Here is a 56379-nt window from a genome sequence, read left to right as displayed (position 1 = left end):
CGCCCAAGTCGCTCCCCATGCGGGAGCGTGTGTTGAAACATGAGATACGCTGTTGATGAATTGCGTTATCAAGCGTCGCTCCCCATGCGGGAGCGTGTGTTGAAACATCGAATTTATTGCCGTGCTCGTCGGTGTAATCATGTCGCTCCCCATGCGGGAGCGTGTGTTGAAACTTGCTTGCGTCGATAAAGTCTTTTTATCAAAAGTCGTCGCTCCCCATGCGGGAGCGTGTGTTGAAACTCGCAAAAGCCAGACTACCATCTCAATACTGGACGTCGCTCCCCATGCGGGAGCGTGTGTTGAAACATTGCTTATTGTGCTTGTTTGGCGATTGCCACAGAGTCGCTCCCCATGCGGGAGCGTGTGTTGAAACATGATTATGTATTTTTGGGGTGGTTTGCTCATGCTGTCGCTCCCCATGCGGGAGCGTGTGTTGAAACTTTGTAATTGGTGAGTATTGCGTCAAATCGTGGAAGTCGCTCCCCATGCGGGAGCGTGTGTTGAAACTAGCGATAGACTATTGACCACGCAACCTTTAAAGGTCGCTCCCCATGCGGGAGCGTGTGTTGAAACGCCGTTGGTGTCTCGGTCAACAAACCCTTGATTTGTCGCTCCCCATGCGGGAGCGTGTGTTGAAACTCGCCCATTCATCGCTTGCACAAATACCACCCCAGTCGCTCCCCATGCGGGAGCGTGTGTTGAAACATCATAGTGAGCTGGTTGACTATGATGATGGGCGGTCGCTCCCCATGCGGGAGCGTGTGTTGAAACAAAATTATGCCACCTTGCTTGTATCAATTTTTTAGTCGCTCCCCATGCGGGAGCGTGTGTTGAAACGCTACAATTATCAATTAAATAAGTAGTCAAAAAAAATCAGCCTATCAAGGCTGATTTTCTAAATTTTATTGACATTTAAACTTAATATTATATTCATAATCATCATCACGGCTCAAATCAGGCGTTGCCTTGCCGAGTACCGAGCCAATGATGCCGACACCTTGTTCAAGGATGCGACCAGTTTTCTCATCGAGTACGCCATTATAGGTAGTCTTATCTTCGATGATGACAGGCGTTTTGAGTCCGCATTGTTTTTTGGCGGTGGCGAGTGCTGACTCTTGGGCTTTAAGCTTGGTTGCGCCAAGTCCTGTGGTCTCGTGAGTTGCATCAGCACGAGTGATGACAGGGGCGGTCGCGCCACTCGTTGCGCAGGCGCTCAATAGCAGAGCTGTACTAATCGTACCAATTAGGGCAAATCGTTTCATGATAACTCCTTTTTTGGGTGTCAAAATTGACCAATATGCCTATGTTAGCATACGAGATGGTGTGCTAAAAGGCCTTTGTGGGCGTATGTTGTGTGGGTTTTGTGAACAATTGCGCCGAATTTTTCTGCTGTGTTGCTCGCATGATGGTCTGTCATGCACAGATGTTGAATGTGCAAAAATTGTGCTATAATGGCTTGAATTTTTATCCAGTTTTTGTATGAATCAAGAAATTTTGCTCATCGATGCACCAAACGGCAAGCTTGAGATTGATGTGATTTGGCAAGCAGGCGAGCGTAGCGCAAGCGACGGCTTGGCAATCATCTGCCACCCCAATCCGATGGCAGGCGGCACGATGAATAATAAAGTCGTCAGTACCATGTATCGCTTTTGTCGTGATAGTGGTATGGATGTGCTGCGGTTTAATTTTCGTGGCGTGGGGCAATCGACAGGCACGACAGGCAATGGCATTGGCGAGCTGACTGATGCGCTGACGGTGCTTCGGTTTGCATTGGCCAAAACCAAGGCTCGTAAGCTGTGGCTTGGCGGGTTTTCATTCGGTGGTTTTGTGGCGTGTCAAGTGGCTGATATGATTGCTAAGCAAGATGAATTTAGTGAAATTAATCTACACAATCTTGCTTTGATTGCACCATCTGTAGTTCGGAACGACGCAAGTGTGTTGACCTTGCCGATTGAGCGGACATTTTTGGTCTATGGCGCTCATGATGAATTGGTGTCACCATCAGCATTGGCAGAGTTTGCACGGGTGCATCAATTGCCAAATCAAGTGATTGATACAGGGCATTTTTTCCATGCCAAGCTGGTAGAACTGCGACAAGCATTAGAACAATTGACCATTAAATAACGACGGATTAATTAAGGAAAATTTATGAGTGTACAGACGCCACTTGAGCGTTATAAGGCGGCACTGGCAACGGGCGAATTTAGCGAAGATGCCATCCAATTGGCTGCCGTGACTTATATGGATAAGCTACACCATGAGATTTTGGCAGCAAATGGTGAGCAAAAATCAGGCTGGTTTGCAAGCTTATTTAAAGCCAAACCACAGACGCCAAAGGGTCTGTATATGTGGGGTGGTGTCGGTCGTGGCAAGACTTGGATGATGGATATGTTCTACGACAGCTTGCCGATTGAGCGCAAGATGCGGATGCACTTTCATCATTTTATGCAGCGAGTTCAGCGTGAATTGGTGGCTCTACAAGGACAATCCGACCCACTGCAAAAGGTCGCTGACATCATTCATCGTGAAGCAGTGGTTATTTGTTTTGATGAATTTTTTGTGTCCAATGTCTCGGATGCGATGATTTTGGGTGATTTGTTCACCATGCTATTTGACCGTGGGATTACGCTTGTTGCCACATCAAACATTGAGCCATCGGGCTTGTACAAAAACGGCATTCATCGTGATAGATTCTTGCCCGCCATCGCCCAAGTCGAAAAAAATACCACCGTGATGAACATCGATGCCGGTATCGATTATCGCCTAAGATTATTAAAACAAGCTAAACTGTACTCATACCCATTGACTAGTGAAACCGATGGCTGGCTATCTGAGCGATTTGATACATTGGCAGGTGGGCAATGCGTTATCACCGAGCCGATTGTCGTGGCAAACCGTGAAATTGAGATTATCAAGCGTACAGAGACGATGTTACTGGTTGATTTTCGTGCGCTGTGTATGCAGCCAAGATCGGCATCGGATTTTATCGAGATTGCCAATGACTTTAGCACGGTGATGGTGGATAATGTACCATTTCTAAATGATACGCTGATGGATCCAACTCGCCGATTCATCTATTTGGTGGATGAATTTTATGATCGTCGTGTCAAGTTGCTTGTGCGTGCAGAGCAGTCAATTCTTGAGCTGTATCAAGGCGAAAAGCTGGCATTTGAGATTGAGCGTACTCGTTCACGACTGCTTGAGATGCAGTCAGAAGATTATCTAGCGGCAGAACACCGTTTGGATTAATAGATCAGATTATTTAGGATAATTACAATGAAAAACCCTGTATTGGACATCATACATCAGCGCCGTAGCATCGGCAATCTTGTGCTACCAATGCCAAACCAAGACGAGCTTGATGCAGTACTACACGCAGCGATGGTCGCCCCTGACCATAAACAGCTTAAGCCGTGGAAATTTTGGGTATTGACCGGTGATGCCTTGGTGGAATTTGGCAAGGTGTTATTACAAGCTGCCGAAGCGGATGCTGTAGCTCAAGGCGTAACGCTAGATGATGCTACGATTAAGAAAACCTTAAATATGCCACTGCGTGCGCCGATGATTATCGTGATTGCCACCGATATGAAATCGCACGAAAAAGTACCGCCATTTGAACAGCTACTGAGCGCTGGTGCTGCCGCACAAAATATCTTGCTTGCGCTTGAGTCGCTAGGCTATAAGAGCGTGTGGCGTACAGGACTTTTGTGTAATACTGATGCGGTCAAGGCGTATTTTGGCGTGGGCGCAGATGACACCATTTGCGGGCTGATTTATACAGGTAGCAGCAGCGTGCAGATGCCGGCACGAGATGCGCACGATTTGTCGCAGTTTGTTCAGTATCGTGATAGCAATCACTATGATGCTTAACATTATGATGCTAAATAAACTTTGATGCTTGATAAGCGGGTAATTGATATGAAACTAAAAAAACCCAGTGTGAAAAACTCTAAGGTAAAAAAAATCGTCGATGCAGCAAGCACAGGTCTGGATGATGCGGTGAGTGCGATTAAAGAATCGGGGCTACCAAATGCGCCAATCATCGCAAGCATCGCCGAATTGACTGGATTTAAAAAGAAAAAATCCGCTGAGCTTGAAGCGACGATGCAAGCAAAAGCCAAGCCTGCCACTGGGTCAAAAACACTCAAATTTGCTTTTTTGGGTGGGGGTAGCTTTGGCACGGCGATGGCGAATTTGGCTGCCAAAAATGGCTGTGATGCCACACTGTGGGTACGTGATAAGCGTACGGTCAAAGCACTACAAAAAACTTATGTAAACAAAAAATACCTGCCAAATCATAAGCTTGACGACCGTCTCAAGTTCAGCCACGAGCTTGAAGATGCGGTGCGTGGCGTGGATGTGATTTTTGTGGCAGTGCCAAGCTCGGCGTTTCGTGAGATTTTGACGCAGATTCGCCCATTCATCACGCATCAAGCGGTGGTCTCTTTGACCAAAGGTATGGAAAAAGACACTTATGCCTTAATGAGCGATATTATCACCGATGTACTGCCCGAAGTGAATTTTGGGGTGATGAGCGGCCCAAATCTAGCGGTCGAAATCATGGATAATATGCCATCGGCAACGGTGATTGCTTCTGAGTCTGAGCCACTTCGTAAGGCGGTGCAGACGGCATTGCACAGTGCATTTTTCCGTGTATTTGCCAGTGGTGATGTCAAGGGTGTGGAGCTGGGCGGTGCGCTCAAAAATATCTATGCCATTGCGATGGGTATGGCGGCTGCTTATGAAGTGGGTGAGAATACCAAAGCCATGCTACTGACTCGTGCGCTCGCTGAGATGAGCCGTTTTGGGGTGGCGGTGGGCGCTGACCCATTGACATTCTTGGGACTATCAGGCGTGGGGGATTTGTACGCCACTTGTAGTTCGACCTTGAGCCGAAATTATCGAGTGGGCTATATGCTGGGTCAAGGCATTAGCCTTGAGCAAGCGGTCAAAAAACTTGGGCAAACCGCCGAAGGGGTCAATACCATCGCACAAGTGCATACCCGTTCAAAAGAGCTTGGTGTCTATATGCCAATCACGCACGCACTGCACGCTGTACTGTACGAAGATAAATCGGCACTTGGTGTAGCGCTCAATCTGATGGAAACAGGCTTTAGAAGTGATGTTGAATTTGTGTTGCCGCATGACGAGAGCAATGTACGACTTAGCCAAGAATTTAGCGAAGTGCTTAAAAGTAGTGCCGATGCCAAGCCAAAAACGACGGATACTAATTAACCACTATTAATACATCATAAAGGATAATTTATGAAATTAATCTTTGTGCGACATGGGCAAGCTGCACCATATTGTGACGATGATGCAGGGCGAGATTTGACGGATTTTGGGCGGATGCAAGCAGGGCAGTCTGCGGATGCAATGGTTGCAGAGCATCAGCTTGATTTGATTATCGCAAGTCCGTACAACCGTGCCGACCAAACCGCCAAGATACTTGCAAAGACAGTCGCCGATGCTGGTCAATCGCCTGCTTTTGTGACACTTAGCAGTATCACGCCTGATGATGACCCTGCCATCGGACTCAATGACATTGACCGCATTATCCAAGATAAATTTGGCGAGCAGACTGATGATAAATGCATCGCCATCGTCTGCCATATGCCAATCGTGGCGTATTTGGTGGCAAAGCTTGATGGCTTATCGCCTGCGTCATTTGAATTGGCTGAATATCGAGTGCTGAGCACGCCTGTCATCGCTGATGGCTTGGCGCACTGCGTGGCAAGTTTTGTCCCTGACCAACCATAAAATCAGCCAAAAGCACCACAAAAAACTTGCAAATCGGTGATTTTCTAGTATAATACTGACTTGGCTTCATCGGTAGCTTCGCAACTGTGTACTATGAACCCCGCCAGGACCGGAAGGTAGCAACGGTAGTAGATACAAAGTGTGCCGGAGATGTGCTGATGAAGTCATTTTTTTGTCCAAAATTCGTCTGTGAATTTTTGTAACTATACTTTAAAAGATTGTAACTTTAGCGTACAATAGTGGCGTTTATCTTGATAAGGTATCTTTGTAATGACAACCATTGACCCAAAACTTGCTCAAAAACAAGCCGCTGCCAAAGCAGCATTGGCATATATCGAAGATGGCATGGTGCTTGGCGTGGGCACAGGCAGTACGGTGAATTGCTTGATTGAGCTACTACCGCAAGTACAGCTCAAAGGCGCTGTCGCAAGCTCGCAAGTGACTGAAGATAAGCTTAAGGCGCTGGGTATTGAGATTTATGATCTGAATAGCGTGGGTCAGCTTGATTTGTACATTGATGGTGCAGATGAGATTGATGGCGCAGGCAATATGATCAAAGGTGGCGGTGGTGCGCTGACTCGCGAAAAAATCGTCGCAGCCGCATCGAGTCAGTTCGTCTGTATGGTCGATGACTCAAAAATCGTCTCACAATTGGGCAAATTCCCCGTTGCTATCGAAGTGCTACCACAAGCTCGCTCGTATGTGGCTCGTGAGCTGGTCAAGATGGGCGGTGAGCCTGTGTATCGTGAAGGCTTTGTGACTGATTATGGCAATCTGATTTTGGATACTTATGAGCTTGATGTATCCAATCCTGCCAAGCTTGAGCAAGAGATTAACAACATTGTCGGTGTGGTGTGTAATGGTATTTTTGCTGCACAATCGGCAAGCGTGATGCTAAAAGCCAGCGACGCAGGTGTCGAGACTGTGAAGTTTTAAAAATATGAATGATAAGACAAATCCCCAAAAGTGTGTGCTTTTGGGGATTTTTTTTGGATTTTGTGGTGATAACCATGCTAAATTTATCTGCGAACATCATGTTCGGTGCGGGGAATGTAATAAATATAAAAGCTCATAAAGATAGCCACAAGCCCCATGAGTAGCACAAAAATCACAGGCGTAATCGCCATCTGACCGTCGCTCATGCCAAGCAATACGTACGAACTGCCACCAAGAGCAGTATATGCCAGATTATAGGTCACCGCCGTGCCTGTTAAGCGAATTTTGGTGGGGAATAATCGCACGATGATTGATGGCAAAGCGCCAATCAAGCCCAATGAAAATCCAAGCATGGCAAACAATGCCAATAGATATTCGCCACCTGATGTCAGATGAAAATAAAACATCATGGTTTGCAAAATCAAAAACAGCCCTGCAAAAATCAGCACCCGACCGGGATTAAAAATATCCGCCATCAAGCCATAAAACACACTGCCAAGCATCATAAAAAACATCGCAAGCAGACAGCCGACTCGTATCATCGCAGCTGTCAAAGATGTATCGAGCTCTGCCAATGATATCAGCGATGATGAAATAAAAGCAATCAAAGTGACAGCGATGCTAGCTAGCAAGGTCGCGGGCAAAAAACTCGACAAAAAGCCTTTTTTGAGTACCGCCCACCAAGAGACGATATCGTGCTTGAGATTGGCAAATAGTGCATTGAGATTTTGGTATCGCCCCCGTGTGAGCGTTTGGCGTAGTTCGGACGTCGGGTCATTGAGACTGATGGCATTGAGCGTCTTTGGGTCAGTGATGGTGCTGTTTTGGTCGCTCAAAAATACAGGCGTTTCTTTGAGCAGATACACAAGTAGCATAGCAAGCAAATCAAGCCCGCCACCGATGACAAAGATAATCCGCCAGCCATAGGACATCATTTCGCCAAAGGTCAGATGATTATCAAGCAGGCTGATGATGACATTGAGTAGCATGACGTTGAGCACACAGCTTGCCATGATGACGCCGCAGCCGATACCAAGTCGCTTGGTGGGTAGATGTTCTGTGGCGAACACCCAAATACTTGGCAAAACCCCACCAGATGCCATCCCTTGCACCAAGCGAATGATAATAAGCAAAATCGGTGCTAATATGCCTATCTGCTGATGTGTAGGCAATAGGGCAATGGCAAGTGTGGATAACGCCACGCCCAATAAGCTCAAGGACAGGGCAGGTTTACGCCCGTATTTATCACCATAATGACCAATCAAAATACCGCCAAGTGGTGTAATCAGATAGCTTAAGCTAAAGATTGCCAATAGGTATAAGTGGTCAATCCACAACAATCGCTCATGTTGCTCATTAAAAAACACATAAGCAAGCTCATCGGTGAGATACCAAAATATCGCAAAATCAAAAAATGTCACCCCGGCGATGATGCTCGAGATAAGCACGGTTTGATAGTGCTGTCGGGTCAGTACGGGCTGAAATGGCATAAAAAACTCAATTCACTTTTCATTCATAACCAAATGATTGGTTATCAGTTGATGGATAAAGTAAACTGATAGTTTACACTAAAAACCGCAAAACTCGAACACTTTGTTACACAAAGTTTGCAAAAAAATTACAATGTTAAAAAAATGTAATTGGTATAAGTTATAACAACCAATCAATTGGCAATAGCCCAAGCAGGACAATGCCGGCGCGATCCTTAAGATTGGTATTGGGTTCGCTGTGATAAATGGCGGGCGTGCCGTCATTGATGGTGTGCCAGTCGATTTGCCCTGTGTCATTGAGCTTGAGCTCGTAGGCTTGCTTGAGTAGGGCAGGATTGCTTTGGAGTGCTTGATGTAGCTGTGTGGCAAGCGACTGATCATGAATGAGTACGCCAAGCTCGGTATTGATATTGGCAGATCTAGGATCGATGTTGTATGAGCCGATAAATACCAGCTGCTTATCCACAGCAAAGGCTTTGGCGTGTAGGCTTGTGGTGGTCAGCTGTTTGGTACGCCAAAATTTATTGTCGTTGTCTTTTTCGTTGGTGGCGCTGGATTTGACTTCGTAGAGTTTCACGCCTGCTTGTAGTAGCTGTTTACGCCAATGGGCATAGCCTGAATGCACGACGCCGACATCGGTTGCATCAAATGAATTGGTCAGGATACTGATTTTGACACCACGATTCGCCAGTGCAACTAGGGTATTGACACCGTCTTTGGTGGGGACAAAGTAGGATGAAATGATACTAAAATCACTGGTCGGTCGCCCAAGTCTGCGTTGCAATTTGGCGACTAGGTGCTGATTTTCGCTGGCTTTGGCATTGCTAAGCTTGGTGGCAGGGTCAACAAACAGCTCAATGGTCGTCCAGCGAAACGGGATACGTCGCTGGATCAAATCTTCGCCGATGGTGGAGTTTTGGACGGCTTGGCGATAACTGCGTAATGCTCGCTCATTTTTGCTGGCGGTTTTGCTGTGGTCTAGATCATCAAAAATGATGGGATTGAGTAGCTCGCTTGGGCTTAGGGTATTTTTGGCGACTAAGGTCTCAATATCATAGGCAAGCGGTGATGACCAATACTCTTCAAAGCTATTTGTGACATCTTTGACCACTGAGCCGACCAGTAATACGTCCAAATCGGCAAAGTTATTCACCGTATTATTATTCAGATATTCATTGCCGATATTACGCCCGCCGATGATACTGATGCGATTATCAAAGGTCATGCTTTTGTTGTGCATACGAGCATTGATCCGCACAGGCTCGGACAGATAATTGACGGTGCGGATTTTGCGATTTGCCATTGGGTTCATGAGGCGTACTGCGACATTGGGATGTTCGGCAAAGCGTACCAGTACTTTATCAAGTGCAGGCGAGCTATTCATATCATCAAGCAGTAGGCGTACCATCACACCACGCTCAGCAGCTTCCCATAGGTCTTTGAGCATCAGCTGACCTGCTTCGTCATTGTGCCAAATATAGTACTGAATATCGATGGTCTGTGTGGCAAGATCAGACAGAATACTGCGAGAGGCAAAGGCGTTCGAGCCTTTACTGATGGGATAATAGCCTGATAAATTGGGGTGAGATTGGGCTTGTGCGTCCAGACTTTGGCTGAGTGCTGTGTGCATCGGCTCGTCAGCTTGGGTTTGGTGCAGTAGCTGTGATTTGATGGTCAGTGCTTGGCTTTTTGGCAGATGTGGCGTATTTGGCAGACTTTGGCAAGCTGACAACAATAGAGCAAATAGCCCTGAGCCAATCAAGGTAATGATGTGTGGTTTTGAATGCACTGATAAGACCCATTGAAATGAAAATTGGCTTATCATAACAAGCTTTTTGGGTTTTGGCATTAGCATTTTTTGCTAAATTTTGTGAATGGTTTGATTGTGCCAACTATCAGAGCATTGGCAAATTAAGTCAGCTAAAAATCAAGCAAACTAAAAACCCAAGCCAAACACACCGATAGGGTCTTTGACTTGGGCTTTGGATTGATTTTAAGCCATCAGTGATGGATTATAACTTATAGCTCTTTCCAGCGTTTTTGGCTCTCCTTGATGACTTCTTTTGCGACATCCACACCAAAGAAACCTTCAACTTTGGTAGTGCCTGCTTTTTTTAGATCTTTATAGTGATTAAAATGGAACTCAAGCTGTTTGATCAGCTGTGCAGGTAGATCTTCTAGGCTGTTATAAGCGTTGCCATTGTTGCGGTCGTCAGCTGGTACGACGATAATTTTGTCATCAACTTCGCCATCATCAACAAACTTCATCACGCCGATAACTTTGGCTTGCAAAAAGATACCAGTGGTCAATGGCTGCTCGGTGATGATCAGTGCATCTAGCTCATCGCCATCTTCATCTAGTGTCTGTGGGATAAAGCCATAGTTGCAAGGCTTGGCAAATGCAACTGGCTCAACGCGGTCAAGCTCAAAGCAAGCCAATTTGCGGTTCCATTCGATTTTGTGGTTTGAACCGGTTGGAATTTCAACGACCACATTGATGATACCGCCATCGACATCGCCTGCGTCCAAGATTTGGTTAAAATCTGCCATACTATACTCCAAATAAAAAAGAAATTTTGGCTATTTTACTCGTCTATCGCCCGAAGTGCAACCAATCCTTGATGGCGAGCACGAATATTTTTGATAAATTTTGCGATAAATTCGCTGATTTTGCTGTCGTCAAACAGTCCATAGCTTGCCAATTTTGCCATCGGCATACCTGCATAGCCACACGGATTGATGGCATTAAAAGCGGACAAATCATTCACTAGATTAATCGCCACGCCATGATAGCTAAAACCCTGCTTAATCTTAAAGCCAAGACTGGCAATTTTGCCAAGCATATCGCCATCATGATTGTAGATATATACGCCCGGCGCATCACGGCGAGCTTTGGCGATGAGCGAGTCAGGTAGATAGTCGCTTACCACATCTTCGATGGCTTGCTCGGCATGACTGACCAAATCACGCACGCCCATATCAAGTGCTCGTAAATCAAATAGCCAATACGCCACCAACTGCCCACGCCCATGCCAAGTCACCTGACCGCCACGGTCGGTCTTGATAATCGGGGTATCTGTGTGATACAAAATGTGTTCAGGCTTGCCCGCTTGACCCAGCGTATAGACATCTTGATGCTCGACAATCCACAGCTCATCAGGGTGGGTGATGTCGGCTTTTTTGTCTTCGATACGCTCTAGGGTGCGTGTCAGCATGGCATCATGGGTGGCGTTGTATTCGGCATCATCAAGCAGGCGAATGACAAATGTATCATCGCCAAGTGCGCTTAATGCTTGATATTGAGAAGGGGTGATGGTACTCATGGTGTACTTATATGGTTGGCGGATTTCAAATTGCCATCATAATAAGGGCAATGGCTTAAATATGCAATATGCTTCGCCAAATACTGCACAAATACTTTGCTAAATAATACGCTAAATGCTATGCCAAATATTGTCCAAAATTGCCCGCAAACACGGTCAGATGGCACTATTTTTCAAACAAATGTGCAAGATTTATTTATAAAACCCTGCAAAATTGGCAAAATTATAGTATCATGATACTTTTATTCTTATCATAAAAAGGGATGGCTTAGGGTTATGACCACAGCAACTGCCCCGATTATCACATCGCTACTGGATAATGATTTATATAAATTCACCATGCTACAAGCGATGCTACATCAATTCCCCCAGACGCACGGCGTGTATCGCTTTCGCTGTCGCAACAATGACGAAACTGTCTATCCGCTGAGCGAAATCAAACAAGACCTTGAGACGCAGCTCGATTATCTGTGTCAGCTACGCTTTAGCCAAGATGAGCTTGATTATCTGCGTAGCCTGAGATTTATCAAGTCTGATTTTGTCGATTATTTAGAATTATTTGCGCTTAAGCGTCGCTTTATTACTGTCTGGGTCGATGATGATAATCATCTGAACATCGACATCGAAGGCCCGATGATTCAGGCGATGTTCTTTGAAATCTTTGTGCTGTGTATCGTCAGTGAGCTGTATTATTCACGCCTGCCGACAGATGCGCTGCTTGCCGAAGGTCAGCGCCGCTTAGATGATAAGGTAAAAGCCCTGCATGAGTGCCAAGCCAAGCAATTGGCGGACGGCTCTTATGACGAGACGCCGTTTATTGTGGCGGATTTTGGCACACGCCGCCGATTTAGCAAGGCTTGGCAGTACCATGTGGTTGAGGCATTATCTAAAGCGTGCCCTGAGATTGTGCGTGGTACTTCTAATGTCTATCTTGCCAAAAAACTTGGTATCACGCCGATTGGCACGATGGCGCATGAGTTTATGCAGGCGTTTCAGGCGCTTGATGTACGCCTAAGAGACAGCCAAAAGGCGGCGCTTGAGTGCTGGGTGCGTGAGTATCGTGGCGATTTGGGTATTGCCTTGACCGATGTGGTGGGGATGGATGCATTTTTGCGTGATTTTGATTTGTATTTTGCCAAGCTATTTGACGGACTGCGTCATGACAGTGGCGACCCGTATGAATGGGGTGATAAGGCAATCAATCATTATCACAAGCTAAAAATCGACCCAAAAACCAAGAGTCTGACATTCAGCGATGGCTTGACGCTACAAAAGGCGTGGGATTTGCATCAATATTTTAAAGGACGAATTAAGACAGGCTTTGGTATCGGTACGAATCTCACCAATGATATGGGGGCAACACAGCTCAATATCGTGCTAAAACTGGTGGCGTGCAATGGTCAGCCAGTCGCCAAGCTCTCTGACAGCCCGGGCAAGACGATGATTGAAGATGACACCTATTTGGCGTATCTTAAGCAAGTGTTTGAAATCAAAGAATAAATTCAAAACAATCTTCGCTGACACACCAGCTAATAAAAAAATCGGGATTGGGCAGATGCCTTGTCCCGATTTTTTTTGAACATAGAGCTTGGGCGATGCTGACGGTTGTTTTGTGTGTTTAATAAGCTTGGTTTATAAGCTTAAGCATCTTGTGTTGGCGTGGTTTTGTCCGCTTCGGCTTTGGCAAAGGCAGACTGCAATGCCTGCTCAACCGCATCAATGCGAGATTGGCAAATACGATAAGCACTCAGCGACTCTTCGACAATGGTAACCAAATTATCAATATCAAGCTGTTCGGATTGCTCAAGATAATCAGCGTTTTTTTTGAGTACTTGATAAGCATCTTGGAAATTGTTTGGGATTTGGGTGGTTTGGCTCATGTGGATTTTCCTAATTTGATTGAGCTTATTGTAACAAATCTTGATGACTTTGCTAAGTATTTTTGGGCATGGCGCATGATTTATTGGTGATTTTGCCAAATCCATAATAATTACAGGGGGTTTTGTCATAAACATATTGCAAATTTATTTCATTTTGTTATTATAGGTTAACGGCAATGATATTGATGTGACATTGCATTGACTTGTGGGCAAGCTGGCTCACAAGTTTTTGGTGTCTGTGGCATATCGGTATTATTTGCTAATTATCAAACGCTTATGAAAGATTAAGCAATTAATAAGGGTGGGTTATGACAAATACAAATCAAAATCCAGAATCGGACTTCACACTCAGAACCGATTTTCAGCATGACGACAACAGCACGCCACAATCAGGCTCGGTGCGTCGTGATGCGATTAAGGGTATTATTATTACAATTGTTGCGGCGATTTTTGCTTATTTTTTATCGACGATTTTACCGTTTGAGCCACTTGCCAACAAAGGCTTGGCGTTGGCAAGCTTTATCGGTATCCTATGGCTAACCGAAGCGATTCACGTGACGGCAACGGCGTTACTTGTGCCGATGCTTGCCATTTTTATCGGTATTCCTGAATTTGACACCAAAAAAGCACTGACCAGCTTTGCTGACCCGATTATCTTTGTTTTCTTTGGTGGCTTTGCACTGGCGGCGACTTTACACGTCCAAAAGCTTGACCGTAAAATCGCCTTTGGCTTGATTAGCCTTGCTGGTGGTCATCTGGGTGGTGCGGTATTGATGATGTTTGCGGTGACCGCAGGCTTATCGATGTGGATTAGTAACACGGCAACCGCTGCGATGATGCTACCGCTTGCCATTGGTATCCTATCTTCGGTGGATGAGACCAAAGACCGCAATACCTTTGTATTCGTGCTATTGGGTATTGCTTATTCGGCATCCATTGGTGGCTTGGGTACGCTAGTGGGTTCACCGCCGAATGCGATTGCCGCCAAAGAGCTGGGCATTGGCTTTAGTGAGTGGATGGGCTTTGGTCTGCCAATGATGCTGGTGCTGATGCCATTTTTGCTAGGCACGATGTATTTGGTATTGCGTCCAAAGCTAAACCAAAAAATCCAAATGCAAAGCCAAGAAAAAATCGAATGGACACTGCCACGTGTGCTGACTTTGGTGATTTTTGCCATTACCGCATTGAGCTGGATTTTTGGCAAGCAATTGGGTGAAGCGTTCGGCTTTAAACAGCCTGATACGGTCATTGCGCTATTTGCGGCGATTGCTGTGCTGCTGTGCGGTCTGGTGAGCTGGAAACAAGTCTCTGACAACACCGACTGGGGTGTGTTGATGTTATTTGGTGGTGGTATCGCCTTGTCTGATATCATGAAAAATACAGGCGCATCAGCGGTGCTTGGCGAGAGTATCTCAGCGGCACTGGCAGGCGCATCGCCGCTCTTGGTGATTTTTGTGATTGCGGCGTTTATCATCTTCTTGACCGAGTTCACCAGTAACACAGCATCGGCTGCGCTACTTGTGCCACTGTTTGCGCCGATTGGCGTACAGCTTGGCTTGCCACCTGAAGTGCTGATTATGGTTATCGGTATCGGTGCATCGTGTGCCTTTATGATGCCTGTGGCAACACCGCCAAACGCCATCGTCATGGGTACAGGTCATGTCAAACAGCGTGATATGATGAAGGTTGGTTGGTGGCTGAATCTCGTTGCCATTGCCATCGTCACCATCTGGGCGTATGTGTTCTTGGCATAAGCCATAAGCCTTGCAATAAAAATTCCCTTGAGTAGCATCAAGGGAATTTTTTATAAAATAATTGATTAAATTAACGAAACTTATCAATTTATATCAATGCCATTTCATATTAATACTATGAAAGTGTATCAATAATTCTTAAATTCCAATTATCAAGTTTCAATTATCAGGCATCAAATTTCAAACTGCGCTTGGCATAGCTTGATAAATTCATGACCAAATTTGCGAATCTCGCTGTCATCACGCACGGCAATCCAGCTGGTAAAGCGTCCAAAATAAGTCACCGGAATGGCAACCAAATCCGGATAATGCTTGGGCTGATATGCCATCTCAGCGATGATACCGATGCCTAAGCCTGCTGATACATAGGTGCTAATCACATCCGAGTCAAGGGCGGCAAGCACAATATCAGGTGCAAAACCTGCACTCTCAAAGCTCTTATCAATCGCACCACGACCGGTAAAGCCCCCATGATAAGTCACAATCGGATAGCTTGCCAATGTCGGCAAATCAATGCCATCGACTTGACCTGCAAAAACTGCCAATTCATGGTCTTTTGGGACGATGACCACGTGCGACCAGTCATAATAGCGATGGCAACGCAGCACATCATTATTGAGCAAGGATTCGGTGGCAATACCAATATCGGCTTGTCCACGAATCACCATCTGCGCGATGGTCTCAGGGTCGGCTTGTTGTAGTACAAGATTGACTTTATCAAATTTTTCACGAAATTCTTTGACAATCTGCGGTAGTACATAGCGTGCTTGGGTGTGTGTGGTGGCGACGGTCAATGTACCTGCTTGGGCATTATTAAAATCAAGGCTAAGATTCTCAATAGTGCGAATCTCAGCAAAAATTGCTTCGATGTGTGGTAGCAGTGCCTTGCCAATCGGTGTCAGACCAGTCAGTCGCTTGCCTTGACGGGTAAAGACATCGGCTTTGAGCTGATTTTCTAGGGCGGCGATTTGCTTAGATAGGCTTGATTGGCTTGTATGTAGCAGTTCGGCGGCTTGGCTTAGGTTGTAGCCATTGACCACCGTGTGCCATACGGTCTCAAGTTGCTTGAGCTGAATTTGTAAATGTCGCTGATTGATGACGATATCAATTGCCATAACTGCCCTTGTCAATAAATGAATCAAAAATAGTTAATCATACCGAATTTTTGGGCAAAAAGGTAGGATAAATTGCGAAATTTATGACAAATCCATCAGAAATACGGTAAAATGTAAAATTTGAATTACTAACCAGACCAAACAAAAGCGCAAGATGCAGCTTGATCTTGGTCACGATAATGAGTTGGCACGATATGAGCGGTACAAACATTGACCAATCGACACAGCTGAGCGCATGGCAAGCGTTTACGAAAGCGTATTTTAATCCGCAGGCGCTTGCTTTGGCGTTTTTGGGATTTGCAGCAGGGATACCGATTTTGCTTGTGTTTTCAAGCTTGGGGCTTTGGCTGCGTGAAGCGGGGATTGACCGTGCGACGGTGACGATGTTTAGCTGGGCGGCGCTTGGTTATTCGTTTAAGTTCATTTGGGCGCCGCTGGTCGATGCGTTGCCATTGCCAATTTTGACTCGCCTGCTGGGTCGTCGTCGTGGCTGGCTACTACTTACCCAAGTGATGATTATCACGGCATTGGTACTAATGGCGATGACCAATCCGCAGAGCAGTGAGCAGATGCTCAGTGTGATGGCGGCAGGGGCGGTGTTGCTTGGCTTTTCGTCAGCATCGCAGGACATCGTGATTGATGCTTATCGTATTGAGTCAGCACCTGCCGATATGCAGCCTGCGCTGTCAGCGACCTATGTGGCAGGCTATCGTGTGGGGATGATTGTCTCGGGTGCTGGTGCGTTGTATTTGGCGGACTTTTTTGGCTCGACGATGGAGGCTTATAATTATCTGGCTTGGCAAAAAACTTATCTTGTCATGGCAGCAGTGATGCTCATCGGTGTGGCAACGACACTGATTATCCGTGAGCCAAAAGTCGCCATCAAGCCAATCACCAACGAGACCCGTGATTATCTGCGATTGGTACTGGTGTTTGTGCTGTCGGTGCTGGGGTTTATTGCGACTTATCGTGTTATCGGTAGTGCATTGCCTGAGACCGAAAGTGTGCTGGCGGGCTTTTTGTACGGCTGTGTGCAGTTTATCTCAAGCTTGGTAGCGTTTGCGCTGATTGGTTATGCTTTGGTCAAAGCAGGTGCGGTTGCACAAGCGGTGGCGATGAAAACTTGGGTTGAGCCTGTGGCGGATTTTTTTGCTCGTTATGGCAAAAAAGCACTGCTACTGCTTGCGCTGATTGGTCTATATCGTATCAGCGATGTGATTGCCGGCAATATTTCAAATATCTTTTATCAAGATTTGGGCTTTAGTAAGACCCAAATTGCCAATGCGGTCAAGCTGGTGGGCGTGGTCGCAAGTATCGGCGGTGGCTTTATTGGTGGTTGGCTTGCCCAAAAGATGAACATCATGAAGGCGATGAGTGTCGGGGCGATTTTGGCGTGTGTGACCAACTTGCTATTTATCCTGCTATTTATGACGCCGACCGTGCCGATGATGTACTTTGCGGTGATTACTGATAACTTGGCGGCAGGCCTTGCCAGTGCGGTATTCATTGCCTTTTTGTCAGCCTTGACATCGATTCGCTTTACAGCGGTGCAATATGCGCTGTTCTCATCGCTGATGACCCTTGCACCGAAGCTGATTGGCGGCTATTCGGGGGCGATTGTCGATGCGACGAGCTATGCGTTTTTCTTTGGCTTTACTTTCTTGGTTGGTGTGCCTGTGCTATTATTGATTTATTTGGTCAATAAACACATCGATATCAATGAGCCACAGATTGGTGATTAATCCGATATTATAATGAATCAATTAACTATTTATAATCAGTTACAACACCTGTCGATTGCACGCATTCGGCAGGTGTTTGCTACTTGGCAGTCGCAGAACTTGCCCCGTCATTGGCTTGATGGTTGGCTGCTCACTGTGATTAATCAGCCATCGGTGTTTTTGATTACTGATGGTGATTATGTACCCACTGATGATGAAGTGGACAGGCTAAGCATTGGTATCGCTCGGATGATAGATGGTGAGCCGTTGGCGTATCTGACAGGGATGCAGGGATTTTGGGGGCGTGAGTTTGTGGTCAATGCTCATACGCTGATACCCAGAGCGGATACGGAGATTTTGATTGAGACGGTGCTTGGGATGGTCAAGCAGGGCGATGACAGTGCATCGCCTGCCATTTTGGATCTAGGCACAGGCAGTGGCTGTATTGGCATTACTTTGGCACTAGAATTACCGTCATCATCGGTGGTGGCGGTGGATTATTCGGATGAGGCTTTGGCAGTGGCGAGCCAAAACGCAGACAGGCTTGGTGCGGATAACTGCACGCTGATACGCTCGGATTGGTACAGTGCGATCGATGGCGTATTTGACATCATCGTCAGCAATCCGCCTTATATCGCCAAAGACGACATCCATATGGCATCGCTGACCCATGAGCCTGTGAGTGCTTTGGTCGCTGATCAAGATGGACTGGCGGATATCATCACCATCGCCGATGGTGCACATCGGCATCTGCGGGCAGGCGGGCTACTGGTCATCGAGCATGGCTATGATCAAGGGGTGGCAGTGCGTGAGATTCTGACCAAAGCAGGCTTTGTGGGCGTACGCACGGTCAAGGATTATGGAGATAATGACCGCATCACGCTTGGTTTTGGTCGGTCATTCGATGATAAATCGTTTGGTAGTACAACATGACACAGTACGCAGTGGATAATCAAGCAAACAGTTTGAGCGACAGCCTAAGCGATACAGAAATGATGCGCTATGCTCGCCAAATCCTGCTTGATGACTGGGATATTGATGCACAGCTACGGTTCAAGCATAGCCATGCCATCATCGTCGGCATGGGTGGGCTTGGCTGTCCTGTGGCGCAGGTGCTCGTGCGTGCAGGGATTGGGCGATTGACCATCATTGATGACGATGTCATTGATGAGAGCAATTTACAAAGACAATCGCTATATTTTGATACCGACATCGGTAAGTCCAAAGCCATCATTGCCAAATCATCACTACATCAGCACAATGCACTGACACACATCACAGCGATGACCGATAGAGTGACACGGGAGAATGTGGATCAGCTGATTGGTGGTGCGGATTTGGTGATTGATTGTACGGATAATTTTGCGGTGCGTGATTTATTAAATCAATCCTGCCGTCATCAGCAGCTGCCCCTATTATCGACATCGGCGATTGGCGAAGTGGGGCAATTGGCGCTATATACGCCTGATACAGGGTGCTATCACTGTGTGTTCGGCGATGATGTGGGTGATGAGATGACCTGTGCGACATCAGGTGTGCTCGCTAGCACGGTGGCAGTCATCGGGGCAATGGCATCGCAGGTGGCTTTGACATATTTGGGTAAGGCTGATAATCCCATTGCAAATATGCTTGTGACTTGGCAGGGGCAGAGCATGACGCTCAAGCATCGACTATTTGAGCGTGATAAGTCCTGCCCTGTGTGTGCTACGCCTTGAATTTTGGCGGATTTGCCATCACATCAATGATTAGCCAAGCTAATTTTATATTATTAATTAAATATTAAGTGAAAATAATGCCAAAAAATCCATTTTCCCTAGCCAAAAAAGGTCTGCATCAAGGCGTGCAGGTGCTTAGCCGTATCCAAAAAACCGCCAGTGTCGCGGGCCTATCTGCGCTCAGAGTCGCAAAAGGCGATAAGATGGATGCGCAGCTACTGCGCGAAGCCTTTGAGCAGATGGGCGTGACCTATATCAAGCTTGGGCAATTTATCGCAAGCACGCCATCGATTTTCCCCCGTGAGTATGTGCTAGCTTTTCAGGGCTGTCTGGATCAGACGACGCCTGTGCCATTTGCCAAGATACGCTCGGTGCTGATCGAAGAGCTTGAGACTGATGGTCGTGGCTTGGGCGATATTTTTTCGTATATTGATCCTGTGCCATTGGCATCGGCGAGTATCGCGCAGGTGCACAAGGCGGTGCTGACCGATGGACGACAAGTGGCGCTCAAGGTGCAAAAACCTGATGTCGGCACGGTGATGCATACGGATCTGAGCGTACTGCACAGCGTGTTTTGGGCGCTTGAAAAAGTTGTGCCAAACCTAAAAGCCGCCAATCTTGCCCCCATTGTCGATGAGATTCGCACTCGGATGCTGGCAGAGACGGATTTTATCGCCGAAAGTCGCCATATTGAGCAGTTTTTGGCACATCTAAAACAAGTCGGTAATACCAAAGTCACCGCACCTACCGTACATCACGAACTTAGCACCAAGCGAGTGCTGGTCATGGATCTGTTGATGGGCAAATCACTCATTGATGAGAGTCTAATTTGGGACGGCACAGTAGGGCGAGACAGTAAGCAAATCATGAGCGATGTGCTTGATACTTGGTTCTTATCCTTGATGATGACGGGTGAATTTCATGCTGATTTGCACGCAGGCAACTTGATGCTGCTCGATGATGGGCGTATTGCATTTTTGGATTTTGGCTTGATGGGGCGGATACAGCCAAGCAGTTTGCAGGCGTGTTTTAGTTTGGTGCAGAGCCTACAAATCAGTGATTATCGGGGGATGGCACAAGCGATGGTGAATATCGGCATGACACACAGCAGTGACAAGATGGATATTGACCGCCTAGCAGAAGATTTGCGTAAGATGCTTGGTAAGGTCGTCCCAAACCAAGCCCAAAACCCACAAGCAAATGCCAACAACGACAGTCTAAACGCCATGATGCTTGAGATGGTGGAGATTGGCAAAAGACACGGCATCCATTTTCCGAGAGATTTTGCGCTACTGGTTAAGCAGCTGTTGTACTTTGATCGCTTTATGGTGACGCTTGCCCCTGATATGGAGCTGTTTGAAGGTGAGCGCTTGGATTTGGTGAAGTTGAATTAATCAATCCTTATGGGAATTTTAAATTCATCCAATGGTTGTATTAAATTTTGCCAACAAAGGCTTGATTGAATGAATGTAATTTTTCACAAAATAGACACTTTGGATAACCTAAATTCAACCTCGAACTGCAACATTTCAGTAAATAGAAAAAAGAAGTAAGATATGCACTGTTGCACTTACTTCTTCAACTCTCACCTATCGGAAACGTCATGCAAACATATACACATCTTACTCTTGAACAAAGATACCAAATTTCAGCAGATTTGAAAAGCAATATTTCAATCAGTGAAATCACCAGACGACTAGGCTATCATAAATCCACCATTAGCCGTGAAATAAAACGCAACACAGGCTTACGTGGTTATCGACCCAAACAAGCTCATGCCAAAGCCAAAGAACGTAAGGCAAACAACACCTATCATCTATCTGACTTTGCATGGTCTTATATCAAGCACTTGTTAAGTAAGTACTACTCCCCTGAACAAATCACAGGTAGGCTTAAAGTATTAGGTTGGACAGATGTTCCTTGTCATGAAACCATTTATCAATACATCTATGCTGATAAAGCCAAAGGTGGCAGAGTACACACTTATCTGCGTTGTCAAAAAACCTATCGTAAACGTGGCTACAAAGCCCATGATAGGCGTGGACAGATTGCCAATCGTAAAGACATTGCTGATAGACCAAACATCATCGAACAACGACAACGATTGGGTGATTATGAAGGGGATACCGTGGTTGGCAAAAGACATCAAGGGGTATTAGTGACTTTGGTGGATAGAGCCACACGAGAAGTCAAAATAAAAGCACTGCCAAACCGCAAAGCAATATTGGTGGCACACACTTGTATTGATTTACTCAAAGATGAACAAGTGCAAAGCATTACCTTTGATAATGGCAAAGAGTTTGCATTGCATGAACGCATAGAGCAAGCACTAAACACTCAAGTTTACTTTGCCAGACCGTACCACTCATGGGAGAGAGGAACCAATGAAAATACCAATAGACTAATTCGTCAGTTTCTACCCAAGTCTGTTAGATTGGATAATCTTGATGAGGAGCAAATTAAGCAAATTGAGTCCAATTTAAACAACAGACCAAGAAAAGTGCTAGGATTTAAAACACCACTTGAGGTAAAATGTAACTTTGGGTGTGTTGCACTTCAAGATTGAATTTGCCTAAATTTTCAACCGCTAAGTTGTTTTTTAATTTGGTGTATCAGGATAACTATTTTTTGGAAGTTGTGGATTGCCTTATGAATAGGCATGGTTTTGTGTTTAATGATATTGGATGTATATTTCCAGATACTGAAAGCCATTATGAAGAAGATCATTTTAGCGGGGTGTGCTTTTTTATTGGAAAGGAAAAATTGATTGTATCTGATGATGAATTTAAAAATTTATTATATGATGCTTGTGAAAAATATAAAGAAATTTATCCAGAGTATAAGCTTTGCAGCAGTGTATTGTAGCTCTACAATACACTACACCCACATCAACCACCCATCAAATTCACACCAATACTTCCAAATGCCCAATCAGTACATCCGCCACTTGATCGGCAAGCTCGGCTCGAAGCATCGCCTTATCATGATAAGCTTCAGTCAGACTACAATAATGCGGATGCGTGCGTGCTTTTTTGATGGCGGATGGCACTTTGTCCGTCTGCCACGGTAGCTGATTGCCATCGGTGTGTATCGCATCTAGGCTTGCGTGCCCACGATGGCGTAGATGGTGATGTAGGGTCTGGGCACGAGCGGCAAGCAGGGTGATGGTCGCATAATCAATGGTCAAGGTCTGTACGCCCATCGCCTTATCCTTGATTGCGCCACTATTTGGCAAAATGCCACCGAGCACGCCACCAATCGCCGTACCCAGCCCAAGACTTGCCCCAAGCGTCGCCACATCAATCCCTGCACCAATCAGCATACCTGCCATGCCACCGCCTGCGGTGCGGATACCATAATGGCTAAGTAGCTCGCTATCAAAGATGTCTTGGGTCGCCCCTGTGATGGCAAGCGTATCACTTGAGACATCCGCATGATAAAAGCGATATAGCGCAAGTAGCTGTCCATGTAGGATGCTCTCGCCTTGTCGCACGGCATTTTGCATCCGAGACAGTGTCGGTGCAGGGTCGTCGTCTTGGTCGATTTTTTGGCTAAAGGCAGCAACATTGATGAGAAAATCACCAATCATCTGACTGCCAGTTTCCATCATCTCATGCCATGCGTCTTGGCGTTCGTTTTTGAGCGTTTGGATATTGGTGTCGTGATTGGATAGGGTTTCAAGGTTATCCCACAGCTGCATTTCATTCTCAAAATCAAACGCCACCGTATCAAAGCTACAAGTGATATGTAGTGCACGGCGAGACAGCATCTCACGCCACATCGGCATATTGTCCTGTCCTTGATGAATGAAATTAAACACTGGTAAAATCGGCGTGCCCGAACTTACCAAAATCGCCAGCTCATCTTTGTATTTGGATAGTACAGGCTCACGCGCATCGATGACATAGATGGCGATGTCGGCATCCAGTAGGCTTTTGATGACTTTAGCTTCTTGGCTAAAATCATCCGTCAGCCGAGCATCTCCATCATCCACCGCCTGCAAAAATCCTGCCAACCGCTCCACACCATCGGCACGCCCATCGGTGTGATCTTGGATAAAGTCCATCACGCCTGTGGCATCTTCAAGCCCTGGGGTGTCATGCAAGGTAACCAGTGGCGAGCCATTTTGTGCCAAAATCTGCACAGCGGCGACATGGCGTGTGGTCGCTGATGCGTTTTTGACTTCACCAAATTGGCTATCTCTAAGCAGTGTACGCAGTAGCGATGTCTTGCCGACATTGGTATGCCCAATCACTGAAATGGTGGTTAGGTGGTTGATTTTGTTAGGGTTGTTCATTGATATTTTTCTTTATTTTAAAATTATGTACACAATTATGTACACAGAATGATGAGATGATATGTTTTTGAATGATGTGATTTGTTGCATTATAGTCTTTTGTTGGACGAAAAAAAAGCCCATTGCTGGGCTTTTATTTGGCGGTGTGTTTCAATTCCCATTCATGAACTTCTTGGCTTAAATAGCGTTTGACACCACCGCCCAATCCGCCACCCATGACGGGCTTTGGAAATGGTTCACCATTTGGGTGTCGTTTTTCCCAACGGCTTAGGGTCATTTTGCAAATGCCAAAGATTTCACAAATTTCGTTAGATGTTAAATACTTTTTCACAATCTAGCTCCTTTAAGTTCTAATTCTCGCAAAACTCTGATAGCTATTTGGGCTTAGCTGTGGGTTTTGCTCGTACAATTCATCCAAATGATTGACCACCACGCCGTAAATATCCCCAAAATGGCAGGGTTCGGTGCGATAGCCATCGACAAAAGTGCGATTGACTACCTTTTCTTTGATCACAATCTCAATGTGATACACACGCTTGCCCTGTGGTGGCTTGTCTTGTTGCCAATCGCCAAACCAAGTGCTGCGGGCGTATATCTCACGAGCACTGACACCGTACAGCGGAAATTGCCAATAGCCAAAGCGTTCTGTGCCAAGTTCTGCCTGTAGCCTGTATTCATGGTCAAGCTTACGCTGATAATTACGCAATCCTTGTTTGGCTTTTTTGGCGATTTTTTGTTTGCGGGATTTCATGACAGCTCCTTAAAACGGTATATCATCCCCACCTGTAGGCTGTGCTGGTTGGGTCACATAGCCTTGTGGTGGGGTGGTGCGGTTGTAGCTTGTGGGCTGTGGGTTATCGTCACGAGTGCCTAGCATCTGCATATGATCGCCACGAATCTCAGTGCTGTAACGCTCTTGTCCTGTGTTCTTGTCCGTCCATTTGCGGGTGCGAAGACCGCCTTCGATATAGACTTTGGCACCTTTTTTCAGGTATTGCTCGGCAATCTCAGCGGTGCGGTTATTAAGCACCACACGATGCCACTCGGTCTGCTCACGACGCTCGCCTGTGGTTTTGTCCGTCCAGCGCTCGCTTGTGGCAACCGATAAGGTGGCAATCATGCCGTTATCAAATTGCTTAATTTCTGGGTCATTGCCCAAATTTCCTATTAAAATGACTTTATTGACGCTCATTGTGTTTCCTTGGGTGGTTGTGGTAGTGGCATCCAGTGGGTGACATCACCGCTATCAATGTAATAACAAAATTCGCCATCTTCATCATTCCACCAGTGGCTATAATCGTCATCGTGTCGGACAACCTCATAAGTCAAAACTCTAATTCTACCGTTTGCAAGTGCTAGTACAGTACTATCGGCTTCTGGCAAACTATCTTCGCAATCAACAATTTTTTCCCAATCGTCAAAATCGTTAACCATGTCAATTGCATGATTCACACCATCTGCAATTTGCGTATGCCCGAGTGCTTTTAAGACAAACTCTTGAGTTTTTAATAAGTCAATTAATTTTTCTTTGTTAGTCATTCTCAACCCCTAATACTTGCCATAATCTCTAATACTATTGATAGTTACTTTTAATTCATTAAAAGGATTCATACCGCTTGCTCCTTTTGGTTGTGGATATAGTCAGACTCCAGCCAGTAGATGGCGTGGCGTTTGCCACTGTTGGCGGTGACCATCCGTCTTTTGACTGGGATGCCTTCTTTTTTGAGATCGGTGATGCGCTGAGATAGGGCAAAGCACCCAAAAAGGTTGAGTGCTTTGATTGGATCTAGCGTATCGCCTGACATCAGATGATCTAAAATCTGTGTGCGATAGCTCATTAATCTTCTCCCAAAATCAGCTTGTCAAAATGATATAAGAAGACGTAGAGTTCATTTACCTCTGGTGCTGTAAGGTAAAACTTGTCACCAGTAGGTTTATGAATAAACAAACAAACATCTTCTTTGTGATCTAGGTATCTGTACACATCAAATCCAACTATGGTATCGTCGCTTAATAGAATGGCGGTTTTGCCATCCATCAATAGATGCTCTTTGAGATATTGACTGTATTTTTCTGCAATACTTTCAATCATTCATCACCCCCTTGCTCATCAATCCATGCCAAAATATCGGCATTTTTCCATACCACCATATTACTAGATAGTCGGATTGGCTTTGGAAAACGCCCTTTATTCACCATCCGCCAAAGCGTTGTTCGATTGATGGGAATTAATGCCAAAATGTCTTTGGTTCTGCTCATTCCTTGGGGGTGCAGTAAGGTGTGGGATTGTTGGGATTTGGTTGTCATTACTGTTGCTCCATCAATTGATTTAAATGGTAATCTAACTGATTATCCAAGCTCTCAAAGTCATCAGGCGATAGCTTGGCTTGGTTGTCATACAGCACACGGCGTGCATTCTCGGCTTCATCGAGCGTCACCTGTGTGATGTCATCACGCATGGTCAGATATAGCTTGCGTGCCTTGAATGCATTGCCTAGGATGGTGCGCTCATCGTCATTGATTGCCCCAGTTTGGCGGTGCTGACCGATGGTCTGTGCCAAAGCATCTAGGCTGTCAATGTCATCAGCACGGACAATCTGCTCGGCAAGCTTGGCAGTATCCACCTGCTCAATCTGCGCAACCGGTGCGGCAGGTGCGCTCACCTGTGCCACTGCTTGATTTACCATAGCATTGATGTCGGTGACGGTGGCAGTGATGGGCTTGGGCTCTCGTGCGGTATCTGCCAATTCATCAGGGGTATAAACGCCCAAAATGACATCAGGGCAGTGCAGGCGTGCCCAACGCTTGGCACCTAGATAAGCAAGCTGTTGGCGTGGGTCGGCAGTCCAAAGTGGTGAATTTCGCACTGTGCCTACCTGCGCCATGCTGATAGATAGCGTGGTCGGCTCGCTCTCGCCTTGCATGATGGCTGAGACCACCACGCCGACATCATCGGACTTATCATCTTTGGATTTGACCTTTGACCAATCGCCAAAATAATCAAACTTCAATCGCCCAACAATCGGTGCTTTGGCATTAATCACGGCAATGACCAGCTGTGCTTCATAGCCTAGTGTGCCATTGACCAGATGGGTCTTTTGGGCAACGGCATAAGGATCCATGCCCCAACGGATTGACTGACCGATGATGGCAAAGCAATCGCCCACCTTGCCCTGTAGGTGCTTTGGGATGGTGCATGAGCCTGATGCCATAATCTCGGCTAGGCGGTGGCATTTGTCAAACAGTCCATCATCTAGGACGATTTGGTTTTGGGTGGTGGTGGCAAGTTCGTTCATTGTGCGACTCCTAATTTGTGTTCACGGTAGGTTTGGATAAAGTGGCTGATGACAGCACCATCTGGGTGCATAATCATATAGTCCATCTCACGGATGATGCCAGCGAGCTCATTGATGGCTTGGTTGCCGGTGCTGATTTCGCCTTGCAGGTCTTGGATATGCAGGCTCATGGCGTGATTGGCGTTTTTGAGCTCGTCAATCATGCGATGGGCTAGGGTAAGCTGTTTTTTGAGCCCGGTGATAAACTGCTGTTGGGCGTGTTTTTTATTCATGGGGTTCTCCTTGAATAGTCTGGAAATCATGCCAGCGGTGCATCTCGATGGGGTCATCAGGTAGCACGGGCTGACTGCCATAGGGGATGACGGTGTCATCTGGCACTTCGTAAATCTCGACGATGGTAGTGATTTTCTTGATTTTCATGGGTCTATCCTAAAATTTGGGCGTACAAAGCCCCTACCTGCCAACGGTGGCAAGTGACAGATAGGGGGGTGGATTATTGGCGGTTCAGCAGTCGGCGGACTGGCTCGGCAATGAGCTTATCCACCGTCGGAAAAAAACTGTCTGCTCTGAGCTCGGCAAGCTTGTCCATCTCATCAAGCAGTGCAGGGAGCATTTCATCACGACCATCACGGATGACATGGCGGATGATGTCGGCTTCGATGGCACGGCGTTTGGTGCCGTATTGGTTCAGCACATGATAGATGCGTACCAACTCATCAGCAATCAGTGGTAGATGCTCGGTGGTGTAGGCTCGTCCACCTGTAGTACCAGTCAGCTCACGCAGGCGAGCATGAATGGCGAATCTGGCACTGCCAGAGGCGTGTAGGGGTGTGCCACACAGATGCACCAAGTGCTTGATGTTTGCCGCATCTTGGCTAGTGATGGTGTTGGTTGGCTTGGCTAAGCAAGGGATGGTTTCGCCTTTGGTCATACGGTCAAACGCACGGATGACCATCAAAGAGAACTGGGCACTTATCCACATAGCATAGCGATAAACAAGTTCACGGCAGACATAAGTGCCTTGGGCTTTGCCTTTGCCGATGATGGTGTTGTAAGCGACTGTGCCGTCTTGTTCAATGGCAGTGATGAGCACTTGGGTTTCTTGATTGCGTAGAAAGCCATAAGGCTCGTGGCGTTTTTCATTGCCACTGGCTTTATGCAAATCATTTAGGGAATATAAGCCGCCAATCTCACGGACGATAAAGTCGGCTTGGGTTGGGATAGAGATGATTAAGTTCATGATGAACTCCTATGTAAATTTTCTGAAATTTACCCAAAATAGGGTGCTAGGGGGTTCAGAAGCCGTACATAGTCGGCTGGGATTATTCGTGTAGCAAGCTACCTTATTTCTCCGCCCCCCTAACATAATTTGGCACTTCTCAAATTTGAGAACTGGAAATTTGAAAGGGCTTTGCTTTGATATTTATGTTCCGCAAATTTGCGGAGCTTAAATTTTGGCAATAAAAAAATCGCAGTCTTTCGGGGCGATATTTACCGCTATGTACTTAGGTTCTGACACCTTGTGAGATATCATAGCCCAAGTTTTAGCGAATTGCAAGGGGTTGGGGTGTAAAAAATCCACCGCCTAAAGTGGGGGTGGACTATTTAGAAACTATGTCTCGTTATTTGGTGGGTTTGGTTCTTTATGTTGTTTTTGCAAAAATAACACAGTAATTACACCAATAATCAAAGTTAATGCTGTACCAGCAAGAAAGGTGTGTCCAAGATAAGCAAACCATCCTGCCAAACCAATTAAACACAAAGATAATATAAAAGAGAAAACCTGTCCACGAGACTTGATTTGGCTCGCCCTTTTTTGTTCAGCTAAATTGGCATGATCTACATCAATCACACGCTGCAAATTTTTTTGATTAAAATCAATTTCATGGCGTTTTAATTCCATGTTAAATTCTTGTTGAGTTACAATCATGTCAAACATTTGCTTGGCAGAACCTGGAACGGTTTTTTCATACTCTTCTAGGTATTGTGGCGGTAAGAATGGTGTTTGCACCTCCATGTGTGACATGGTGAGAGTTGTTTCTACAACTTCAGTTTCTGCATCCGCTTGTGTTAAGCTGTCATTATTTGCCATGATCTAATGCTCTTTGCTTTTGTGCAGTGTGTTGCATTAGCAGACCTACTTCTACAAAAGGCTGGTGAGCAGTCAGCTGCTCAATTGGTTCTTTTGTGATTTCAGCTGGAGTGACATAGTTGGGCTTGGCGGTACTCACGCCAGGCACCAGTAGGAACACTGATAACATGCCTTCTAAAAATGGGGAGAGTTTACTCATGATGCACCTTGCTTAATTATGTGGAAAACAAATAGGGGTATCATAACGCACTCGGAATGAGCCAAGACCTGCTTCTCCCAGCTTTGGCGGTACAAATTCCACTTCCTTGATAATATCCTGACGCTGCTCAATGTCCAACAAGTACGCTTGAGCAGTCAAAAGACGCTCTTTTTTTGGTAGCAATACCTTGGTTTTTGATTTTTTAAGCATAACGGTCGTCCAAAATAATTAATTAACCGCATACAGCGGTCAATTAATTATAACCCAAATTATAAAATTGTCAATCAAGCCCACTTTGGCAAATCAATCGCCATAATCTCACCGCTATACGCAGGATAATGGTCGCTGTCCATACAGGTGCGTAAGGTGGCAAGCGCACGGTCTAGGTCGGCTTTGCCACGCTCTAGTATTCATCGGTCGGTGTGTAGCTTGCCACGGCATAGGGTACATCTCGTTCAACCACCAGCCAAATATAGGCAGGGCGTACACCAAACTCGGCTTCATAGCCATCTAGATACATCGCCGCTGACAGATGATAGCCAAAATTGGTAATCGTACGCATAAACGCTGTCGGACTGGCGTTGTCCGTGGTCTTTAGGTCCACAATCAAGCCATTTGGGAAAGCATCACACGGCTTAATCATAAAGTCAGGACGCACACGGCAATCAATGCCTGTGGCAGGGTCGGTATAGAAAATCGACGCTTCGCAGGCTGTCTCATTGACCTTGAGTAGCTGTGCCACTCGGCTAGTGACTAGGCTGTCTGTCATGGCAATGGCGGTGTCCATCTGCTCGGCGGTGATGGCTGTCTTGTGGCTGTTGTGCTCAAGCCATGCTTCATAGTCTGCCTTGCCTTGCTTGGTACGACGGTCAAACTTGGGCATGACGGTGTACTCATCATCGACCAGATGCGGCTCAAGCAGTAGCGTATGCACCAGCGAGCCCAATTTCATTGCTTCGGTCGGCTCTTTGGATGTCTCTAGGCTTGCCTTAAAGTGGGCAGGCGTGCGCAGAATGTGCTTAATCTGACTCGATGAGACGGCAGGGTGGGCGTGGTATTCGGCATTGGATAGGTGGTAGTTAATCATGCGACTGCTCCTTGTGTGTCGATTTGGTCAATCTTGATGGCACTATCATCAGCCATGACCGCAGTAGTGGTGCGGTGGCGGTGCAGACAAGCGGTGCTGTGACTGTCAGCGCAAGCAGTGTCACTATCAATGCCCTATCCATCACGCTCAATGGTGATGTGACCATCACAGGGGCGGTCAGCGTCGCACAGACTGTCAATGCAGCAGGGGGTGTGACTGGTGCAGGCGTGAGCCTATCGACGCATACGCATGGTGGTGTGCAGACAGGTGGCGGACGGACGAGCGGGCCTGCTTAAGGGGTGAGTGTCTTGGCGTACTCAACCAATGCTGTCTTAATCGCTCCTGCCTTGGATGTGTCATGATGTGCCATGATGGTCTCAAGTGCCACCAAGACATCAGGCTCGGTGTGGCTGATGACCAAGGCGATATTGGCTAGTGCTTTGGTGCGGTAGGTATTGGTGGCTTTTTGGCGTGCATTTGACATAAAAAAGTCCTTGATTTTTAAATTATCGGTGCTAAGATAATAGGTAAGGAGTGGCTAGGCGTTTCCACCTAACCTGCCTTGGGTGTCGTTACCACCTTTAGGCGTTTACTGTTAGTAAGCTGGGTAGCTTAGCAACAGCAGAGCGATGATTGCAAGCACTTTGAGAATGGCTTTCATCGTTTTACTCCTTGTTTGCGGTAAGGTTGAAGCCTTACTGCTCATCAGATAGCAGGCTTGCTATTTGATGGTTTATATTATATACTAGAATACATAATAAGCCAAGTATTTTATGCGTTTTCGTGTAAATTATTTGGCTTTTTGTTTTGGTGAATGATTTGATTGCTTGATGAGTCTATGTACGATATCTTGTTCATCATGTATAATAAAATACATATTTGCCGTGATGGGGTAAATATCAAAAATTAACAAAAAACCATTGGCTAAACCATAAGGATTTGCAATGCAGCACAGCACAGCGCAGCACAGTAATGTAACTATCTCTTCATCAACCTTGCAAGTAGCTGGGGGTTGATGTATGCCAAAAGCCAAAAACTCCAATCTCTCCAACGCCAAAAAAGCCAAAAACGATGAGTTTTACACGCAGTACCACGACATCGAAAAAGAGATGAACGCCTATCTTGATTTTGATGCCGATGTCTTTCGTGGCAAAACCATTTTTCTGCCTTGCGATGACCCTGAATGGTCTAATTTCACTCGCTATTTTGCCCAAAATTTTGCTCGTTTGGGCTTAAAAAAGCTCATCAGTACAAGTTTCGCTCACCAAAGCAAAAATTTAAATAATAGCTATCAACCTAGTTTATTTGAAAGTGAAAATCCGCTTTATGATACAGAAAAATCTATTCAACAAGGTAAGATTTTTACTCTCACTCAAGATAATAATGCTGATGGTGTGATTGATTTACAAGATTTACAGTGGCAGTATTTACAAGGCGATGGCGATTTTCGCAGTGATGAAATCAAAGCCTTGCGTGATGAAGCGGACATGATTATTACCAATCCACCTTTTTCCCTATTTCGTGAGTTTGTGGCGTGGATTATGGAAGCGGATAAACAATTTGTCATTATTGGCAATATGAATGCCATTACTTATAAAGAGATTTTTCCTTTAATTAGTGGTAATACACTTTGGCTTGGAGCAACAGGCAATGGCAATGATATGGTTTTTGCAGTCCCAAAAGGTACGGAAGTTACTGAAAGTGACCGTAAAAAAGCAGAACGCTTAGGTTATATTGGTGATTATACCCGTTTAGGTAATTCTTGTTGGTTTACCAGTCTAGAACACGGTCGTCGTCATCAACCATTACAGTTAATGACGATGGATGATAATTTAAAATTCAATAAAAAATTAGACGGCAAAAATGCTTATCAACAATATGATAATTACAATGCCATAGAAGTGCCATTTACCAATGCCATTCCTGCTGATTTTGATGGCGTAATGGGCGTGCCGATTTCATTTTTGGATAAATATTGCCCTGAACAATTTGAGATTTTGGGAATGTGTGAAAATGAAGATTTGTACAATCTGAAAACAAAAGTTTATACAAGCCAAGAAAAATCAAATGCTTATTTTGCAAAGTTTGGTAAAAAAGGAAATTACGATTTGAATGCAAGTGCCGTATTAGAAATTGATAATAGGTTAGAAAAAGTTTATCAAAGAATTTTAATCCGCCATAAAAAAGGAATAAACTAATGCAAACCAAACTAAACACTCAAATTACTATTGCCCAGTTGTGCGAAGGGTTTGTTTATAATGAATTAGAAGGCAAAGGCTTATTTGGCTTAAATGGTAAACTCACTATTCAACCTGAATATCAACGCAATTATATTTATGCAGACGGCAAAAAAGATGTGGCAGTCATTCACTCCATTTTAAAAGGTTATCCGCTTGGGCTTATTTATTTTAATCAAACAGACGAAGATACTTTTGAAGTGCTGGACGGACAACAACGGATTACCAGTATTGGGCGTTTTGTCAAAGATAAATTTGCCATTATCAATGAACAAAATATTCCGCAATATTTTAGTAGTTTGCCACAAGATAAACAGAATTTGATTTTAAATACCACACTTTTGGTGTATGAATGCAATGGCGCAGAAAGCGAAATTAAAGAATGGTTTAAAACCATCAATATCGCTGGTGTGCCATTAAATGAACAAGAATTATTGAATGCGGTGTATTCAGGTAGCTTTATAACCCTTGCCAAAGCAGAATTTAGCAATTCACAAAATGCCAATATTCAAAAATGGTCGGCTTTTGTCAAAGGCACGCCACTTCGTCAAGATTTTTTGGCGTGTGCCTTAGATTGGGTAAGTCGTGGCAATATCAGCGATTATATGAGCCGTCATCGCTATGATGATAACATCAATGAATTAAAAACCTATTTTAATACCGTGATGGATTGGATAACGACCACATTTGTTGATATCAAAAAAGAAATGTGCGGTTTGGAATGGGGAAAGTTATATGAAACTTATGGCAAAAATCCCTATAATCCCAGTGAATTATCCAAAAAAGTGAATGAGTTATACGATGACCCAAGTGTGAAAAACAAAAAAGGCATTTGGGAATATCTATTGGGTGGCGAAAGTGATAAACGCTTGCTGGATATTCGTATGTTTGATGACAAAACCAAACAACTTGCCTATAATGCACAAACTAAAAAAGCGAAAGACAATAATCATTCCAATTGCCCATTATGCGCTGTTGGTGATAATGCCAATAAAAATAAAATTTGGGCATTAAAAGAAATGGAAGCCGACCACGTTACCGCTTGGAGTAAAGGCGGATTAACGGGCATTGAAAATTGTGAAATGTTATGTGTGAGTCATAATCGGGCAAAGGGGAATAAGTAATTGAGCTTGACGCATTTTTTTGGCAAGTCAGAATTTACAAAGGTTGTCATTTGTCATCACTGGGGTTATAATGAAGTACCTAACTAAACAAGGTGTTGATATGAGTAAACTATCGCCATTTTTGGAAGGTGTATTATCAGCGATGGTGTTGTTGCCAAGTACATCAGCAGCTGAACCGCGCTACATTCGACCTACCAAGATGGAATTACAGCCAAACGATATCGCCCAAGATTGGCAAGCGGTTGGTGTGGATATTTCTAACGCCAGTAAAAAAGTAGGTAAATCTTTGGGTATGGTATGCTATGAGCCAAAAACAGCGTAAAGGTACACGAGTGCAAGCCACTCAAGATGAACGGGGCTTGCAAGCCCAGTTTGAGCAAGTGGAGGAATACTCGCCCTATCCACCTGCCGAGTTTTTGCATGAGCTGAATAAAATTGACCCAAAATATGTTGAACAAGTCATGCAGATGGCAAAGTCTGAGCAAGAGCAACGCCATAAACTACAAGACAGTCAATTGTCTGAAGCAATTCGTGTCAATACTGCCCTGATGGATTTTGATAAACAAAATATTGTCTTAATGCAGCGCGGGCAATGGTTTGGCTTAGTGCTTGGTGTCGGTCTGCTGGTGATTGCAGGCGTGGCACTATATTATGCACAAGCGGTTGTGGCTGGCATTGCAATCACCGCCATCATTGGAATCTTGATTGTCTATGTGCTAAGACAGCAGCCCAAAAACTCACCATCTAATCAATAAACCCACATTTACCGAGCTACCCCCAAAGGTTGTTTAACTTTTGGGGGTTGTTTTATTGTCGTACATGGTGCAGTACAAGATTTTTATCTTATTTTGTCAATAATACCCTGCTCATCGGATTATGGGCGGGGTGTTGGTGCTTGTCCAAAATCCTAAAACCATCCTAAAAGCCAATCTATCCCATCTTTGATAGCCTAGCCATAAATCTATGGAGTAGGCTATGCCCATCAATCTGACCCATGCACATTGGCAAATCGCTCCGACCGGTGTCAGTGCCATACAAGGCGAAGATGATTTGCACCAATGTGTACACAATATCTTATCCACTCGCAAAGGTTCGGATGTCCTGCGTCCTAACTTTGGCTCTGATCATTTCGACTATATCGACTATCCGCATGATGTCGCTATCCCAAATATCGTGCGTGAAATCCATGTCGCACTTACCACATGGGAGAAGCGTATCATCGTGCAAAGAGTGAGCGTGACAGGGCTTGCGCCTGAATTTCATTGCCTGATTGAGTGGGCGGTGGCGGATGATGTCGCACGCCAAATCTATAAAACGGAGCTATAAATGGTCGATATTAGCCACAGAAATGATGTCAAAGCCATCGATGATGATGTCAAAGTCATCCTAAACCAAGCTATTGAGCAGTATGAAAAAGACACTGGCAAAACGCTACAGCCTGCACATATCGAACGCTTGCTGATCAATGTCTATGCCTATCGTGAGATGCTGACTCGTCAAGGGATTAATGAGGCATTTCGCCAAACCTTTCCACAGACGGCAACAGGGATTGCACTGGATTTGTGCGGTGAGCCGATGGGGTGCTATCGCCTACAAAATACACCAGCGCGCTGTGTGCTACGCTTTAGCGTACAAGGGGTGCACCCGTCTATCCTAATCCCCAAAGGTACGGTGGTGGGCGTGACTGATGAGCTAAGCTTTATCACCATCAATGATGATGTCATCACGCCACTGATTAACTATGTCGAAGTCGAAGCCCAGTGTAATCAAGTGGGTACGGTGGGCAATGGCTGGCAAGTAGGGCTATCAAACAGCTCAAAAGCACGCTCAATACGGATATGACGGTGGGAGTGAGCAATATTGATGTCTCAAGCGGTGGTCTAATCCAAGAAAGCGATGATGGCTATCGACGGCGTATCTTGGCTGCGCCTGAAGCCTTTTCAAGCTGTGGCTCTATCGCAGCTTATGACTATCATGTGCGTGCGGTGAGTCAAGCGGTGGCTGATGTCAATGTGGCAACGCCAAAGGGTGGCTTGGTGCGTATCACTGTGCTTGCCAAAGATGGCGTGCCTGATAGCCGATTGCTCGCTGATATCAAGGCTCATGTCAGCGCCGAAAAGCTACGCCCATTGTGCGATACCGTCGAAGTGGTGGGTGCAATCAAGCGAGATTATCAAATCAATGCACGACTCACCCTGCTAGATGGCCATCGTGAAGACATCGTACTCACAAAAGCAGTGGATGCCCTGCAAAACTATCTGTCAGATAAGACCAAAAAACTGGGCATGGATATCGTACCGTCTGCCATCATCAGCGCACTGCGGGTCGAAGGTGTCTATGATGTCACGCTGACCAGTCCTGCCAAGACCATCATCAATAACGGCGAATGGGCAAATTGCACCGCCATCACTATCACTATCGATGAGGTACGAAGCAATGGCTAAGCTCATCTATGCTGACATCATCATGACCGACCCAAAGTATCGGGCATTGGCGGATCTAAGCCATAGACTGCCAAACCTGCCGATACACCAAGTGATGACCACGCTCATTGACCTGCTTGGCGATGAATACACGCCACTACTTGCCGAGAAATGGAGTGTCACAGGTGATGACGGCATCATGCTGGCTGACAGTGTGGATTCTAAGCGCCGACTGATTGCCCGTGCTATCGAACTGCACCGCCAAAAAGGTACGCCGTGGGCAGTGCGTGAAGTGCTAAGACAGCTTGGCTTTGGCGAAATTGAAATCGATGAAGGGCTAAAAGCACGCACTTATGAGCATACAGTGGTGCAATCTATCCCAACCAATGAACGCTGGGCATGGTATTCGGTCAGGCTGACCAAGCCCATCACCAACGACCAAGCGGAGCAAATCAGGCGGACACTGCGGTCATTTACACCGGCAAGGTGTCTATTGGCAGTACTCGACTACAAAGCAGCACCGATTCGATATAACAATAGGGCGAAGTATGACGGCTCATATAATCATGGCTCAGCGTAGGTCAGCGTGATTGAACGCATTGCGTCGTTAATTACAATCAAGGAAAAATTATGGCAAATTTAGCAGAATCAAGCATCTGGGAAACAGGTGTCTATCAAATCGAAGAAAACGACCCTGTACATGGTGGGGCGAATGGCATCACCAACCGACCGACTAAGCAACTGGCGAACCGCACGGTATGGCTAAAAAATGAATTGGCATCATCGGTGCAAGCCATCAATGCCAATCTGACCAGTCTATCCACCAACAAGGCGGATAAAACGCTTAATTTGGTGGCAGGCAATGGCTTAACTGGTGGCGGTACGCTACAAGCAAACCGCACTATCACACTTGGCACGCCGTCACAGATTACAGCAAGCACGACAAACAGCGTCACAGCGACAAGCCACACCCATGCGATTGATAAAGCAAGCACGACAACACAAGGCATTGTACAACTCAATGATACGCTTGTAAGCACCGCCACAGATCAGGCATTGACGGCTAACCAGGGAAAGGTGCTGAATGACAAAATCACTGCGACAGATGCCAAGGCGGACACCAAGGCCAACCAAGCCACCGCCATCACCGCAGGCAATGGCTTAACTGGTGGCGGTACGCTACAAGCAAACCGCACGCTGACACTTGGTACGCCAAGCCAAATCACCGCATCAAGCACTAATGCAGTGACTGCAACAAGCCATACGCACGCCATCGATAAAGCAAGCACGACGGTGGCGGGTGTGGTGCAGCTTGTCGATAATCTCACCACTGATGATGCTGCCAAGGCACTGACGGCTAAGCAGGGCAAAGTACTGAATGATAAGATTGACAACAAAGACAGTCTTAAGACGATCGATTGGGTTGCTGATAAATCATCCAATTATCAGCTGACTGGCTTCTATCGTGCTAATGCCATAATGATGGGCTCAGACGCCTTACCTGCGATGGAGATGCACATCACCCATCCGACATCGCCGGGTAATGGCAATGCGCGCGGTATTGGTTTTGCCTATGGACCAAGATTTGACCTATCCACAACAGCATGGGATGCTCAAGGTGTTTATCTAGGCCAAAAAACCATCTTAACCGAGCTTAACGGCGTGATGCTATCAGATAAATCAAACAGCATTGAGCTTGATGACGCGGGCAAAGTTGCCACATCCAAGGCGGTCTATACGCTCAATCAAGCCAAACTGGATAAAGCAGCTAACGCCGTCAGTGCATCACGTCTAGCGACAGCCCGCACGATCAATGGCGTGGCTTTTGACGGTACGGCAAATATTACAATTGCGGACAACACCAAAGCCCCTGCGGTGCATCGGCACAACTGGAACGAGATTAATGGCAAGCCAAGCACTTTTACGCCATCGTCTCATACGCACAGCATTAGCAATATTACGGATTTTGATGTTCGAGAGATTACCAGTGAAAGCCTTGACGACATTACAAAATGGGGCATATATGCACAAATGGCTAATTCCAATGCCACCGCTGAACGAAAATACCCAGTACCAGCCGAGGCAGGTACTCTAGAAGTAATAATTAGCACCTACGGCCTGCGACAACGATTCACTACATTTAACACTCATCGCCATTTTGAGCGCAGAAGAAACAATCCGATGACAGGCTGGGAAAACTGGGTTGAAGTGTCAAACACTTGGGATGCAATCCGTGGCAAACCATCCAATCTAGCCTACACATCAAGCAATGTCGCATCAGCCACTCGACTACAAACCGCCCGCACCATTAGCCTAACTGGCGCGGTGACAGGCTCGGTGTCGTTTGATGGGTCGGGTAATGTAAGTATTGGTACGACATTGCCATCAATTGCAAGCAATGTTGTTGTGATGACTGGCACCATTGACCATGGCGGTACCATCCCTTTGCCCAACGGATTTACTGAGTCTCAGTGCAAGTGGATGGTATCTATGCACGAAGATAACACTGGTAATGCCACGTGGGACCTGTGGGAATCAGCTCGCTTGCGACATTATGGATTTCGTTGCTTCTGTGATGGCAGAATTGTGACAGCACAAGCATATTTGACAGGGCATAATTCACCGCCTGGATGGGTGAATGGTCGTGCAAACTACATCATCATTGGAGTGAAATAATGTACTACATTTTTAATGAAAGCGGTAAAAACATTGGCAAATGCGATCATGAGCCAAATCATAAAGACTTGGCAAGTCGTGATGAAGTGTCTGTGTTTAGTGAGTCAGTCTTTAACAATGTTGTTCACCTAGTTGATGGTGAGATTGTTGAACTTATTCCACCACAAGGCAACGCTGAAGAACTCAAAACCAAAGCCCAAAGCGAGATGTGGGAGCGTATCAAGCAAAAACGCCACGATAACGCCCGTGGGGGTGTGTTTATTAAGTCCATCGACAAATGGTTTCATAATGACGACCCGACCCGCACACAGTATCTCGCCCTGCAGGTTCTGCCAAGCTTGCCCGAGACGCTGATGTGGAAAACGATGGATAACGAATTTGTACCGATGACCAAGGCTCTGCTCAATGAAATCGCCATGACAATGCTTGTCGAAGAACAAAACGACTTCGCCAATGCCGAACGCCACCGCCTAGCGATGCTTAAGGCAGATAATCCACTGGATTATGATTACTCGGCAGGATGGAGTCGGACACATGGACAATAAAGTATATCTGGCGTGCTATCACGGCAAAGCCACCAAGCGCTGGCATCGTGTCTGTGATGCGATTACCAAGTTTTTTACCCGTGGTAAATACAGCCACTGCGAGATTGCGGTACACCTGCACGGCAACCGTTACAAATGCTACTCGTCAAGCTATCGTGATGGCGGTGTGCGTGTCAAAGTAATGGTACTTGACCCTAACAAGTGGGATTTGCTACCGCTGGATGTGTCAGCGATGCAAGTACAGCAGTACTTTGGCGCAACTCGTGGCGCAAGCTATGACCTTGTCGGTGCTTTGGGCTGTGTCGCAGGGCTAAGACAGCATCCGCATAAGTATTTTTGCAGTGAGTGGTGTTTTAATGCGATTACACGCACGCAAGATGGGTGGCGAGTCAGCCCTGTGATGCTGTCAGTGATGGCCAAAGCGTTATTGTAATGCCTTATCAAGCAATGCCAAACCGCGCTTGATATCGCCACGCTTGGCACGAATTTCAAAGCGAGTTTTGGCGTCAAATTCTGCCAAAGCAAGGCTTGCAAGCTCATCCATCAGGCGATTGACGCTGATGCCTTGGGCTTGGGCTAAAGATTTAAGACGGCTGTGTTTGTCATCGCTTAGGCGTAGGGTAATGGTGCTCATGATAATTCCTCCAGTAGCTGCATTGGGGTGATGACATCAATGTCAAAATCAAGCTCGCTTGAGCGAAAATCTTTGGCATTGTGACTGACGATATATTTGGCACCGCCAGCAACGGCAAGTTCAATCAGATGGTTATCGCCTTCGTCTTTGAGATTGGGACGCCATAGATAAAAAATACGCACCCATTGACTGATGGATAAGATGGCATCCAGTAGCTCGTTGCGCTCTGCCAGTGATAATTTGTCATCACAAAACAGCGACTCACGAGCCAACACATCTTCATATTCTGCCAGCAATGTCACACTGACTAAGGGGGTGAATTTACCTTGTAGGCAGGCTGCTAATAGGCGATTGGCATGATAGGAGCCCTTGCAAGCCTTGACAAGAATATTGGTATCTAACACGATTTTCATACAATGATGATAGCACATACGCTATCACGAAGCAATATTAACCCAAAGGAGATTATAGTGGATGAATTATGGCAACACCTGACAGCTGTATGGTCGCTGATGGTTTGTAATTTTGGTAAAACTTGCCTTACCAATCATGCTCTTGGAGTTCTAGTCGTAACTGCTTGCGCTTTTTCGCCATCTCAAAGCGCTGTTTTGCGGTGTTATCTAGCAGTTCAAGCGGTGGCACGGCTTTTGGATTACGCTGTTCATCGACGGCAACCATGCTAAAATAGCAACTGTTGGTATGGCGCACGGTGCGAGTTTGGATATTCTCAGCTTCGACACGGATGCCGACTTCCATCGATGTTGTCCCAACATAATTGACACGCGCCAAAAAGGTGACAAGCTCACCGACATAAATCGGCTCTTTAAAAATCACTTGATCCACTGACAAAGTCACCACATAGCTTGCCGAGTATCGACTGGCACACGCATACGCCACTTGGTCAAGGAGTTTTAGGATAGCACCACCATGCACATTGCCCGAAAAATTCGCCATATCAGGCGTCATCAGTACGGTCATGGTCAAGTCAGTCGGTGCAATATTGACAGTACAAAAGTCGTTCATGCGATCATCCCTAATCTTTAATGATATTTTGTGCGGTGTTTATGAAAAGCTTAGTATAACACAGCATTATTATCAAAATATTGACTCATCAGTTAAATAAATACGGCTTGACAATGCGCATCATGTCAAGCCGTGGTTGAATTTGTCAGTATCGTGGTTATTTCTCAAATAATCCACTCAAATCAGGCTTGGATTTGCCCACGGTGATGATGATAAAGTCATCGGGGTGGATGGTATTTTTAAGCGCTTGATTGACCGATGCGATGGTCGCACGATCTAGCCGATCTAGGCGTGTGGCAAGATGATCAGCAGGATAATTGCCAAATGCCAAACTGCCTGTCATCTTGTGGGTAGAGGCATTGCTTGCAAAAATTTCAGGAAAGCTATTTTTGTTGCCCAAACGGACAAGCTCAAGCTCATCATGGGTGACGCCATTGTTTAGTGTATCTTGAATAATAGCAACGGTATCAAAGATGGCATCACGCACCTGCTCGCCATTGGTGGAGAAGCGGACGGCATAGCTGCCTGCTGCTTGCATTCGCTCAATACCTCCATAGATGCCGTAGGTGTAGCCTTTTTGTTCACGGATGGTTTTCATCAGGCGTGCTGTAAAATCTGACCCTGCCAAGATTTCATTACCCAATGACAAATCGCTAAATCGCTGACGGCTCGCCGTGTCGGTACGCTCGGCATCGATCAGATGTCCGATGATGATTTGGGTTTGGCTGCTGTCATGCTCGATGTGGATATGTCGTGGTGCAGGCTTGGCAGGTGTGCTGATACTGCCTTGATAGGATTTGCCCGATGGTAGCTCGGCACTGATACGATTGGCAAGTGCTTTGGCATCATCTAGGCTTAGGTCGCCTGTGATGGTGATTTTGGCGTTGTCTTTGGTGAGAAATTGATTTTTAAACGCCATTAAATCATCACGACGCAGCGCCTTGATGCTTGCTTCATCGCCTGTGGCAGGATGTCCATAAGGATGTCCACCGTATAGGGCTTGGGTGTAGGCAAGCGATGCGACATACGCAGGATTTTGTTTTTGTTGTTTAACACTGCTAATCAATCGACTTTTGTTACGCTCAAGGATTTTATCATCGAATACAGGCTTTGTGAGCGCATCGATGAATAGGTCTGTGGCATCTTGTAGTGTCTGTGCTTTGGATAGACTGCGTACAGACAGTGATAAGCCATCTTTTGAGACGCCACCACCAAGCTCAATGCCGAGCTGTTCTTTTTTGGCGATAAAAGCATCTTCATCGAGTGTGCTTGTGCCTTGAGTAAGCATGGTGGCGGTCATATTGGCGATACCATCACCATCGGCGCGGACTTGGCTATCAAATGCTGACCCTGCATAAAAATCCACGCTGACATCGACAATGGGTAGCTGATGCAATTCGGTAAACACGACGGCAACGCCATTATCCGTGCTAAATCTGTGCGTCGTCGGTACACGAAAATCAAGCTTGCCAAGCTGGTCAATGCTATCAATGATGCTATCATCAGATAGCTGTAGTGTGGCGCTGCCCATTGCTGTACTGTGGTTTTGGTTGGCGATGGCAGGCGTGGCACTAATGATGCTGATGGCAAGTGTCGCACCGATGGCTTGTGCTAATTTATTGTATTTATTCAATAATTTCATAATTCATCCCAAAAAATACTTAGCATAATTCTAAAACTTTGTTAAACAACAACTTATCATCTTAGTCAGACTTGGTCTGTGGCAGGACATACATGGTGGTCAGATTATCCTTAGTCAGATAATGCTTGCCGACTCGTTTGATGTCATCTTTACTGATGGTGGCAAGCTTGGCAGGTAGGGTGTCTAGCGTATCAATCGGCAGATTTTGGCTAGCGAGTGAGCCGAGCGTGATGGCTTGATTGGCGACGCTATCATTACCAAAAATCAGCCCTGATAGCAGATTGGCTTGCCCACGAGCCAGCTCGCTGTCGCTGATTTGCTCTTGATAGATGGCTGTGATTTCATCTAGGATGGCTTGTTCGGCATCTTGTAGGCTGACCCCGTCTTTTGGCGTGGCGGTGATGACAAATAGCTTATCGCCTTTGCCAATCATGCTATAGCTGATACCGACGCTATTTAATAAGTTTTTCTTACGAATGAGATTGCTTTCAAAGCGTGCCGACAGCCCGCCGTCTGCCACATCTGAAAACAGCGACAGCGCATACGCATCCTGTGCTGATTTATCGCTACCGAGCGTTGGCACATTAAAGCCCATAATCAAGCTCGGCACTTGCACGGATTGATGGCTCGTGGTCTGGGTATAACCACGATGGCTTGGCTGTGTGAGACTGACACGCTGCGGCAGGGCAGATGGGGTGAGCTTATCAAAATATTTATGCACCCACGGCATGGCAGTGGCAGGCTCGATATCACCGACCAGCACAAGCACGGCATTATTTGGCGCATACCACTGGTGATACCACGCCTGCAAATCGCTTGTCGTGATGCCGTCAATGTCCGCCATACTACCGATAATCGGGCGGCCTTGCGGCGCATCTGGCATGGAAGTTTTTAGAAATTCTTCATAAGCCTTTGCCAAAGGGTTGTCATCGGTACGAAGACGACGCTCTTCTTTGATGACTTCTTTTTCGGTGGCGACTTCGCTATCTTTTAGGATAAGATTTGCCATACGGTTGGCTTCGATTTGTAGCGCAAGCGGAAACTGATTGGCAGGCAGGCTTTCATAATAAGCGGTGTAATCATTGCTAGTAAAGGCGTTGGTCGTACCCCCAAAATGGCTGATGAGCCGTTGATAATCATCATGGCTGATGCCTTTGGCGTCCTTGAACATCATATGTTCCAAAAAGTGCGAAATCCCCCCTTTGCCCACGGGCTCATCGCTACTGCCAACATCATACCAAATCTGCGTCATGACAATCGGCGCTCTGGTGTCTTTTTTGATAATCACTCTTAAGCCATTATCCAAAGTCGTGCTAAAGACATCACCTGCTTCATGGGCGGTGCTTGTGGGTGCTTTGGCGGTGGCTTGGCTTGGCAAATTGGGCGTTGCCTTGATACTTTGGCAAGCACTGATACTTAGCATACTTGCAATGATGAGTGATAATTTGGCAAATTTCATGGGATTTCCTTATAATTTATTCTTAAAAAAAGTAAGTATAAAATAAAAACGAGTAGCACGCAATGCACACAATCAGAATGGCTTGATCAGCAACAAAAAATCGCCAATCATACAACTGGCGATTTGGGGCGGTGATATCAGCCGCCGACACCGACCATCACAGTGCCTGTTGGGCTGATGCCAAATCCTGCACCGACAGAACAAGCGGTCAGTGTGCTGATGATGGCGGTGGCGATTAATAATTTCATTAATTTCATCATAAAATCCTAATACAGTCGAATTGACCGTGCTTATTATAATGCAAATCGATGGCATGGGTAGTGGTTTTAAGATTTTTCTACAAAATGTTGCAGTTGGGTAAGATGGCGCACGCAAAAGACTCACTGGCTAAGCGATGGCAATTCATTCACCGCTGATGTATCTGCTGTTTTATCCGCCAAAAATTTCATCAAACTGTCATCAAATCATCGCAAAATTGTCATGATGGCTTGCTACAATTTTTGCCATCCAAAACAGCCATTATCACACAAAAGGATAACAGCCATGATGCATCCGCATGATTATATTGAAGATTCTAACCCAAGCGACAACCCAGCGTTTAGCGATATTCTGGACAAGGCGGTCTCTCGTCGCACCGTGCTTAAAGGCGGCGCAGGCTTGACGGCGGCGGCGATGTTCGGCTCATTGCCACTGCTTGGCAATACTGCCTTTGCCAAATCTGCCACCAATCTTGCCCGCCCAACCAGCCTAAAATTCAAAGCCGTACCGCATTATACCGGCAATGAGATGATGGTCGCTGAAGGCTATACTGCCAAAGCGTTTTTGCACTTGGGTGAACCGCTGGTTGATGGTATTGATGCCTTTCGTGATGACCGTCAGCATTCGGGCGAGTCGTTTATGTACCGCATGGGTGATAACCACGACGGGATGCACTTTTTTGGCATGACAGGTGGCAAATACGACGCCAATCAGTCCAATCGTGGACTACTTGCCATGAACCACGAATACACCAATGACAATCTACATCCAATGGGGATGTACACGCAGGAGGATGCCAATGCCGCACCAATTTATCGCAAAAAACGCCTTGCTATGGATGTGCGTCGCGATGCTAACGCTCACGGCGTTTCTGTGGTGGAGCTAGTCCGCAAGGATAATGGTCAATTTGAATTGGTCAAAAATTCTCGCTTTAATAAACGCTACACCAGTAGCACAATGGTTAATATTGCGGGCGTGGCAAGTGGTAATGAACAGCTACAAACCAAATACGACAAAAAGGGCAAAACCATTTGGGGGATTAACAATCAATGTGGTGCAGGGATGTCGCCTTGGGGCGCTTATCTGACCACCGAAGAGAACTTTTTGAATGTCTTTGCTCGTGGTGAAGACAAAGCCATCATCGGCAGTCAAGCTGATATCGCACTGGCTCGCTATGGCCTAAAAGAAAACAGCACAGGCGGTGGCTATCTGTGGCATACCGCCGATGACAAAGACGGCGTGGTGGCAGATGAATTTAGCCGCTGGGACATCAGTGCTCGTGGCAAATCGGCACACGATGACTATCGCAATGCGTTTAATGCCTTTGGTTATATTGTTGAGATTGACCCATTTAACCCACAAGCCAAAGCAGTCAAACGCACAAGCCTAGGGCGTTTTGCTCACGAAAACTGCGCCTTTGCGCCACCTGTGGCAGGCAAGCCTGTGGTATTTTATATGGGTGACGATGCCCGTGGTGAGTATATTTATAAATTCGTCTCAAAGGCGCTGTGGTCGCCAAAAGACATCGGCAAAGGTCTAAAAGCAGGCGATAAATACATGAACGAAGGCACGCTGTATGTGGCAGTGTTCAACGCTGATGGCACAGGCGAGTGGCGACGCTTGGCGATGGATACGGTCAAGCATAAGGACTATAATTTCAAAGACCAAGCCGACATCGTCATCCATGCCCGTCTAGCCGCTGATGCACTGGGTGCAACCAAGATGGACCGCCCTGAATGGGTGTCGGTCAGTCCAATCACGGGCGAAGTGTATGTCACCTTGACCAACAACTCAAAACGCAGCGTCGATGCCACCGATACCGTCAACCCACGAAGCTATAATGACAAGGGCAATCAGCATGGGCATATCATCCGCTGGCACGAACAAAACGGCGATCATACCGCCACCCGATTTAATTGGGATGTGTATTTGTTCGCCGCGCCAAATGACTTGACCGCCCAAAACTTATCCAATCTGACCGCTGATAACGATCTATCATCACCGGATGGTCTGTACTTTGACCCGCGTGGCGTACTATGGATTCAGACTGATGATGGTGCTTATACCAAGACCACCAACTGTATGTTGCTCGCTGCCTTGCCAAACCGTGTCGGCGATGGCAAAATCGTCACCACAACCACCGGCAAAAATACCCCTGTAGGCATGATGGCAAGTGAAGATACGCTTAAGCGATTCTTTGTCGGGCCAAAGGGCTGTGAAGTGACTGGCATCACCATGACGGCAGATCTAAAGACGATGTTTATCAATATCCAGCATCCGGGTGAAGATCATCCCGATGTGGCATGGGGTGCGGTCGCAGGTGGCAAAGTCCCACGCTCAGCGACGGTGATGATTGCCAAAAATGACGGCGGTGTGATTTTGGGCGAGTCTTTTTAAGTGATATTTTAAAAGTTATCATGTTAAGTTGTCATTTTAAGTCATCTTTTAAGCTGTCTTAAAATCAGCCAAACCAGCCAAACCAGAGCTCTGAAAATTTCAGGGCTTTTTTGTTGGGTGAAATCTTTGGCAAACTGTGCTACAATCATGGCAATATTTTTAAAATTTATCAAAAAAAGGCGACTTATGAGCGAAAACGAACAAGGCGGCTGGTTTGCCCGTATGAAAGCAGGACTTGCCAAGTCTAGCAAAAATTTGTCCGAAGGCTTGGTGAATGTCTTGGTCGGTGGTAAAGAGATTGACGATGAGCTACTCGAAGAAGTCGAAGATCAGCTACTGGTCGCTGATATCGGCGTCAATGCCACCAATCGCATTATTAAGAATCTCACTGAGCAGACCGCTCGTGGCGATTTGATTTATTCGCATTCTTTGTATAAGGCACTCAAGTCCGAATTGCACGACATTCTTGCGCCAAAGGTCAAGCCACTTGAGATTGACACCACCAAAAAACCGTATGTGATTTTGATGGTTGGTGTCAATGGCGTGGGCAAGACCACAACCATCGGCAAGCTTGCCAAACGCCTACAAAAAGAAGGTAAATCGGTGATGCTCGCTGCTGGCGATACATTCCGAGCAGCGGCGACCGAACAGCTACAGATTTGGGGTGAGCGTAACAATATCCCTGTGGTGGCGCAAGGTCATGGCTCGGACAGTGCGTCGGTGATTTTTGATGCAATGCAGTCGGCTCGTGCTAAGGGCATTGATGTGCTGATTGCTGATACCGCAGGTCGTCTGCAAAATAAGACGCATCTGATGGCAGAGCTCGAAAAAGTCGTGCGTGTGATGAAAAAAGCCGACGAAACCGCCCCGCATGAGACGATGATTGTGCTTGATGCCGGCACCGGTCAAAACGCCATCAATCAAGTGCAGGTATTCTCTGAAGCGGTGAATTTGACCGGTATTAGCATCACCAAGCTTGATGGCACAGCCAAAGGCGGTGTGGTGTTTAATATCGCCCAAAATACCGATATCCCGATTCGCTTTATTGGTGTGGGCGAGGGTATCGATGACTTACAGCCATTTGAGCCCAAAGAATTCGTGGATGCCTTGCTCGAAAAAGACGAATAATGACCCCTAAGGACAAAGTTACACCCCGTATCATAGGCACAAGCTTTGATGGTACGGGCTTTGTATTAGCACTGGCAAGTATGGCAGATGATGATGCCGTGCTTGCCTTTCGTCTTCGTAATCGGCAGTTTTTGGCGCCGTTTGAGCCGCTGCGGGATGATGGCTATTATACGCTAGATGGTGTCACTCGCCACTTGGCACAGCAAACGCAGATGATGGCAGAGAGTCGTTCGGTCAATTGGCTGATTTGGGATAAGGATTGTCATCAAGTAATTGGGGTGATTAATTTTTCGAACATCATTCCGATACCGTTTAATGCTTGCTATTTGGGCTATAGCCTTGATGGTGCGTATCAAGGGCGTGGCGTGATGAATGCGGCGCTAAATTTGGCGATTGATGAAATGTTTACAAAAGTAGGACTGCATCGCATTATGGCAAATTATTTGCCTGATAATCACAAAAGCGCCAAAGTATTAGCGCGGCTTGGCTTTGTCAAAGAAGGCTACGCCAAAGCCTATCTACAAATCGCAGGGCGATGGCAGGACCATGTACTGACGGCATTGACGAATGATGCGGTGCTTGCCATACCCACTCAATAAGTGAAAAAGGATGATTATGCCTACCATCACCCACTACCAACCGCCATTTGAGCTGCCCATCATCACGCTGATTGCCAAAGATGGCAAGCTGATTGCGCTTGATTGGTTTACCCAAAAAAGCGAAAGACTGCTTGGCATGAGTGCTGATGACTTTGAGTATCAAAAGATGGATGAGCTTGATAGGCAGAGCACCAATGGGCAGGTGCTAAGTCAAACCATCCAAGAGCTTGATGAGTATTTTGATGGCAAGCGTACACGCTTTGATGTGGCATTGGATTTGAGCAGTGGCACAGCGTTCCAGCAACAGGTATGGCAAGCGCTGTTAAGCATTCCTTATGGACAGACCATCAGTTATGCTAAGCTTGCCGAGCGGATAGGTAAGCCGACCGCCTTTCGCGCCTGCGCCAATGCCAATGGCAAAAATCCGATTAGCCTGATTATCCCGTGTCATCGTGTGATTGCGTCAGATGGTGGGCTTGGTGGCTATACGGGCGGTATTGACATCAAAAAAGCGTTGTTGGCACACGAAACTCGGCAGGGTCAATAAGTGCCGAATTTTCATGATTTTTGTTATGCTTGATATGAATTTGTGTTATAATTGTTAATATTTTATCCAATTTAGACAGGTGTGCCTATGCCCTATGCTTTATTGCGTCCGATTTTATTCACCATGGATCCTGAGCAAGCTCACGAAACCACGTTGGAATTATTGGAAAAGGCGCATCGAGCAAAATTACTAGGCTTTGCTTACGGCAAACAAGCCTTACCAACCACCTGCATGGGTGTTCAGCTGCTCAATCCTGTTGGCTTGGCAGCAGGTTTGGACAAAAATGGCGCTTATATCGACGCACTGTCTGAGCTTGGCTTTGGCTTTTTGGAAGTTGGCACAGTTACACCGATGCCGCAAGCGGGCAATGATAAGCCACGCTTATTTCGCCTAAAAGAACACGGCGCTATCATCAACCGCATGGGCTTTAATAATGATGGCGTTGATCAGATGATTGCCAATATTGAGCGTGCCAAATATAATGGCGTGCTTGGTATTAATATCGGCAAAAATGCCATTACCCCTGTCGAAAATGCGCTGGATGACTATATCTACTGTCTTGAGCGTGTTTATCCTTATGCTAGCTATATCACGGTCAATATCTCAAGTCCAAACACCAAAAATCTGCGTGACCTACAAAGTGCCGATGCGTTGGCACATCTATTAGATGGTATCAAAAACTGCCAAATGCAGCTTGCCAATAGCTATGGTTTTTATGTGCCGATCGCCCTAAAAATCGCCCCAGATTTGGACCTTGAGCAGGTAGATGTCATTGCCAATACAGTGATTGATTTTGAGATTGATGGCTTGATTGCGACCAATACCACGTTGTCACGCACAGGTGTCGAAGGTCATCGCCATGTCAATGAAGCGGGTGGATTGTCAGGTCGCCCTGTGAATCATCAAAGTACGCTGATTTTGTCCGAATTTGCCAATCGCTTGGCAGGTAAGGTAGATTTGATTGGCGTGGGCGGTATTGATGATGGCGAATTAGCGGTCAAAAAACTACAAGCAGGTGCAGTTGCCATTCAGCTGTATTCAGGTCTGATTTATAAAGGACCTGCGCTCATTGGCGACTGTGTACAGTCCATTGCTAGCCAATATGCATAAGTGGATTTGATTGATGGCATGGCTTGATATTATCATCACTTTTGTGGTGTTTATGGGTTTGTGGCGTGGCTTTCGTGCAGGCGTGATTAAGACCTTAGCAGCATTGGTATCGTGGCTACTTGCACTGATTATCGCATCCAAGATGGCGGATGATTTTGCTTACTGGTTTGTTGGTATCACAGACAGTCAGGTATTGCAGATTGCTATGGCGTTCTTGGCGGTGATGCTTGCGGTGGTGGTCGGTGTACAATTGATTGCTAGCACCTTGACCAAGACAGTATCAGCGCTCAAGCTTGGTTTTCTTGACCGCTTGGCAGGCGGTGTGCTTGGTGCAGGCGTGGGCGTGCTCAAGGTGCTGATTGTGCTGAGTATCATTGCACCGTTATTGCTAAAAGTCCCAAGCGTCCAAAACAGCGTCCAAAATTCGGTACTTGTGCCTGCGCTGTTGCCGTATGCACCGGTTGCCAAGACTTTATTGCAAGAAACTTTGGGTCAGACTTGGAATCAGCTAGAAAATCCCTATAAATAGTTCATCAAAATCGGCATTACCGTTAGTATGATTTAACTGCCTGTTTTGACGATAAATTGATTATTTTTATTAAATAATTTGCAATTCATTGCATTGACTAAAATTGGAGCTCTTATGTGTGGCGTAATCGGTATCATGGCGCATGAACCAGTCAACCAAATGTTATATGATGGTCTAACCATGCTACAACATCGTGGTCAGGATGCAGCAGGGATTGTCACCCTAAAGGACAATCGCTTATATCTGCGTAAAGACAACGGCATGGTGCGTGATGTGTTTATGAATAAGCATATGGTACGACTGGTGGGCAATTGCGGTATTGGTCATGTCCGCTACCCAACGGCAGGTACATCTAGCACCGCTGAAGCACAGCCTTTGTATGTCAACTCGCCATACGGTATTGCACTAGCGCATAATGGCAATTTGACTAATGCCGATAAATTGGCGCGCGAACTGTACGAAGAAGACCGCCGCCATCTAAATACGCAGTCAGATTCTGAAGTATTGCTAAATATCTTTGCGCATGAACTACAAAAATTCACCAAAACTGCGCTAGAGCCACAAGACATCTTTGATGCGCTCAAAAAAGTCTATAAACGCTGTGATGGTGCTTATGGTGTGGTGGCGATTATCACCGGTCATGGCTTGGTGGCGTTTCGTGATCCAAACGGCATCCGCCCATTGATTTATGGTCGTCGCCTGACCGAAAAAGGCGTCGAGTATATGGTGGCATCAGAGTCAGTGGCACTACAGGCGCTTGGCTTTGAAGTGATTCGTGACATCGCACCGGGCGAAGCGTTGTATATTGATCTTAATCACAATCTACACACACATCAGTGTGTCGAAGTGGCAGAAGGTCAATACACGCCATGTATTTTTGAATATGTGTATTTTGCCCGTCCTGATTCGATCATCGATAATATCTCAGTGCATAAGGCTCGTATGCGTATGGGCGAAAAGCTTGCTGAGCAAATCCTGCGTGAGTGGGGTGAGGATCATGGTATCGATGTTGTGATTCCAATTCCTGATACTTCTCGTAACTCTGCACTTGAGCTTGCACACCATTTGAATGTCAAATACCGTGAAGGCTTTAATAAGAACCGCTACATTGGCCGTACCTTTATTATGCCAGGTCAGCAGCAGCGCAAAAAGAGCGTTCGCCAAAAGCTAAACGCTGTTTCTCTAGAGTTTAAGAACAAGAACGTCTTATTGGTCGATGACTCCATCGTGCGTGGTACAACTTGCCATGAAATCATCCAAATGGCTCGTGATGCGGGCGCTAAGAATGTCTTTTTTGCCTCTGCTGCGCCACCTGTGATGTACCCAAATGTCTATGGCATCGATATGCCTGTGCGTAGCGAGCTGATTTCAGCGGGCCGTAGTGTTGAAGAGGTGCGTGAGATTATCGGTGCTGATCGCTTGATTTTCCAAGATTTGGATGACTTGATTGAAGCGGTCAACGATACCAAGCACAGTCGTGTACATGGCTTTGATTGCTCGGTATTTGACGGTAAATATATCGCTGGTAATATTGACGAAGCGTATTTGACCGAGCTACAAAACCGCCGCAATGATGCCGCCAAAGACAAAGGCATCAGCCTAGTTGACACCCCAGTGGATATGACAGGTGTGTCAGCGGTATAATTTTTCTAAAAGCACTTGTTCATCAAGTGCTTTTTTTATGATGAAATTTTTGTCAAATGGCTTTTTGTGCTATACTAATGCAATCAATTTTAGCCATCATGATAAGATGGAAAATACAATCTGGAGCAATACATGACCACTCAAAGCAAAAAAATCCCCCATGTGCTGATGATCTTGGATGGTGTTGGACACCGTGAAGACCCACGAGATAATGCGGTGCTTGCCGCCAATACACCAAATCTTGACGCGCTGACTGCCACTTGCCCAAATGGACTGATTTCAGGCTCTGGTTTGGATGTGGGTTTGCCTGATGGTCAATTTGGCAACTCAGAAGTGGGGCATATGAATTTGGGTGCAGGCCGTATCTTGTTCCAAGATTCTACTCGCATTATGAATGAGATTGATACGGGCGAGTTTTTCAAGAATCCTGCGCTGGTGAATGCAGTCAAAGCGACGATTGATAATGAAGGTGCGGTGCATATCTTGGGGCTATTGTCTGATGGCGGTGTCCATGCACACATCGATCATATCAAGGCGATGGCAAAGCTTGCCTTGGCCGAAGGTGCGATGCAGGTGTTTATCCATGCGTTCTTGGATGGTCGTGATACCCCACCAAAATCCGCCGAAGGCTATGTCACTGACCTTGAGAATTATTTAACTACTCTTAATCAAGAGTATGATGGTGAAGCCAAAATCGCCAGCGTCATCGGTCGTTTTTATGCGATGGATCGTGACAAGCGCTGGGATCGTGTCGAAGCCTGCTTTGAGCTATTGACCGAAGGTAAATCGGAGCGCACAGCACAGTCTGCCTTGCAAGCGATCGAAATGGCGTACGCAGCAGGCGAAACCGATGAGTTTGTCCAAGCGACCTTTATCGAAGAAGATGGCGTGGTCTGTGATAATGATGGCGTGATTTTTATGAATTTCCGTGCCGACCGTGCTCGTGAAATTAGCCTGGCTTTCGTTGATCCTGAATTTAGCGGTTTTGAGCGTCATATCGTGCCTGAGCTATCGGCATTTGTAATGCTGACCAAGTATTCAGATGAACTTGAAAATAATGCCAAGACAAGCATTGCTTATGAGCCAACAAGCCTTGCTAATACTTTAGGTGAGTATTTAGAAAAACTTGGCAAAACTCAGCTGCGCATCGCAGAGACTGAGAAATACGCCCATGTGACTTTCTTCTTTAGTGGTGGTCGTGAAGAGCTATTTGCTGGCGAAGATCGCATCTTGGTCAATAGCCCTGATGTCAAGACTTATGATCTTAAGCCTGAAATGAGCGCCTTTGAGGTCACCGAGAAACTCAACGCCGCCATCGATTCGGGCAAATATGATGTGCTGATTATCAACTATGCCAATGGCGATATGGTGGGGCATTCAGGTGTATTTGATGCGGCGGTCAAAGCGGTTGAAGCGGTGGATACTTGCATTGGCGAAGTCGTCAAGCATGTGCGTGCGATGGGTGGTCATCTGCTCATTACTGCCGATCATGGCAACTGCGAGCAAATGCAAGACTATGACAGCGGACAGGTGCATACACAGCATACGACCGAGCTTGTGCCATTCATCTATGTGGGCGACAAAGCAGTGAGCGTGCGTGATGGCGGTAAGCTGTGCGATGTATCGCCAACCATTTTGCATTTGATGGGTATTGATAAGCCAAGCGAAATGACAGGCTCAAGCTTGCTTGTCGAAACTGCATAAATTGGCTTTGACCTTTATAGGGCATTGATTATGAAACCGTCTTCACTGACAGCGCTTGGTGTGGCTATGATGATGGCATTGGCAGTACCGATGTCATCATCAGCGCAGATGCCTGATTCTTTGGTTAAGGTTGGGCAGTTATTGGGCTTGTCCAAGCCAAATCCTGCCTTGCCTGTGCCCATACAGGTGGCAACGACCGAATCGGCGGCGACTGATGATATCGCACCTTTGGATGAGCTTGCGACTGATAACGGCACTGCGACCAATCTGGAAGTGCTTGATACTCAGCCAAATCAACTGCATAACATCGAAGGATTGCATTCTGGACGCGTACCACTTGATGCGATTAGCCCAACGACGCTCAAGACCTTTGTGCAGGCGGTGGATTTGATGCGCCGTGAGTATGTCGAGCCTGTGAATGATGAAGTGCTGTTTTATCATGCGATTAATGGGATGCTCAACCGTGTGGACCGCAATGCGGAATTTTTGGATGCCCAAGCATTTGCTAATTTGCAGTCATTCACATCGGGCAATGTGGCAAGTGTCGGACTAAAGGCGCTTTGGCAAAACAAAGATGCGCATTGGGTGGTTACAGAAGTCAGTCCTGACTCACCTGCCAAGCTTGCAGGGATTGCTGTAGGAGATTATTTACATCAAATTGGCGATGTGAAATTGAACCAAAACCAAAGCGAAAATGATGTGGTGCAGCTGTTGAGTGGTATTGCGGGTACGAGTGTTGATGTGACTTTTTCTCGTGCTGGTCGCTCAAAGCAGACCACCAATTTGTTGCGTGACCAAATCCAAAAAACCAGCATCGAAGTGCTAACTCGAAACGGTATCGCCATCATCAAGCTGCCCGTGTTCCAAAATAACACTCGCCAAGATATTCTTGAGTATATCGCACGTATCAATCAGCCAGTGCAGGGCATTGTGATTGATGTGCGCAACAACCCGGGCGGAGTGCTAGATGCAGCGGTGGATGTGGCATCGCTATTCATGCGTAAGCAGGTGGTGACACAAGTACAAAACCGCAACGGCATCGAGCGAGTGCTAGAGACACAAGGCTCACCTTTGCTTGAAGCTGTGCCTGTGATTATCCTACAAAATCGCTATTCGGCATCTGCGTCTGAAGTCTTGGCTTCGGCATTGCAGACACATCAGCGTGCCCTAGTGGTGGGTGAGACCAGTTATGGCAAAGGCTCGGTGCAGTCTGTCATCCCGATTGGCAATAATCAAGGTATCAAGCTGACCACAGCGCATTATCTTACCCCAAAAGGCGAAAAAATTGACAAAATTGGCGTCGTGCCTGATGTGAATTTTGAAGTATCCGCAGGTGATGAGACTGATTGGCTGACGTTGACGCTTGATTTGATGGATAAAGGCAAGCTACCTGATGGTGAAGGGATTGAGTTTAGCCCTGTGGGTGGATTTTGACAGCTGGAGTTGAGATAGTATCCGGTTGGTATCATTGGTCAAATTAAAAAAAGCATGGTGATCGTACCATGCTTTTGCTTTTTAAGTGTATATCAAAGTTAAGCAGTCTATCAAAGCTAATAAAGCTGATGATTGCGATGCTAGTTTGCTTGTACAAGCCCATGTCTGATGGCTAGGTGTGTTAGCTTGACATCGCTATCAATGCCTAATTTTTCAAAAATGCGATAGCGGTAAGTATTGACCGTCTTGGCACTGACAAACAGCTGGTCAGCGATTTGTTGTGTGCTTTGGCAATTGACCACCATCATCGCCACTTGTTTTTCACGTTCGGACAGTGCATCAAAAGGCGATTCGGCTTGCTCACCTAGCACGGTCTCGGCAAGCTGTTCGGCGACATCATGGCTAAAATAGCGTGAGCCTGTATGTACTTTTTTGATTGCACGTATCATCTCATCAAGCGGTGTGCCTTTGGTGATATAGCCATTGACGCCCGCTTTGAGTAGCATAGACGGATATGGCTGTGCCGATAGGCTGGACACCGCCAAAATCTTGATATCGGCATTATGCTGTTTGATACGGCGAGTGGCTTCGACACCGTCAA

The 56379-nt window shown here is 46.2% G+C and carries 62 protein-coding genes, 1 other RNA gene, 2 pseudogenes and 1 CRISPR repeat array (2 of these 66 running past the window's edge); of the genes and pseudogenes, 35 read left to right on the top strand and 30 right to left on the bottom strand.

What is annotated here, in order from left to right; genetic code table 11:
* Positions 1-837: a CRISPR direct-repeat array (repeat unit 32 nt; unit sequence GTCGCTCCCCATGCGGGAGCGTGTGTTGAAAC) (it extends 3123 nt beyond the left edge of the window).
* A 65-nt stretch (positions 838-902) separates the two neighbouring features.
* A complete protein-coding gene (locus B0680_RS04475; RefSeq protein WP_078253855.1) occupies positions 903-1262 on the bottom strand; it encodes a hypothetical protein in 360 nt (119 codons plus the stop codon).
* Positions 1263-1479: 217 nt separating this feature from the next.
* On the opposite strand from B0680_RS04475, the gene B0680_RS04470 reads away from it, so the two are divergent.
* The 7 genes from B0680_RS04470 (at position 1480) to rpiA (ending at position 6696) form a co-directional block, all read left to right on the top strand.
* Positions 1480-2124 (top strand): alpha/beta hydrolase, encoded by a 645-nt coding sequence (locus B0680_RS04470; RefSeq protein ID WP_078253854.1) that lies wholly within the window; start codon positions 1480-1482, stop codon positions 2122-2124.
* A 24-nt stretch (positions 2125-2148) separates the two neighbouring features.
* Positions 2149-3249 (top strand): cell division protein ZapE, encoded by a 1101-nt coding sequence (gene zapE / locus B0680_RS04465; protein WP_078253852.1) that lies wholly within the window; start codon positions 2149-2151, stop codon positions 3247-3249.
* A 27-nt stretch (positions 3250-3276) separates the two neighbouring features.
* Positions 3277-3870 (top strand): nitroreductase family protein, encoded by a 594-nt coding sequence (locus B0680_RS04460; protein ID WP_078253850.1) that lies wholly within the window; start codon positions 3277-3279, stop codon positions 3868-3870.
* A gap of 48 nt (positions 3871-3918) precedes the next feature.
* The gene (locus B0680_RS04455) at positions 3919-5235 is read left to right on the top strand and encodes an NAD(P)H-dependent glycerol-3-phosphate dehydrogenase (RefSeq protein WP_078253917.1); all 1317 of its coding nucleotides are present in this window, start codon (positions 3919-3921) and stop codon (positions 5233-5235) included.
* 30 nt (positions 5236-5265) lie between these two features.
* Complete coding sequence (locus tag B0680_RS04450) at positions 5266-5760, top strand: SixA phosphatase family protein (RefSeq protein WP_078253849.1); 495 nt, start codon at positions 5266-5268, stop codon at positions 5758-5760.
* Between the two features lie 67 nt (positions 5761-5827).
* Positions 5828-5924, top strand: an RNA gene (gene ffs / locus B0680_RS04445) — signal recognition particle sRNA small type.
* Positions 5925-6030: 106 nt separating this feature from the next.
* A complete protein-coding gene (rpiA, locus tag B0680_RS04440) occupies positions 6031-6696 on the top strand; it encodes a ribose-5-phosphate isomerase RpiA (RefSeq protein ID WP_078253848.1) in 666 nt (221 codons plus the stop codon).
* A gap of 83 nt (positions 6697-6779) precedes the next feature.
* Here the strand turns inward: rpiA and B0680_RS04435 are convergent, their stop codons facing one another.
* The 4 genes from B0680_RS04435 to lipB form a co-directional block, all read right to left on the bottom strand.
* Positions 6780-8186, bottom strand: coding sequence for an MFS transporter (locus tag B0680_RS04435; RefSeq protein ID WP_078253847.1), 1407 nt, complete (start codon positions 8184-8186; stop codon positions 6780-6782).
* A 160-nt stretch (positions 8187-8346) separates the two neighbouring features.
* Positions 8347-10011, bottom strand: a complete 1665-nt coding sequence (locus tag B0680_RS04430) for a phospholipase D family protein (RefSeq protein WP_078253916.1) — start codon at positions 10009-10011, stop codon at positions 8347-8349.
* Positions 10012-10205: 194 nt separating this feature from the next.
* On the bottom strand, positions 10206-10736 hold the full coding sequence (locus B0680_RS04425; RefSeq protein ID WP_078253846.1) for an inorganic diphosphatase: 531 nt from the start codon (positions 10734-10736) through the stop codon (positions 10206-10208).
* A 35-nt stretch (positions 10737-10771) separates the two neighbouring features.
* Entirely contained in the window at positions 10772-11509 is a 738-nt protein-coding gene (gene lipB, locus B0680_RS04420; protein ID WP_078253845.1) for a lipoyl(octanoyl) transferase LipB, read from the bottom strand.
* Between the two features lie 276 nt (positions 11510-11785).
* Here lipB and pncB point away from each other — a divergent pair, with 276 nt between their 5' ends.
* Positions 11786-13009 (top strand): nicotinate phosphoribosyltransferase, encoded by a 1224-nt coding sequence (gene pncB, locus B0680_RS04415; RefSeq protein WP_078253844.1) that lies wholly within the window; start codon positions 11786-11788, stop codon positions 13007-13009.
* Between the two features lie 140 nt (positions 13010-13149).
* Here pncB and xseB read toward each other — a convergent pair whose 3' ends face one another.
* Positions 13150-13389 (bottom strand): exodeoxyribonuclease VII small subunit, encoded by a 240-nt coding sequence (gene xseB / locus B0680_RS04410; RefSeq protein ID WP_078253843.1) that lies wholly within the window; start codon positions 13387-13389, stop codon positions 13150-13152.
* A 308-nt stretch (positions 13390-13697) separates the two neighbouring features.
* Here xseB and B0680_RS04405 point away from each other — a divergent pair, with 308 nt between their 5' ends.
* A complete protein-coding gene (locus B0680_RS04405; RefSeq protein WP_078253842.1) occupies positions 13698-15143 on the top strand; it encodes an SLC13 family permease in 1446 nt (481 codons plus the stop codon).
* A gap of 173 nt (positions 15144-15316) precedes the next feature.
* On the opposite strand, the gene B0680_RS04400 is transcribed toward B0680_RS04405, so the two are convergent.
* Entirely contained in the window at positions 15317-16258 is a 942-nt protein-coding gene (locus B0680_RS04400; protein WP_078253841.1) for a LysR substrate-binding domain-containing protein, read from the bottom strand.
* Between the two features lie 194 nt (positions 16259-16452).
* On the opposite strand from B0680_RS04400, the gene B0680_RS04395 reads away from it, so the two are divergent.
* From B0680_RS04395 to cdiI, 6 genes are all read left to right on the top strand, one after another.
* Positions 16453-18000 (top strand): AmpG family muropeptide MFS transporter, encoded by a 1548-nt coding sequence (locus B0680_RS04395; protein ID WP_078253840.1) that lies wholly within the window; start codon positions 16453-16455, stop codon positions 17998-18000.
* A 12-nt stretch (positions 18001-18012) separates the two neighbouring features.
* Positions 18013-18912, top strand: coding sequence for a peptide chain release factor N(5)-glutamine methyltransferase (gene prmC, locus B0680_RS04390; RefSeq protein ID WP_078253839.1), 900 nt, complete (start codon positions 18013-18015; stop codon positions 18910-18912).
* Positions 18909-19694, top strand: a complete 786-nt coding sequence (locus B0680_RS04385) for a HesA/MoeB/ThiF family protein (RefSeq protein WP_078253838.1) — start codon at positions 18909-18911, stop codon at positions 19692-19694. The genes prmC and B0680_RS04385 overlap by 4 nt, the downstream gene beginning before the upstream one ends.
* Positions 19695-19771: 77 nt before the next feature.
* Positions 19772-21088, top strand: a complete 1317-nt coding sequence (locus B0680_RS04380) for an ABC1 kinase family protein (RefSeq protein WP_078253837.1) — start codon at positions 19772-19774, stop codon at positions 21086-21088.
* Positions 21089-21297: 209 nt separating this feature from the next.
* The gene (locus B0680_RS04375; protein ID WP_078253836.1) at positions 21298-22260 is read left to right on the top strand and encodes an IS30 family transposase; all 963 of its coding nucleotides are present in this window, start codon (positions 21298-21300) and stop codon (positions 22258-22260) included.
* 2 nt (positions 22261-22262) lie between these two features.
* Entirely contained in the window at positions 22263-22559 is a 297-nt protein-coding gene (cdiI, locus tag B0680_RS04370; RefSeq protein ID WP_143821347.1) for a ribonuclease toxin immunity protein CdiI, read from the top strand.
* A 40-nt stretch (positions 22560-22599) separates the two neighbouring features.
* Here cdiI and B0680_RS04365 read toward each other — a convergent pair whose 3' ends face one another.
* From B0680_RS04365 to B0680_RS04295, 16 genes and pseudogenes are all read right to left on the bottom strand, one after another.
* Positions 22600-23991 (bottom strand): DUF3482 domain-containing protein, encoded by a 1392-nt coding sequence (locus B0680_RS04365; protein ID WP_078253834.1) that lies wholly within the window; start codon positions 23989-23991, stop codon positions 22600-22602.
* A gap of 133 nt (positions 23992-24124) precedes the next feature.
* Complete coding sequence (locus tag B0680_RS04360; protein ID WP_078253833.1) at positions 24125-24322, bottom strand: helix-turn-helix transcriptional regulator; 198 nt, start codon at positions 24320-24322, stop codon at positions 24125-24127.
* A gap of 12 nt (positions 24323-24334) precedes the next feature.
* Entirely contained in the window at positions 24335-24742 is a 408-nt protein-coding gene (locus B0680_RS04355; RefSeq protein ID WP_078253832.1) for a hypothetical protein, read from the bottom strand.
* A gap of 96 nt (positions 24743-24838) precedes the next feature.
* Positions 24839-25183 (bottom strand): annotated as a pseudogene (gene ssb, locus B0680_RS04350) (single-stranded DNA-binding protein); the annotation flags it as partial.
* Positions 25180-25530 carry a DUF551 domain-containing protein gene (locus B0680_RS04345; RefSeq protein ID WP_078253830.1) on the bottom strand — a complete coding sequence of 117 codons (351 nt, stop codon included), beginning with the start codon at positions 25528-25530 and terminating at the stop codon, positions 25180-25182. The gene B0680_RS04345 and the pseudogene ssb, both read right to left, overlap by 4 nt.
* A gap of 68 nt (positions 25531-25598) precedes the next feature.
* The gene (locus B0680_RS04340; protein WP_078253829.1) at positions 25599-25829 is read right to left on the bottom strand and encodes a helix-turn-helix domain-containing protein; all 231 of its coding nucleotides are present in this window, start codon (positions 25827-25829) and stop codon (positions 25599-25601) included.
* Complete coding sequence (locus B0680_RS04335) at positions 25829-26083, bottom strand: hypothetical protein (protein WP_078253828.1); 255 nt, start codon at positions 26081-26083, stop codon at positions 25829-25831. Before B0680_RS04335 ends, B0680_RS04340 begins: the two co-directional genes overlap by 1 nt.
* Positions 26080-26298, bottom strand: a complete 219-nt coding sequence (locus B0680_RS04330) for a helix-turn-helix transcriptional regulator (RefSeq protein WP_078253827.1) — start codon at positions 26296-26298, stop codon at positions 26080-26082. Before B0680_RS04330 ends, B0680_RS04335 begins: the two co-directional genes overlap by 4 nt.
* On the bottom strand, positions 26298-27287 hold the full coding sequence (locus B0680_RS04325) for a RecT family recombinase (RefSeq protein ID WP_078253826.1): 990 nt from the start codon (positions 27285-27287) through the stop codon (positions 26298-26300). The genes B0680_RS04330 and B0680_RS04325 overlap by 1 nt, the downstream gene beginning before the upstream one ends.
* The gene (locus B0680_RS04320; protein ID WP_078253825.1) at positions 27284-27559 is read right to left on the bottom strand and encodes a hypothetical protein; all 276 of its coding nucleotides are present in this window, start codon (positions 27557-27559) and stop codon (positions 27284-27286) included. Before B0680_RS04320 ends, B0680_RS04325 begins: the two co-directional genes overlap by 4 nt.
* Positions 27552-27707, bottom strand: a complete 156-nt coding sequence (locus B0680_RS10870) for a hypothetical protein (RefSeq protein WP_169835328.1) — start codon at positions 27705-27707, stop codon at positions 27552-27554. The genes B0680_RS04320 and B0680_RS10870 overlap by 8 nt, the downstream gene beginning before the upstream one ends.
* A 73-nt stretch (positions 27708-27780) precedes the next feature.
* Entirely contained in the window at positions 27781-28527 is a 747-nt protein-coding gene (locus B0680_RS04315; RefSeq protein WP_078253824.1) for a KilA-N domain-containing protein, read from the bottom strand.
* Positions 28528-28899: 372 nt separating this feature from the next.
* Positions 28900-29379, bottom strand: a complete 480-nt coding sequence (locus B0680_RS04310) for a DUF2335 domain-containing protein (RefSeq protein WP_078253823.1) — start codon at positions 29377-29379, stop codon at positions 28900-28902.
* Positions 29369-29578 (bottom strand): hypothetical protein, encoded by a 210-nt coding sequence (locus B0680_RS04305; RefSeq protein ID WP_078253822.1) that lies wholly within the window; start codon positions 29576-29578, stop codon positions 29369-29371. The genes B0680_RS04310 and B0680_RS04305 overlap by 11 nt, the downstream gene beginning before the upstream one ends.
* Positions 29579-29590: 12 nt before the next feature.
* A complete protein-coding gene (locus B0680_RS04300; protein ID WP_078253821.1) occupies positions 29591-29788 on the bottom strand; it encodes a hypothetical protein in 198 nt (65 codons plus the stop codon).
* Positions 29789-29981: 193 nt separating this feature from the next.
* On the bottom strand, positions 29982-30665 hold the full coding sequence (locus tag B0680_RS04295) for a PD-(D/E)XK nuclease-like domain-containing protein (protein ID WP_228143748.1): 684 nt from the start codon (positions 30663-30665) through the stop codon (positions 29982-29984).
* A gap of 11 nt (positions 30666-30676) precedes the next feature.
* Here B0680_RS04295 and B0680_RS04290 point away from each other — a divergent pair, with 11 nt between their 5' ends.
* The gene (locus B0680_RS04290; RefSeq protein ID WP_078253820.1) at positions 30677-30961 is read left to right on the top strand and encodes a hypothetical protein; all 285 of its coding nucleotides are present in this window, start codon (positions 30677-30679) and stop codon (positions 30959-30961) included.
* Here B0680_RS04290 and B0680_RS04285 read toward each other — a convergent pair.
* Positions 30958-31149: a hypothetical protein gene (locus B0680_RS04285; protein ID WP_078253819.1), complete on the bottom strand. Its 192-nt coding sequence runs from the start codon at positions 31147-31149 to the stop codon at positions 30958-30960. The two genes, B0680_RS04290 and B0680_RS04285, sit on opposite strands and share 4 nt — an antisense overlap.
* A 535-nt stretch (positions 31150-31684) precedes the next feature.
* Here B0680_RS04285 and B0680_RS04280 point away from each other — a divergent pair.
* The 10 genes and pseudogenes from B0680_RS04280 (at position 31685) to B0680_RS04235 (ending at position 40103) form a co-directional block, all read left to right on the top strand.
* Positions 31685-32863 (top strand): adenine-specific methyltransferase EcoRI family protein, encoded by a 1179-nt coding sequence (locus B0680_RS04280; protein WP_078253818.1) that lies wholly within the window; start codon positions 31685-31687, stop codon positions 32861-32863.
* Complete coding sequence (locus B0680_RS04275; RefSeq protein ID WP_078253817.1) at positions 32863-34026, top strand: HNH endonuclease family protein; 1164 nt, start codon at positions 32863-32865, stop codon at positions 34024-34026. Before B0680_RS04280 ends, B0680_RS04275 begins: the two co-directional genes overlap by 1 nt.
* Before the next feature lie 100 nt (positions 34027-34126).
* Positions 34127-34348 carry a hypothetical protein gene (locus tag B0680_RS04270; protein ID WP_078253816.1) on the top strand — a complete coding sequence of 74 codons (222 nt, stop codon included), beginning with the start codon at positions 34127-34129 and terminating at the stop codon, positions 34346-34348.
* Entirely contained in the window at positions 34329-34781 is a 453-nt protein-coding gene (locus tag B0680_RS04265) for a DUF2335 domain-containing protein (protein WP_078253815.1), read from the top strand. Before B0680_RS04270 ends, B0680_RS04265 begins: the two co-directional genes overlap by 20 nt.
* A gap of 220 nt (positions 34782-35001) precedes the next feature.
* Positions 35002-35352, top strand: a complete 351-nt coding sequence (locus tag B0680_RS04260; RefSeq protein ID WP_078253814.1) for a GPW/gp25 family protein — start codon at positions 35002-35004, stop codon at positions 35350-35352.
* Positions 35353-36470 (top strand): annotated as a pseudogene (locus tag B0680_RS10950) (baseplate assembly protein).
* Positions 36463-37029, top strand: a complete 567-nt coding sequence (locus B0680_RS04250) for a phage tail protein (protein WP_078253813.1) — start codon at positions 36463-36465, stop codon at positions 37027-37029. Before B0680_RS10950 ends, B0680_RS04250 begins: the two are co-directional and overlap by 8 nt.
* A 50-nt stretch (positions 37030-37079) precedes the next feature.
* Complete coding sequence (locus tag B0680_RS04245) at positions 37080-39125, top strand: pyocin knob domain-containing protein (RefSeq protein WP_078253812.1); 2046 nt, start codon at positions 37080-37082, stop codon at positions 39123-39125.
* Positions 39125-39670 (top strand): DUF4376 domain-containing protein, encoded by a 546-nt coding sequence (locus tag B0680_RS04240; RefSeq protein WP_078253811.1) that lies wholly within the window; start codon positions 39125-39127, stop codon positions 39668-39670. The genes B0680_RS04245 and B0680_RS04240 overlap by 1 nt, the downstream gene beginning before the upstream one ends.
* Positions 39660-40103: an enoyl-CoA hydratase gene (locus B0680_RS04235; RefSeq protein WP_078253810.1), complete on the top strand. Its 444-nt coding sequence runs from the start codon at positions 39660-39662 to the stop codon at positions 40101-40103. Before B0680_RS04240 ends, B0680_RS04235 begins: the two co-directional genes overlap by 11 nt.
* On the opposite strand, the gene B0680_RS04230 is transcribed toward B0680_RS04235, so the two are convergent.
* The 5 genes from B0680_RS04230 to B0680_RS04210 form a co-directional block, all read right to left on the bottom strand.
* Entirely contained in the window at positions 40095-40304 is a 210-nt protein-coding gene (locus B0680_RS04230) for a toxin-antitoxin system HicB family antitoxin (protein WP_078253809.1), read from the bottom strand. The genes B0680_RS04235 and B0680_RS04230 overlap by 9 nt on opposite strands.
* The gene (locus B0680_RS04225) at positions 40301-40717 is read right to left on the bottom strand and encodes a putative toxin-antitoxin system toxin component, PIN family (protein WP_078253808.1); all 417 of its coding nucleotides are present in this window, start codon (positions 40715-40717) and stop codon (positions 40301-40303) included. Before B0680_RS04225 ends, B0680_RS04230 begins: the two co-directional genes overlap by 4 nt.
* 127 nt (positions 40718-40844) lie before the next feature.
* Positions 40845-41327, bottom strand: coding sequence for an acyl-CoA thioesterase (locus tag B0680_RS04220; RefSeq protein ID WP_078253807.1), 483 nt, complete (start codon positions 41325-41327; stop codon positions 40845-40847).
* 157 nt (positions 41328-41484) lie between these two features.
* Positions 41485-42969 (bottom strand): M16 family metallopeptidase, encoded by a 1485-nt coding sequence (locus tag B0680_RS04215; RefSeq protein WP_078253806.1) that lies wholly within the window; start codon positions 42967-42969, stop codon positions 41485-41487.
* A gap of 61 nt (positions 42970-43030) precedes the next feature.
* Complete coding sequence (locus B0680_RS04210) at positions 43031-44428, bottom strand: M16 family metallopeptidase (protein WP_078253805.1); 1398 nt, start codon at positions 44426-44428, stop codon at positions 43031-43033.
* A 543-nt stretch (positions 44429-44971) separates the two neighbouring features.
* On the opposite strand from B0680_RS04210, the gene B0680_RS04205 reads away from it, so the two are divergent.
* The 9 genes from B0680_RS04205 (at position 44972) to B0680_RS04165 (ending at position 55778) form a co-directional block, all read left to right on the top strand.
* Positions 44972-47083, top strand: a complete 2112-nt coding sequence (locus B0680_RS04205) for a PhoX family protein (RefSeq protein WP_078253804.1) — start codon at positions 44972-44974, stop codon at positions 47081-47083.
* Between the two features lie 186 nt (positions 47084-47269).
* A complete protein-coding gene (ftsY, locus tag B0680_RS04200; protein ID WP_211271255.1) occupies positions 47270-48211 on the top strand; it encodes a signal recognition particle-docking protein FtsY in 942 nt (313 codons plus the stop codon).
* Complete coding sequence (locus B0680_RS04195; RefSeq protein ID WP_078253802.1) at positions 48211-48810, top strand: GNAT family N-acetyltransferase; 600 nt, start codon at positions 48211-48213, stop codon at positions 48808-48810. Before ftsY ends, B0680_RS04195 begins: the two co-directional genes overlap by 1 nt.
* A 16-nt stretch (positions 48811-48826) precedes the next feature.
* Positions 48827-49357: a methylated-DNA--[protein]-cysteine S-methyltransferase gene (locus B0680_RS04190; RefSeq protein ID WP_228143747.1), complete on the top strand. Its 531-nt coding sequence runs from the start codon at positions 48827-48829 to the stop codon at positions 49355-49357.
* 87 nt (positions 49358-49444) lie between these two features.
* A complete protein-coding gene (locus B0680_RS04185) occupies positions 49445-50467 on the top strand; it encodes a quinone-dependent dihydroorotate dehydrogenase (RefSeq protein ID WP_078253800.1) in 1023 nt (340 codons plus the stop codon).
* A 13-nt stretch (positions 50468-50480) separates the two neighbouring features.
* Positions 50481-50996, top strand: coding sequence for a CvpA family protein (locus B0680_RS04180; protein ID WP_078253799.1), 516 nt, complete (start codon positions 50481-50483; stop codon positions 50994-50996).
* Between the two features lie 114 nt (positions 50997-51110).
* Positions 51111-52640 carry an amidophosphoribosyltransferase gene (purF, locus tag B0680_RS04175; RefSeq protein ID WP_078253798.1) on the top strand — a complete coding sequence of 510 codons (1530 nt, stop codon included), beginning with the start codon at positions 51111-51113 and terminating at the stop codon, positions 52638-52640.
* A 132-nt stretch (positions 52641-52772) separates the two neighbouring features.
* Positions 52773-54344, top strand: coding sequence for a 2,3-bisphosphoglycerate-independent phosphoglycerate mutase (gpmI, locus tag B0680_RS04170; protein ID WP_078253797.1), 1572 nt, complete (start codon positions 52773-52775; stop codon positions 54342-54344).
* A 30-nt stretch (positions 54345-54374) separates the two neighbouring features.
* Positions 54375-55778, top strand: a complete 1404-nt coding sequence (locus tag B0680_RS04165; RefSeq protein WP_228143746.1) for a S41 family peptidase — start codon at positions 54375-54377, stop codon at positions 55776-55778.
* Positions 55779-55918: 140 nt separating this feature from the next.
* On the opposite strand, the gene B0680_RS04160 is transcribed toward B0680_RS04165, so the two are convergent.
* Positions 55919-56379 carry the 3' portion of a response regulator gene (locus B0680_RS04160; RefSeq protein ID WP_078253796.1) on the bottom strand. 178 nt of this gene lie beyond the right edge of the window, so only the last 461 of its 639 coding nucleotides appear in the window; its start codon lies off the right edge, out of view — the gene reads right to left on this strand; its stop codon occupies positions 55919-55921.

Origin of the sequence: Moraxella pluranimalium, from assembly GCF_002014825.1 — a bacterium.
Classification (GTDB): domain Bacteria; phylum Pseudomonadota; class Gammaproteobacteria; order Pseudomonadales; family Moraxellaceae; genus Moraxella; species Moraxella pluranimalium.
Note: the sequence above shows the minus strand (reverse complement) of the source record. Positions and strands in the feature narration are given on the sequence as shown.

What these genes read in the sequence shown, in the direction of transcription:
- B0680_RS04475 (WP_078253855.1), bottom strand. Translation starts at nt 1,262, where the DNA reads ATGAAACGATTTGCCCTAATTGGTACGATTAGTACAGCTCTGCTATTG.
- B0680_RS04470 (WP_078253854.1), top strand. Translation starts at nt 1,480, where the DNA reads ATGAATCAAGAAATTTTGCTCATCGATGCACCAAACGGCAAGCTTGAG.
- zapE (WP_078253852.1), top strand. Translation starts at nt 2,149, where the DNA reads ATGAGTGTACAGACGCCACTTGAGCGTTATAAGGCGGCACTGGCAACG.
- B0680_RS04460 (WP_078253850.1), top strand. Translation starts at nt 3,277, where the DNA reads ATGAAAAACCCTGTATTGGACATCATACATCAGCGCCGTAGCATCGGC.
- B0680_RS04455 (WP_078253917.1), top strand. Translation starts at nt 3,919, where the DNA reads ATGAAACTAAAAAAACCCAGTGTGAAAAACTCTAAGGTAAAAAAAATC.
- B0680_RS04450 (WP_078253849.1), top strand. Translation starts at nt 5,266, where the DNA reads ATGAAATTAATCTTTGTGCGACATGGGCAAGCTGCACCATATTGTGAC.
- rpiA (WP_078253848.1), top strand. Translation starts at nt 6,031, where the DNA reads ATGACAACCATTGACCCAAAACTTGCTCAAAAACAAGCCGCTGCCAAA.
- B0680_RS04435 (WP_078253847.1), bottom strand. Translation starts at nt 8,186, where the DNA reads ATGCCATTTCAGCCCGTACTGACCCGACAGCACTATCAAACCGTGCTT.
- B0680_RS04430 (WP_078253916.1), bottom strand. Translation starts at nt 10,011, where the DNA reads ATGATAAGCCAATTTTCATTTCAATGGGTCTTATCAGTGCATTCAAAA.
- B0680_RS04425 (WP_078253846.1), bottom strand. Translation starts at nt 10,736, where the DNA reads ATGGCAGATTTTAACCAAATCTTGGACGCAGGCGATGTCGATGGCGGT.
- lipB (WP_078253845.1), bottom strand. Translation starts at nt 11,509, where the DNA reads ATGAGTACCATCACCCCTTCTCAATATCAAGCATTAAGCGCACTTGGC.
- pncB (WP_078253844.1), top strand. Translation starts at nt 11,786, where the DNA reads ATGACCACAGCAACTGCCCCGATTATCACATCGCTACTGGATAATGAT.
- xseB (WP_078253843.1), bottom strand. Translation starts at nt 13,389, where the DNA reads ATGAGCCAAACCACCCAAATCCCAAACAATTTCCAAGATGCTTATCAA.
- B0680_RS04405 (WP_078253842.1), top strand. Translation starts at nt 13,698, where the DNA reads ATGACAAATACAAATCAAAATCCAGAATCGGACTTCACACTCAGAACC.
- B0680_RS04400 (WP_078253841.1), bottom strand. Translation starts at nt 16,258, where the DNA reads ATGGCAATTGATATCGTCATCAATCAGCGACATTTACAAATTCAGCTC.
- B0680_RS04395 (WP_078253840.1), top strand. Translation starts at nt 16,453, where the DNA reads ATGAGCGGTACAAACATTGACCAATCGACACAGCTGAGCGCATGGCAA.
- prmC (WP_078253839.1), top strand. Translation starts at nt 18,013, where the DNA reads ATGAATCAATTAACTATTTATAATCAGTTACAACACCTGTCGATTGCA.
- B0680_RS04385 (WP_078253838.1), top strand. Translation starts at nt 18,909, where the DNA reads ATGACACAGTACGCAGTGGATAATCAAGCAAACAGTTTGAGCGACAGC.
- B0680_RS04380 (WP_078253837.1), top strand. Translation starts at nt 19,772, where the DNA reads ATGCCAAAAAATCCATTTTCCCTAGCCAAAAAAGGTCTGCATCAAGGC.
- B0680_RS04375 (WP_078253836.1), top strand. Translation starts at nt 21,298, where the DNA reads ATGCAAACATATACACATCTTACTCTTGAACAAAGATACCAAATTTCA.
- B0680_RS04365 (WP_078253834.1), bottom strand. Translation starts at nt 23,991, where the DNA reads ATGAACAACCCTAACAAAATCAACCACCTAACCACCATTTCAGTGATT.
- B0680_RS04355 (WP_078253832.1), bottom strand. Translation starts at nt 24,742, where the DNA reads ATGAAATCCCGCAAACAAAAAATCGCCAAAAAAGCCAAACAAGGATTG.
- B0680_RS04345 (WP_078253830.1), bottom strand. Translation starts at nt 25,530, where the DNA reads ATGACTAACAAAGAAAAATTAATTGACTTATTAAAAACTCAAGAGTTT.
- B0680_RS04340 (WP_078253829.1), bottom strand. Translation starts at nt 25,829, where the DNA reads ATGAGCTATCGCACACAGATTTTAGATCATCTGATGTCAGGCGATACG.
- B0680_RS04335 (WP_078253828.1), bottom strand. Translation starts at nt 26,083, where the DNA reads ATGATTGAAAGTATTGCAGAAAAATACAGTCAATATCTCAAAGAGCAT.
- B0680_RS04330 (WP_078253827.1), bottom strand. Translation starts at nt 26,298, where the DNA reads ATGACAACCAAATCCCAACAATCCCACACCTTACTGCACCCCCAAGGA.
- B0680_RS04325 (WP_078253826.1), bottom strand. Translation starts at nt 27,287, where the DNA reads ATGAACGAACTTGCCACCACCACCCAAAACCAAATCGTCCTAGATGAT.
- B0680_RS04320 (WP_078253825.1), bottom strand. Translation starts at nt 27,559, where the DNA reads ATGAATAAAAAACACGCCCAACAGCAGTTTATCACCGGGCTCAAAAAA.
- B0680_RS10870 (WP_169835328.1), bottom strand. Translation starts at nt 27,707, where the DNA reads ATGAAAATCAAGAAAATCACTACCATCGTCGAGATTTACGAAGTGCCA.
- B0680_RS04315 (WP_078253824.1), bottom strand. Translation starts at nt 28,527, where the DNA reads ATGAACTTAATCATCTCTATCCCAACCCAAGCCGACTTTATCGTCCGT.
- B0680_RS04310 (WP_078253823.1), bottom strand. Translation starts at nt 29,379, where the DNA reads ATGGCAAATAATGACAGCTTAACACAAGCGGATGCAGAAACTGAAGTT.
- B0680_RS04305 (WP_078253822.1), bottom strand. Translation starts at nt 29,578, where the DNA reads ATGAGTAAACTCTCCCCATTTTTAGAAGGCATGTTATCAGTGTTCCTA.
- B0680_RS04300 (WP_078253821.1), bottom strand. Translation starts at nt 29,788, where the DNA reads ATGCTTAAAAAATCAAAAACCAAGGTATTGCTACCAAAAAAAGAGCGT.
- B0680_RS04295 (WP_228143748.1), bottom strand. Translation starts at nt 30,665, where the DNA reads ATGATTAACTACCACCTATCCAATGCCGAATACCACGCCCACCCTGCC.
- B0680_RS04285 (WP_078253819.1), bottom strand. Translation starts at nt 31,149, where the DNA reads ATGTCAAATGCACGCCAAAAAGCCACCAATACCTACCGCACCAAAGCA.
- B0680_RS04280 (WP_078253818.1), top strand. Translation starts at nt 31,685, where the DNA reads ATGCCAAAAGCCAAAAACTCCAATCTCTCCAACGCCAAAAAAGCCAAA.
- B0680_RS04275 (WP_078253817.1), top strand. Translation starts at nt 32,863, where the DNA reads ATGCAAACCAAACTAAACACTCAAATTACTATTGCCCAGTTGTGCGAA.
- B0680_RS04270 (WP_078253816.1), top strand. Translation starts at nt 34,127, where the DNA reads ATGAGTAAACTATCGCCATTTTTGGAAGGTGTATTATCAGCGATGGTG.
- B0680_RS04265 (WP_078253815.1), top strand. Translation starts at nt 34,329, where the DNA reads ATGAGCCAAAAACAGCGTAAAGGTACACGAGTGCAAGCCACTCAAGAT.
- B0680_RS04260 (WP_078253814.1), top strand. Translation starts at nt 35,002, where the DNA reads ATGCCCATCAATCTGACCCATGCACATTGGCAAATCGCTCCGACCGGT.
- B0680_RS04250 (WP_078253813.1), top strand. Translation starts at nt 36,463, where the DNA reads ATGGCTAAGCTCATCTATGCTGACATCATCATGACCGACCCAAAGTAT.
- B0680_RS04245 (WP_078253812.1), top strand. Translation starts at nt 37,080, where the DNA reads ATGGCAAATTTAGCAGAATCAAGCATCTGGGAAACAGGTGTCTATCAA.
- B0680_RS04240 (WP_078253811.1), top strand. Translation starts at nt 39,125, where the DNA reads ATGTACTACATTTTTAATGAAAGCGGTAAAAACATTGGCAAATGCGAT.
- B0680_RS04235 (WP_078253810.1), top strand. Translation starts at nt 39,660, where the DNA reads ATGGACAATAAAGTATATCTGGCGTGCTATCACGGCAAAGCCACCAAG.
- B0680_RS04230 (WP_078253809.1), bottom strand. Translation starts at nt 40,304, where the DNA reads ATGAGCACCATTACCCTACGCCTAAGCGATGACAAACACAGCCGTCTT.
- B0680_RS04225 (WP_078253808.1), bottom strand. Translation starts at nt 40,717, where the DNA reads ATGAAAATCGTGTTAGATACCAATATTCTTGTCAAGGCTTGCAAGGGC.
- B0680_RS04220 (WP_078253807.1), bottom strand. Translation starts at nt 41,327, where the DNA reads ATGAACGACTTTTGTACTGTCAATATTGCACCGACTGACTTGACCATG.
- B0680_RS04215 (WP_078253806.1), bottom strand. Translation starts at nt 42,969, where the DNA reads ATGAAATTATTGAATAAATACAATAAATTAGCACAAGCCATCGGTGCG.
- B0680_RS04210 (WP_078253805.1), bottom strand. Translation starts at nt 44,428, where the DNA reads ATGAAATTTGCCAAATTATCACTCATCATTGCAAGTATGCTAAGTATC.
- B0680_RS04205 (WP_078253804.1), top strand. Translation starts at nt 44,972, where the DNA reads ATGATGCATCCGCATGATTATATTGAAGATTCTAACCCAAGCGACAAC.
- ftsY (WP_211271255.1), top strand. Translation starts at nt 47,270, where the DNA reads ATGAGCGAAAACGAACAAGGCGGCTGGTTTGCCCGTATGAAAGCAGGA.
- B0680_RS04195 (WP_078253802.1), top strand. Translation starts at nt 48,211, where the DNA reads ATGACCCCTAAGGACAAAGTTACACCCCGTATCATAGGCACAAGCTTT.
- B0680_RS04190 (WP_228143747.1), top strand. Translation starts at nt 48,827, where the DNA reads ATGCCTACCATCACCCACTACCAACCGCCATTTGAGCTGCCCATCATC.
- B0680_RS04185 (WP_078253800.1), top strand. Translation starts at nt 49,445, where the DNA reads ATGCCCTATGCTTTATTGCGTCCGATTTTATTCACCATGGATCCTGAG.
- B0680_RS04180 (WP_078253799.1), top strand. Translation starts at nt 50,481, where the DNA reads ATGGCATGGCTTGATATTATCATCACTTTTGTGGTGTTTATGGGTTTG.
- purF (WP_078253798.1), top strand. Translation starts at nt 51,111, where the DNA reads ATGTGTGGCGTAATCGGTATCATGGCGCATGAACCAGTCAACCAAATG.
- gpmI (WP_078253797.1), top strand. Translation starts at nt 52,773, where the DNA reads ATGACCACTCAAAGCAAAAAAATCCCCCATGTGCTGATGATCTTGGAT.
- B0680_RS04165 (WP_228143746.1), top strand. Translation starts at nt 54,375, where the DNA reads ATGAAACCGTCTTCACTGACAGCGCTTGGTGTGGCTATGATGATGGCA.